This is a genomic window from Flavobacterium melibiosi (genome assembly GCF_048158545.1).
Taxonomy (GTDB): domain Bacteria; phylum Bacteroidota; class Bacteroidia; order Flavobacteriales; family Flavobacteriaceae; genus Flavobacterium; species Flavobacterium melibiosi.
In genome coordinates this window covers 113,770-171,440 of record NZ_JBLNKU010000009.1, presented here as the reverse complement: position 1 = coordinate 171,440, position 57,671 = coordinate 113,770, and the positions used below count along the sequence as shown (strand labels likewise).

Genomic DNA, 57,671 nt, shown 5'->3' with positions numbered 1-57,671 from the left:
TCTACTGTTTAATTAATTATGTACAACCTTTTTTAGGTTGATACAGATTACTTTTAAAAAGTATTTTTTATATTAATGATTTAAAGTTATGTATTTGGTTTTGTTTGACAGATTAAAAGCTTTTAAAATCGATTAAATACACTTTAAATAAAATTTTGTACGTAAAATAATATAAAAATATGTTTATTTTTTAAAATAAATGACTTGATTAAATGGGATATTTTTCTTATAAAATAGAAGTAAAGTACTGTTGCTATTATAAGTTTTTTATTGGCTAATAATAAGGAAAGAAAATATTTGAAAAAGACTTTAAGTGCACTGCTTAAGTTTCATTTCAAAACTTAGTTTTGAAATGAATTACTAACTTTTTGAACATTTTTTGTAAAGGAATTTTTTTAGTATTAGAATAGATTCATTCAAATATTTGGTTAATAATCCCGCAAACTACTTCTGTCTTTTTTGATTCCTTTCTCCTTGTTTTTAAGGTGAGCTGAATGGTAACTTTTTTTTGGACGAAAGTATTCCGTAAAAAAAACCATCCGAATGAGTGGATGGTTTTTAAGATTTAGTAAATTATTTTTTTAGAAACAATAGTATCATCATCGAGTGTGATTTTTACAATCAAACCTGAAGTAGTTTTATTTAAGTGATTCAAAGTGAATTGTAACGTATTTACCCTTTTATAACTATCAATTTTTCGACCTAACACGTCATAAACCACTATGTTTTTAATAAGCTGATTAGAAGATTGAACTGTCACATTTTGATTGACAATAATATTTACATGATTGGATAAATGAAATGTAGCTGTAGATAAATTAAATGTTTCTATTACTAAATTTTTCTTGGTGTAGCGAAGTATAAAACGGTCAATAAAATCGCCTATTTTAGTATTAAAAACATATGGTTTTTTTTTTAGATTATGAATCAGACCTAATTCTTTATCTTCTAAGTAGATGTCATGAGCATCAAAAAGACCATCAACATGATCTATACGAATTGATAAATCACCAGTAATTGTAGCGGTATAACCTAATTGTACCTGATCATTTTCATCAAATGGTAATCCTCGACCTTGAATCGTTAATTGCCCTTGTGGAATAATAGAGTAGAAAGTTACTTTATTTCCTCCTAAAGCTTCGCCATCATAACTCCTATCCAAATCTTTTGTGGCTCCTGCTAAATAGCCCACTAGAGTCTGACTAAATGCGCCGGAATTATTAGTTAAATTCAACCAAATTCTATGTTTTTTTTCTGTTTTGGGAGTTACAAATTTAAAGAAATCACTATTTTGGCTTACTACACGCATAGTATTATCAAATGTTGCGTTTAGCGTTGTTCCATTTGTCATGCCATTAGCTGCTTTTACAAAAAAAGATTGACCGCTAGCGATAAATCCAGAAGGTGCAGGACCTCCAGAAGATGCGGGTCTAGTGGAGGTACCTCCGGTTGTATTAAAAGCGGCATAGTCATTCTTAGTGTAATTCAAAACATAATCACCATAAAATGGGTCTGGTGCTGCCAAACTTGGTTGTGAGTTATGCGTCCAGATATAAATTGTTCCATTTATGACGGGTACATTAGCAGCTAGATTTAAGAATTTTGTTGCGTCAAGTCCAGATGCATATGGATTTCCAATAAGGTTCCATTCATCATTTTCACTATCTACGATTCCTACTAAACCACCTTTTTTTATAGGTGCTAAAATAGCTCCGTTATTAGGTGTACCAATAAAAGTTGCGGTATATGGTGTTTTACTTGAAGTATAAAAGTTTGGAGCTCGCAAAATATAGCCTTTACTAGGATCCATGACCGTAGCAGCATTCTCTTTTTTCCAATTACCGGCTCCATTATTAACTGTTGGTATCCAAGAATATATATAGGAAGTATTCGGAGATAAATTTCCTAAAGTAAAATTAGATGCAGCTGTGACAGGTGAGTTCCAGTAGGTATAATCGAGTTTAGATATTGAAGGTGTAATTCTTTGAATATTTACTATTCCAGAATTATTCGAATTGTTGATTTGTACCAGACTGGCTTTGTCTCTTACATTAAAAATACCACCTGAATTTACATTAACCCATTCCGTAACGGTTAGATTACTGGTTGTTAGTAGTTCCAGATTACCGGTTGATTTAACCGTTAGGTTTTTTGCGTAAGCAAGGTAATTATTGTCAGGAATCACGGATATATTTGGAATGATCACGCAATTAGTTGATGTAGGAACTCCCGCTGGACTCCAGTTGTTGGCATTGTTCCAGTCGCTTGTTACTCCTTTCCAAATTTTAGAAGTGTTTGTTACTGTTATGTCTTTGGAAGCTGAACAACCATTAGCTAATACCGGGTTCGCGGTAAAAGTATAAGTTCCAGTTTCTAATTGGGCTAAAGTAGGTTTTACATATACAGTTGCTATTGGTGTTCCTGTTAGGTATGGAATTGTACATGTAGCATCTGAGAAGGCCTGTACAGGAGTAGAACTCGTCCAATTAAAAGAAGTGTTGTATGGTTTGAATCCAAATAATTTAAAATCATCTATAGCAACTCCATCACACCATTCTCCATAATAGCGGATGCGAACTCTTAGATTAGGCATGTTGATATACGCATTCAAATTAAAGGTTTTGGTGTCAAAACGGGTTCCATAACCTACATCGGATGTATAACGAGTGAGCTCAGTCCATGTACTTCCACTATTTGTTGAAACCTCCACGGTCGCATAGTCCTGAGTTAAATTATTACCATCTATATAATAACGAGAATAATACATTTTGAAACTTAATGTCAAATCCAAGAAATTAGTCGAATTGACCGTTGGGGATTGCAAAGTATTTTGAATATTGTAGGAACCAACATCAGAAGTAGTCATGGCAAATTTGTTTGTGCCAAAACCGGAAGAGATTGCTGGAAACCAAACCTGTTCAGCCGGTACAAAAGGACTAGTTCTACTTTGCCAAGCTGTTTTGCTGTTGACGTCAGTATAGCTTGTAATAGTGTTGTTTGTAAATACACCCAAACCGCTTTCAAAATTTTCATTGATAAGGTATACTTGTTGGGTATCTCCGGATGCTGATAATGCTATAATGGTCTCTTCTCCACAAACTGTAGGGTTGTTTGGTGTAAAAGTTAAGGTTGGAACTGGACTTATTTTTGCTGTAACTGCTGTTCGTTCTAATGATTCACAACTTCCATTATAAGCTGTTACATAATAAGTGGTAGTAGATGATAAAGAAGGTGTTGTCCAGCTTCCAGTAGTAGTTTCAATATATGTACCTCCTGTTTCAGTGGTGTACCAACGGTATTTTGTTGTGTCAGCAGCACCCATGGCTACCAAATTTACAGTTCCGTTTCCACAGGTTTCACCATCAGTAACACTGGTAATTAATGATGAACAACTGGCAATAACAGTAAAAAGATAGTCCTCGGTCTCGCCAGGATAATTTATATTTAGGCAAGAAGTGAATGTTGGGGTTGAATTCGAATCATAAGGTGCTTTAGTGTCTCTACTGTTAATTCTTATGCGAACCCTGTAGTCACCAACTGGTGTAGCGGCTGGTATTATAAACCCAAAAGTGGTGGAGTAGGTTGATATTCCTCCCGTGTCATAAACCATTTCGCCAGAATCTTCAAAATCACCATCCCTGTTCCAATCTACCCATGCCTTCATAAAAGAGGTATTTAATGCCTGAACAAACATATTGATACCTTCGCCTTGTGCCTGTTTGGCCTTATTGGCAAAAGCACTGAAGTCTTGGTAGCCTAATGGGCTTGATGAATAAGTAGAATTATTAGAGGTGTCATTTAAGGTTCCAATAAAACTAACAGTACTGATGTATCCATTATCTTGATAACCAGACGTTATCGAGGGTTTGCAGTAGTTGCTTGCAACAATCGTTGCTGCATTTCCGTTTAGTGTGAGAGTCGTTTTGTATAAAGGGCCTCCAATACATTGTGCATTGTATGGGAATACGAAAATATAGTATGTAGTTGTAGACAAAAGGCCAAGGGCTGTAAAAGTATTGTTACTATCATTATCTACAACAACATTGGATCCTCCCAAAGCAGTCGAGCCAATTATGTAATTTGTACCATTTGATGGGGCAGGTGTTGTTCCCGAGGTGTTGATTACAACCAGATAATTATCCGCAGCTGGACTTGCTAATGTAAATGAGCCTGCAATTGCGCTTCCTGTTGGAGTTAAGCTCAGGACTGTTGCGGATGCACTAGGAACCACGCAAGTCGGTGCGTTTGAAAGAGTAACGGTATAGTCCTCCGTTTCTCCGTAAGTGCCACTCATGGTACAACTTGAAGAGGCATTAATTGTTGCGCTATAACCGTATCGTACCCGCATTCTGGTTTGTCCGGTATTGGCTACTGTCGGAATAGGTATTGCTACTGAGGTAGTTGTATTGGCGGCGATACCATTACCAATTAAGAAAAATTCTCCGCTATCACTAAAATCACCATTTTGATTAAAATCTATCCAAACTCCTGCACCATGAGTTCCAGTACCAGCACCTACACTTAGATTTAAAGTGTAGGTTGTACCTTTTGTTACAGCAGTTGTTTGTGTCCCTATAGCGGCATAATTGGTATAGCCTCCAGTTTCGCAGTTTGTTGCATTGTTTAAAGTATTGAAGATTATCTTGCTGATATAGTCATTCGAGTTGCAGTTTAAATTACCGGATGGTATGCAATATGTTGGGGAGAGGGTTGAAGTACTTCCAGATAAAGGGAGAGTTGTCCTGTATATCGAACCTCCGGAACAAGAGGAATTGTTATAGGGGAAAACATAAATGTAATACATGGTCGATGCCAAAAGTCCAGAAATCGTAAATGTATTGTTGCTATCAGTGTCTGCAACAACATTAGATCCTCCTAAAGCAGTTGAACTCACTGTGTAAGTTGTTCCGTTTACAGGACTTGGAGGTGTACTTGAAGTACTAATCACCACTAAATAGTTATCTGCAACTGGACTGGAAAGTGTAAAAGAACCAGCTATTGCAGTGCTTGCCGGGGTTAAGCTCAGCGTTGAGGCTGATGCTGTTGGGGCAACACAAGCCACAGTACCTATGATATTAACGGTGTAGTCCTCCGTTTCTCCGTAAGAACTGGAAGAATTGCCACAAGACTGTGAGTTGTTAAGTGCAGAATCATCGCCGCCACGTATCCTCATTCTGGTGTTTCCTAATGTGGCAGTAGCGGGTATAAGAATGTTTACAATGACAGTTCCATTAGAACCAGCGTTAGAAGAGATAGCTCCTTCGGATGTTTGAAAGACACCGTCTTGATTAAAATCAATCCAAACACCAACATATTGCGCCGAATCGGAACCTAAGGTTACGGATACTGAAGCCGTCGAGGATTGTGTAAGATTAGGCACGGTAACGGTATTGTAAAAAGTATAATAGGGTGTGGCAGATGTTCCGGTGGAATTATTTAAGGTTCCTAAAGTTACATTTGCAATTTGATCCGTTGTACCAGATCCTGATGTATAAGTAGGGGTACAGTAAGTTATGGGAAGGCTAGTGTTCTCAATAATACTTATATCATCGATGTAGATAGTAGAGAATTGTCCGCCCTGTGATCCCGATACAACCTGAATTCCCACATATTTATTTTCAGTCGTCGATGCCTGAAAAGTTATGGAAAACTGCACATAGCTTGAAGTTGTAACATTAGCAGAAACAGGGTTTAAAATGAGATCACTTCCTGCGGCATTATTCATATCTGTATTAGTATTACCAGTTGATTTTTTAATTTTCAAAGTGGAGACAGCTCCTGATGCTTTGGCCCAAACTGAAATGGTATAATACCTTCCGGCTATAAAAAAAAATTGATTCGAAGTAATAATGGAGCCTGTGAAACTAATATTTTTAGCCGTAGCTATCATTTCACCAGATTTTGTTCCTGTTCTTGAAGCACCCGTAAATGGTTGGGTAATGGTAACATTTGCTCCGGCACTTGCTGTAAAAGTAGCATCGCTTGTTTCAAACCCAGAGGTAAAAAGAGTGGTTTGTGCACCTAACTGCCCAGCTGAGAAAAACATCATTAGTACTAGAAAAGCGACTAAAGAACTGCTTTTATTTTGTTTTTCTTTTGGGGTAGTAAAGAAAGAAAGAGGATGGAGGGGTATTGTGGATTTTAACGAATCGGTATTCTTGGAAAAGTAATTTTTAATCATAAATTCCTACTAAATATAATTTTATAGGGGGTAAAATTACTGTAATATTTAAAAAATACAACATTTACGTATTAAAATGTTATATTTTTTTATTTTCAATCGAGTGTTTTATTAATTTCATTGACGATTGTAGCTTATTTATGAAAATTAAGAGATTTTTAACTTTATTTTTTTTAAGCGATTTTGCATGTAAAGAAAGCTTTGTATTAGAACGATTTTGCATCATCATGAACGGAAAGTCATCAGTCCTAATGAATTCAGTTTTAAAGCTTTTTTTTTATATATTTATAAAAATTTATAAATCATTACATTATGAAAATTTCTAAAGTACTATTGTTTATTTTGTTATTATTTGTTGGTTTTGGCTATGCGCAAAACAAGCTTACTGGTAAGGTTGTCAATAGTAAAAGTAAACCAGTTGCAAATGCTAAAATATACTTAGATTCCATTTATTCCAATGTAACCACAAACAGCATGGGTGAATTTGAGGTCTTGCTTCCTGAAAAAGTTAGTACGATTAATGTTTATTCTACTCAATATGGGTTATTGTCTTCTAAATTAAATAATGAAGATATCATGAATTTCATGTTTTTAGAATCCGACAAATCCATGAAAGAACGAACAAAAAAAGGAGATAAGATTACAATTGGATATTCTAAAGAAAATCAAAAATATCAGGTTCTTAATTCAGAAAGTATAGGAGTAGAAAAGGATAAAAATACTGCCATATACAACACTATATATGATCTCATAAGAGGCCGTTTAGCAGGAGTTACAGTTTCAAGAGATAACAGGATAACCATTAGAGGGGTGAGTTCTGTTCGTAATATCTCAGATCCGTTATTTGTTGTTGATGGAATGATTGTTTCAAGTATCGATTATATATCACCTAATAATGTGAAAAACATAAGTGTTTTAAAGGGAGCTGATGCTGCTACTTATGGAGCTCAGGGATCCAGTGGTGTTATATTAATAACAACTAAGTAAGCAACCCAGTACTGGCTCAGGGAAGTAATGTCACTCTTTGTGTGTACGGATTAGAAAGCCGCGTTAGCGTGGGAGATTCCATTTTTAATAATACAATCTAAAATCGAGTAGTTTACAAAGGGCATAGTGTTTTTTATATAATTCTTCTACTATTTCAACGACATTACCCTGTTCTTTAAATAAGCCAAAGAAAGCTTTGTCTAGGGGAATGCTGGTCAATTTATTGAATGCCGCTCCATAACCGGAAACTGCACGTGCTCCTGTAATGTCTAAAAAGTATTGTGCTTCTTCCTGGCTTAAGTCTAATACCTTTGCATTTGCGAAATGCAAAATTTTTCCTGTCATTTTTCCTTCAAAGAGCTCGGCTATTTCTTCTAAACTATAGTAATACTCATTGAGGCAAATAGTATTTCCCTCACCTTGCATTACTAAGTAGATTATTTCATAATCCTTAAAATTATGGTCCTCATAGAGTAATGCGTTTAAACTTTCTTCTAATCCTTCAATAGTATCACAAGTTTTATAAATGCTTGTAATACCTTGTTCAAAGGCTAATCGTTCTAAGTTTTTGACCACTTCAGTAGTGGTGTCATTTTCTACATCAGGAACCGCTTCGAGGCAGAAAATAAATTTATCGTAATCCATGAAATTTAGTTTATTTAAATTATCTATTAGGGTTGTTTTATTATGGATAATATATTACTCTTCATCGTCATCAAAAAAAGCATTGAGGTCAAAATCATTTTCAGTCGCTGTACCTTGCTCGCTTGGTGGAATGGCTCCTGGAGGATTGAATAACCCCCAATCGTCCCAGATATGGTTATTGGTGTCAAAACTGGCTGTCCATTCTATAAACAATAGCCTAAAATCGTTTAACTCTTTGCGAATGAGTTGGACATATTCTAATTCTTTATAGTTCTTATGCAATCGTAAACTGCCTACTTGGACATATAAGTGCATAGCATGTTCTCTAATTATTGCCGCATTTTGCATGCGGATGCTGTACAAATCGCCTCCTTCTGCACCAGCAATTTTCGTAGTAATAATCATGGTATCTTCCCGCATTAAGTGTTTAGTGTCTTGTATGTATGTATCTTCTTCAGGAAGCGAAGCTGCTAAGCTTTCTACTAATTGATAAATCAATTCTGCTTTTTGAAAGATTGGAAGATTGTGGTTTTTGTCTAAGCGGGGCATTTATTTATTTTTTTAGGGCTTTGATACTTATCCTTGTATAGTCCGGTTTTTCAAATCTGAGAAAGCGGGGTTGATTATGTTTGTGGGTTCGGATTCTACAGCCTGATGTCACAAAATTACTGAAGAATAAAATTCGTTGTTAATATTTAACAATAAATAGTTATGAGCCCTTAGATAAAAACTCAGGACTGACTCTGTTATACTTATTTCTAATGTAAAAAATAACTCCGAAACGAGGATACTTCGGAGAGTAGAATTTATAGTTGTGAGTACGGATTGCAAATTTGCTTTTACTTTACATTTGATAAAAATAGAAGAAGGAGCACTAAAAATTCCAATCTTTGAAGTTTAATGTGTCGCGCCTAGGGTTAGTGTATGAGGGAATAGGGCAAATTTTAAACATAAAAAAACCCTAACATATTGATGTTAGGGTTTTTGCTTTGGTAGCGAGACCGAGATTTGAACTCGGGACCTCAGGGTTATGAATCCTGCGCTCTAACCGACTGAGCTATCTCGCCATAATTAGGGTGGAAAACCATCCCTGAATGCGGGTGCAAATATAAAAATAATATTACAGCTTGCAAGTATATTTTTAAGAAAAAAAAATATTTTTAAAAATCCTTTTTTTTCGGACTTATATTCTTATATTTCACAAAAATTAAATGTAGCTCATGGATCAAAAAGTACGTTACGAAATCGAGTTTCCCATAAATTCTTCGCCTCAATTATTATATCAATATATATCGACTCCATCCGGTTTGTCAGAGTGGTTTGCCGATAATGTAAATTCTCGTGGAGAATTTTTCACTTTCATTTGGAATGATTCCGAAGAAAAAGCAAGACTTGCTTCTAAGAAGTCTGGTGAAAAAGTAAAATTCAAGTGGGTTGACGAAAATAGTAAAGACACGGAGTATTTTTTTGAATTGCATATTTTAGTTGATGAACTAACTAAGGATGTCTCTTTAATGGTTGTTGACTTTGCTGATAAAAATGAAGTAGATGAAGCAACACAACTGTGGGAAAATCAAATTTCTGATTTGAAACATCTAATAGGTTCTGTATAGAAAAATCATATTTTATGACTTATATTTGCCCTAAACAAAATTTAGGGCTTTTTTTATGATTAATTTTAATGGAACAATAGTGTCTCAAGATGCTAATATATTGACACAGAACCGCGCTTTTTTATATGGTGATGCCGTTTTCGAAACGGTTAAAATAATAAATAATAAAATTCTTTTTTTAGAAGATCATTATTTTAGATTAATGTCTTCTATGCGAGTGGTTCGAATGGAAATTCCAATGAATTTTACCATGGAATATTTTGAAGAGCAAATACTTTCCCTAGTTAAAAATAATACTTTAGTTGACTCGGCACGAGCCAGAATTACGGTTTATAGAAATGACGGAGGCTACTACTTGCCACAAAATAATACGATTTCTTTTTTGATTCATGCAATAGCACTTGAAAAAACAATGTACTCAATTGAACAAAAGGAATATGAAGTAGATTTATATAAAGACTTTTATGTGACTAAACAATTGCTTTCGTCCATAAAAACAACGAATAAAATTATAAATATAACAGGTAGTATTTATGCAAATGAAAATGGATTAGACAATTGTATTTTGTTGAATGACAGTAAGAATGTTGTTGAAGCTTTACAAGGAAATATTTTTATGCTACTGGGTAATAAACTGATTACTCCACCTGTTTCGGAAGGGTGTTTGAATGGTGTCATGAGAAAACAAATTTTGGGCTTAGCCAAAAAAATAGAACATATAGAGGTTTTAGAAGATGTGATTTCTCCATTTGATCTCCAAAAAGCAGATGAATTATTTATTACAAATGTTATAAAAGGCATACAGCCTATTACAAAATATCGAAAAAAAGAATTTACAACTAAATTAGCAAATGTATTAGTTGAGAAACTGAACGAAGTGGTTAGAAGTGTTTAATTTAAATAAGGATTCTCTGGAGCATTGGACCATATGAGATATTCTCCGCCTAATTCCATAATTTGCTCTTTCCAGAAATGGGCCGCTGATTTTCCTATGATTTTATTCTCATAATTGTTTTCAGTGATAATCCACGAATTACACTCCATTTCTGTTTCCAGTTGGTCTTCTTCCCAACCAGTATATCCTAAAAAGAAGCGAATGTTATTTTTACTTATTTTTCCTAAATTGATGAGTTCTTTTGCAGATTCAAAATCACCTCCCCAATAGATACCATTTGAAATTTCGACACTATTAGGAATCAACTCAGGGATGTCGTGGATAAAATAAAGATTATCTTGTTCTACTGGCCCTCCATTGTAGATTTTGAATCTTGCATCAATATCTGGTATCAGATCGTGGATGGTATATTTCAAAGGTTTATTTATAATAAAACCAACAGAACCATCTTTATTATGGTCTGCTAATAATATTACGGATCTACTAAATGATAGATCTCCAAATATAGAAGGCTCTGCTATAAGTAGATGTCCTTTTTTTAATTTTTCTGAAATCATAACGGCTAGTTTTTTTATTAAATTTAAGAATTAAATTTTGATAATTCCAAACAAAGTCGTTTAAATGCATAAAAAAACCTTCCATCTGGAAGGTTTTGATTATAATGGAAAACTTAAATTAGTTTACCGCTCCTTCTAACTCAGCACCAGCCTTAAATTTCACAACATTTTTAGCTGCGATTTGAATAGTATTTCCTGTTTGAGGATTTCTACCGTCTCTAGCAGCTCTAGCAGATACTGACCATGATCCGAAACCTACTAAAGATACTCTTCCACCTTTTTTCAAAGTACCGCCTACATTTCCTAAAAATGACTCTAAAGCTAATTTAGCTGCAGCTTTTGTAATTCCTGCATCTGCAGCGATAGCATCGATTAATTCTGATTTGTTCATAATAAATAGTTATTAATTGTTGGTTAAAATAATTGTTAATACACAAATTTAGTAGGAAATCCGTTCCTTGCAAGCGTTTTGTGTTATTTTAGTTTGTTTTGTTAATAACTTATTTTTTTTGTTCATAAAACAAGGCTCATTTCTTGTTAAAATCATTGAAACACCCGTTTTTACTGATGTTAATGGACTTTTCCGTTTTCAGAAAAAGACATCCCATTTAACAATTCCGCAGTACTTATTCTCTTTTTTCCCGGAAACTGTAAACTGAGTACTTGGATAAATCCATCTTTTACAGGAATTTTCATCTCTTTCTTGTTACAAATCAAACTACCAATAGAATAATTGTGATGTTCTGAAATTATTTTTGCTTCATATATTTTCACATTCCACTCTTCATTTTTGTCTCCAAAGAAACACCAAGCTGCTGGATAAGGACTCAAACCTCGAATTAAGTTATTTATTTCGGAAGCTGATTTTGTCCAATCTATTTTACAATTCTCTTTATTTAGCTTGTATGCCGTTTTAATATCAGCATCATCTTTTTGAGTTATAGTTGTTACATTTCCTTTTTCAATCATTTCCAAAGTTTCAATAACGGTCGTACTTCCCAAATCCATTAATCGATCGTGCAATTGTCCTGCATTTTCAGTTACTGAGATTGGTGTTTCCGAACTTAAAATCATGGCTCCAGTATCAATTTTGTCATCAATAAAAAAAGTAGTCACGCCCGTTTTTGTTTCTCCATTTATGATAGCCCAATTTATTGGTGCTGCTCCACGATAATTGGGTAGGAGTGAAGCATGAAGATTAAATGTTCCTAATGAGGGCATTTCCCAAACTATTTTTGGTAACATTCTGAAAGCAACAACGATTTGCAAATTGGCATTCAAAGATTTTAATTCTGATAAAAAAGTTTCGTCTTTTAGGTTTACAGGCTGTAATAAAGTAAGATTATGGGCCAGCGCATATTCTTTGACTGCAGAATATTTTAATTTTTGTCCACGACCGGCAGGTTTATCTGCTGCTGTAATGACACCTACAACCTCATAGTTATTTTTGACTATAGTGTCCAGAATTCCAACAGCAAATTCTGGGGTTCCCATAAAAACAATGCGTAATTTTTCCATTATGATTTTAAAGTATATTTATTGTTTGGTTTTACAAGTATAATATTGGTTTCTAATAAATGTTGCAGCACAAAGATAACGTCGTCTGGGCTATTTTTAGTGCGATTTTGTATGTCTCTAGAATTTAAATCTTCTGACTGTAATAAAGAAATAATCTCTTTTGAAAGCGTGGTTACATCCCTTTTCTTATTTTTTTTAGTAATGCAATAGGAGCAAATCCCACAATCAACGTTTGTTTTTTCACCAAAATAGTCCAAAATCAATTTACTCTTGCAAACTTTCTTTTCATTAACATAAAACAGAACTGCTTTAAGTTGTTCCTTTTTTAATTCGTTTTGCTTTTCTAAATATTTAGAAACTCTACTTATTGTTCTTTCGTCTTCCCGAACTTCGTTGAAAATTAAAGTCGCATCATTATTTTTCGAATGATATTCAATAATATCTTTTTCTTTCAATTTATGTAAAACAGCTTGTATTTCATTTGTGGGATGATGTGACTTTTTTGCAATCACTTCTAAGTTGAAAGCAGTTTGTGTTTCATAAATTCCCGGATATGTTCGTAATATTGCCAAAATAATTTCTTCGTCATTAGGATTCAAACTCATGTAACGAATCACCCCTTTGGAAGGAATAAGAAATTGCAGCGTGATTTTTTCAGAAAATTCTTGGGATAAACTAATAATCCCTTGTCTGTCCAGAAACTGCATGGCATTGTAGGTTTTCAATGTAGGGAACTCATATTTTAGACAAAAATGATGTAAATTGAACGTAAATTGCTCGTCGATTCCTTCTCCGTATGCAATCTGAAAGTAATTACAGAGTTTGACATACATTAGATTCAAAAACTTTTTATCAGGAAGGATATTGATGAACTGATTTTCAGTTTGGAGAATATCCGATGGACTAGTTAATAATATGGCATATGCTTTTTCGCCATTTCTCCCCGCCCGTCCTGCTTCCTGGTAATAATTTTCTAAATTTTCCGGAAGCTGAATGTGGATAACTGTTTTTACATTGGCTTTATCAATTCCCATCCCAAAGGCATTGGTAGCAACAATAACTTGTGTTGTTTCATTCATCCAAGACTGCATGTTTTTATCTTTTTCTTTGGACGTAAGTCCGCCATGATAATACGTTGCTTTGAATCCTAAAGATTGTAATTGTGCCGAAATATCCAAACACGATTTTCTATTTCTGACATATATTATAGAAGGCTGAGGGTTTTTCTTAAGAATTTGTTCTATTCTAAAAAGTTTGTCTTCGACTTCAAAAACCATATAGGCTATATTTTCTCTGGCAAATGACTTCTCGAAAATTTTTGGATTATGCAATCCTAAATCAGTGACGATACTTTCTTTAACTTTAGGTGTTGCAGTTGCGGTCAAGGCCAAGAAAGGAATTTTTGGAAAATGCTTTTTTAATCCTGAAATCTTCAAATAAGCGGGCCTGAAATCGTGTCCCCATTGTGAAACGCAATGTGCTTCGTCAATGGTAATCATGTTGATGGGAAGGTTTTTTATTCTTTCGAGAATCCAATCTGACTGCAAACGTTCCGGGGATAAATACAGAAATTTATAATTTCCAAATTGGCAATTGTCCAATAGGTCAATCATTTCATCTGATTTTATTCCGCCAGTCAATGCAATCGCCTTAATACCCCGTTTTTGTAAATTAGCGACTTGATCTTTCATTAATGCCACTAATGGAGAAATTACTAAACAAATTCCTTCCTGCATCATTGCAGGAACTTGAAAACAGATGGATTTTCCGCCACCGGTAGGCATTATCGCAAAAGTATCTTCACCACTTAAAACAGAATTTATAATTTCGTTTTGTAGCGATCTAAATTTGCCATGCTTCCAATACTTTTGAAGAATTTGTAATGCTTCTGGCATAGATTTCAGTCCCAAAGCTTCGGGATTAGATTTTAATTTATACTTGATGAAAAAACCGTAAATCCCAATTTGTAATCCTTAAATTATTTAGAAATTTTATCTAAGATAAAAAGAATTCTGTTATCAACACTATCTTTAGGTACTTCTATAAGTTCGTAACCATATTTTTTGTAAGTTGAAACAAGATGGCCATTGATATCTTTTGCTTGTTCAAAGTTTTCATATCGCTCTGTATCACTAATGTAGATTTCCTCCCAAGGCGGAAGAATGAAAATTTTAGTATATTTGTATTCTTGGCAAGCCAAATCAAAAAAAGCGGGATAATTGTCACCAATGTAATGCATATAAGCTAGTACATCTGGAATACCACGATCAATAAATACAATGTCATGAGGTTCTTCAAGTGCGCTTTGAAACTGTTTTTTTCGGCCTTTCAAAAGTAATTCACTAAACAATATGGGGTTTTCTAGAAACAATTGTTCAATACCTTGTTTTTGGGCTTCTAATGTTACTTGTCTTGAAATTTCGGGATAGCAACAGTATCCATTAGCTATCAATCCGTCTATGATTGTACTTTTTCCAGTTCCGGGGCCGCCAATGATAACTATGATTTCTTTCTGCACTTTTTACAAATAAGGCGCGAAATTACTCAAACTTATTGGAATTTGAAAAAATGATTGCCGTAAAAATATAATTTGGCAAAAAATCATATTTCAAATATTCAAAATTTACATTTGAAACCGTATATTTGCTTTTATTTTTAAATTGAAAATGGATAACGATAAAGAAAAAGAGACTGCGGAATTTTACGAAAGATTAAAAGTAGAGCTGGATATGAGTAATACATGGCCAGCAGAGTATTTATTTAAGTTTATTGTGCCAACAGAAAATGATAATGTGGAGCGTGTTGAGTTGGCTTTTGACTGTATGGGTGCGGTTATAAAAACGACAAAATCCAAAACGGGTAAATTCACAAGTATATCTGTTGACGTTACCGTGAAAGATTCACAAGAAATAGTAGATAAATACCTGGAAGTTTCTACGATTAAAGGTATTATTTCCTTGTAATATAAAATAAATTTTTGATGCCTACAAATCGAATGATTTTAAATCTTCGAAAAAAGAGGAATAGGCAATATTTAGATCAAAAAAATATACATTCGAATATGAATTCAAAATATATAAAAGAAAACGCGAACGATACTGTTCATCATTTGGAATATAATGCAGAGCGATCGCATTTAATTATTCCGGAATATGGACGTCATTTGCAGAAATTAATTGATCAGGCGACTAAAATTGAAGATGATGTAGAACGCAATAAAGCAGCAAAATATATTATTCAAGTAATGGGAAGTTTGAATCCTCATTTACGTGATGTTCCTGATTTTCAGCATAAATTGTGGGATCAGATTTTTATTATGTCTGATTTTAAATTAGTTGCTGATTCACCTTACCCAATACCATCTCGTGAAGTTTTGCAATTAAAACCGGATGTTTTAAAATATCCTCAAAATTTTCCAAAATACCGATATTATGGCAACAACATAAAGTATATGATTGATGTCGCCAATAAATGGGAGGATGGCGAAATGAAAAATGCATTGGTAAAAGTAATTGCCAATCACATGAAAAAATCATATCTCAGCTGGAATAAAGATACGGTTAAGGATGATGTTATTTTTGAACATTTATATGAATTATCTGGAGGTAAATTGAATTTACTTCAAAGTTCAGAAGAACTTTTAAATACTACAGACTTATTACGAACTAATAAGCGAGTATCCAATAAAATCACTCCTGCTGGGCAACCAAAAATTCTTAGCAACAAGAATTTGAAAACGGGAAAACCAAAACCTTTCGTAAAAAACAACAATCCAAAATAAAATAGGTGCTAAGTTGTTTAGATTCTGAGTTGCTGAATTTTTAAATTAGCAAAAAACTTCGGAACCTTTCTTTCCTAAAACCTAAGAACCTTAAAAACAGCATATGGGAATTTTCAAAATAGAAGGTGGCATTCGTCTAAAAGGAGAAATCACGCCACAAGGGGCTAAAAATGAAGCGTTACAAATCTTATGTGCCGTCCTTTTAACTCCTGAAAAAGTGACAATTAATAATATCCCTGATATTATTGACATCAATAAACTAATTACTCTTTTAGGGAATTTAGGAGTTAAAATCCAAAAAAATGGTGCTTCCTCTTATACTTTTCAAGCAGATGATGTTAATATACAGTATTTAGAAACAGAAGCATTCAAGCAAGAGGGCGGTTCACTTCGAGGTTCTATTATGATTGTTGGACCTTTATTGGCTCGTTTTGGCCGAGGATATATTCCAAAACCTGGAGGAGATAAAATAGGTCGTAGGAGATTAGATACGCATTTTGAAGGGTTTATTAATTTAGGCGCAAAATTCCGTTACAATAGAGAAGATCATTTTTATGGCGTTGAAGCACCTAAAGGATTGAAAGGTGCTGACATGTTGCTTGATGAAGCTTCAGTTACCGGAACAGCAAATATTGTTATGGCTGCTGTTTTAGCCAAAGGAAAAACAACGGTTTATAACGCTGCATGTGAACCTTATTTACAACAATTGTGTAAGATGTTAAACTCCATGGGAGCTAAAATAACAGGTGTTGGGTCTAACTTATTGACTATTGAAGGTGTTGAAAATCTTGGAGGTTGTGAGCATAGAATTCTTCCGGATATGATTGAGATAGGTTCATGGATTGGATTAGCAGCCATGACCAGAAGCGAAATTACAATTAAGGATGTAAGTTGGGATAACCTTGGTGTTATTCCGAATACTTTTAGAAAATTGGGAATTACCTTAGAACGAAGAGGAGATGATATTTATATTCCTGCTCACGAAGACGGATATGAAGTTAAAACAGATATTGATGGTTCTATTCTTACTATTGCTGATGCGCCATGGCCAGGATTTACTCCAGATTTATTGAGTATTGTTTTAGTAGTAGCGACACAAGCAAGAGGAGATGTCTTGATTCATCAAAAAATGTTTGAAAGCCGATTGTTTTTCGTAGATAAGTTAATTGATATGGGAGCAAAAATTATGTTGTGTGACCCGCATAGAGCAGTGGTTATGGGACATGATTTTAAATCACAATTGAAAGCAACAACGATGTCTTCACCGGATATTCGTGCTGGAATTTCATTATTGATTGCAGCTCTTTCTGCTAAAGGAACAAGTACTATTCAGAATATAGAACAAATTGATAGAGGGTATGAGCGAATCGATGAACGATTAAGAGCCATTGGTGCTAATATTATTCGAGCATAAAACCTAAAATTGGTAACAAAAAAATCGTTTAGATAATCCTGCTTGAATATAAAATTCAAAATTTTAAGGATTATTTAAACGATTTTCAATTTCATTAAATCATTACGAAATACAATGTCTAACGAACAAACAGCAATTAAAGCAACTTATTTTAGCATAATTGGGAACATAAGTTTGGCTATTATTAAAGGATTGGCTGGTTTTTTTGGAAATTCATATGCTTTAATAGCTGATGCAATCGAATCTACAACTGATATTTTTTCCTCACTTTTGGTATTGTTCGGAATTAAATATTCGAATAAACCGGCAGATGAAAATCATCCGTACGGACATGGTCGTGCTGAGCCATTAATAACTTTTTTGGTAGTAGGTTTTTTGATCACTTCAGCTACAATAATTGCCTATGAAAGTATTGCTAATATTAGTACACCGCATGAATTACCAAAATCCTGGACACTTTTTGTTCTTGGAGCTATAATTATTTGGAAAGAGTATTCCTTTCGTTTAGTGATGAAGCGTAGTAAAGAAACGAATAGTTCATCACTGCGGGCAGATGCTTGGCACCACCGCAGCGATGCAATAACATCGGTTGCGGCTTTTTTAGGAATTTCTATTGCATTAATTTTAGGGAAAGGATACGAATCAGCAGATGATTGGGCTGCACTTTTTGCATCAATATTTATTCTTTATAACAGTTATCTAATTTTTAGACCTGCACTTGGAGAGATTATGGATGAGCATCTGAACGATGATTTAATTGATGAAATTAGAAAGGTTTCATTTCGAGTCGATGGAATTATTGATACGGAGAAGTGTTTTATCCGTAAATCGGGTATGAAATATCATGTGGATCTTCACGCTCGTGTTGATGCCAATATTACGGTAAAAGAGGGGCATGAATTAGCCCATAAACTAAAAGATACTTTAAGACAGGAAATACCTGAATTAGGTCACGTTTTGATTCATGTGGAGCCCAATGAATAGATTTTATATTCATCCTAAATCGAATTTTTTGGAAATTATTAAAATTTAAAAAAGGCAGCAGAGAATTATTTCTGGTGCCTTTTGTGTTTTAATTCTATTATTGATGTAATTTTTCTAGCTATAAAAAAGACTGTATCGCTAATTCATAACTTTTTAATCCAAAACCTAGAATAACTCCTTTGGCATTTCCTGAAATATAAGATTGATGACGGAAACTTTCACGTGAAAAAGTATTCGAAATATGGACTTCAATTACTGGGGTTGTAATTGCTTTTATAGCATCTCCAATTCCTATAGAAGTATGTGTATAAGCACCGGCATTTAGAATAATACCATCATAGGAAAAACCAAACTCCTGAATTTTATCTATTAATTCCCCTTCAATATTACTTTGGTAATAGGTTAGTTCAATTTGTGGATATTTTGATTTTAAAGTTATAAAATAGTCTTCAAAAGTTTGACTACCATAGACCTCTGGTTCTCGTTTACCCAAAAGATTAAGATTTGGTCCGTTGATGATACTTATTTTCATAGTTGTTGTTTTGGTAAAAATAAAAAAACCGTTCCAATTTAAAGAACGGTTTTGATAAATTTAATTTTTTTATTGTTTTCTAGAATTTGAAACCTGCTGAAATTTGAACTACTGAGTTCTTGGTTTCGGCCTCTTTAGATGCTTCTGTTAGTCCTAATACATAACGAGCTTGCAGGAAAAAGTTTTTTGTAATATCAAATCCTAAACCTCCTACAGCAGCAAAATCAAAAGTTTTTGAATCTTCAATATCAAATTCTTTTCTTTCACTCAATAAAAATGATGCTTGTGGACCAAGATCAAGACTGACAGTTTTGTTCAAATGAATTTTTGCTAATACAGGAATCGATAAGTATCCCAATTCATTTCTGAATTCTTCAACAGCATTTTTGTACGTTGCCCCTTGAGTAGAATACAGTAATTCAGGTTGAATAGAAAAACCTTTTATTAGTCTAATTTCAGCAACTAAACCGGCATGATAGCTTGTAATAGCATCTGTTTTGTAATTTTCATTATTTATTGTAATATCAGTGCCTGTTTGATTGGCGTAATTTAAACCACCTTTAATACCAAATTTGACCAATTGTGCTTGCATATCTACGGACACGGCAAGAAGTACTACTGCAACCAGAATTATTCTTTTCATAACTTTTTTTTTAATATTAATAATTGAATTGGGGCATCTACTTAAAACTATTTTGTTTAAGTATTATTGTTTGATTTTTTACAAAGTTACTAATTCAAAAATTAGTCCAGAAAGGTATTAAATGAATATTAAAAGCTATTTTAAACATCATTTTTTATGCTTTAAAATCATTTTAACATGTAATACTTTGATAATCAATTTGTTGAAATCTGTTGTTTTGTTGTTTTTAAACGGATTAATATGGTACTCAACGAGTTTTGTTGTTTAAAAAGAAATACCATATTTGTTTTTTTTAACTTTGGGTATATAAATTTTAAATGATAAATCATGAAAAAAATTATTTTAACAGTAGTATTGGTGTTCTTATTTGGATTTGTTAATGCTCAAGACAGAAAAGATATGTCTTTTGGAGTTAAAGGAGGTTTAAACATTTCTTCCATTACTAATGCTGAAGAAGATGGTGTAAATTCAAAGTCTTTAGTGGGATTTCACATAGGCTTTTTTGGAGAATTTATGATAAGTGATCAATTTGCCATTCAGCCTGAATTGCTATACTCTACACAAGGAGTTAAATTAGAATTTGATGGAGAAGAAGGAGATTTGAAAGTAGATTATATCAATGTACCAGTTATGGCTAAATATTATCTAGCTGATGCTTTTAGTCTTGAATTAGGTCCTCAAATCGGTTTTCTTGTATCTTCCAAAGTAGAATCTGGAGGTTTATCTGAGGACGTTAAAGATGAAACTAAACCTATAGATGTAAGTTTGGGTTTTGGAGCCAACTATAATTTTGCTGAGAAATTTATGCTGGGTGCACGTTATAATTTAGGTTTGACACGATTACAAGAAGAATTATTTCCTGGTGAATCGGAATCTAAAAATTCTGTGTTTCAGATTTCTTTGGGTTACAGATTTTAATAATTTAAGAATGCAAATATTCTATGCCTCCCAAATTCGGGAGGCATTTTTTTAATAAAACGGTTTGACCTTAGAATAGTATTGCGGAATTATACTGTTGATAAATATGTTTATAATTTGGATTAGTAAGAATTTTATGAACTTTATTTTTTGTATTTTTATTTAAATAATAATTTAGATAAAAAATGAAAAAATTAATTTTAGCAGTGTTTGTCGCAATGGTTTTTACCAATGTTTACTCACAAAGGCAGGGTGGATTTAGAGTTGGTTTGGATCTAGGATATACATTCCCTTCAGACGGGGGAGGAGGTATATTGTTTTCTATTGAGCCAAAATACAATATAAAAGAGAATATGAACGTTGGATTGCGAATTGGTGCGGCTGCAATGATTCGTGATATTCAAGATAATGGAGATGGGAATACTACCAGCGCTAAAGTTTCTGCTAATGGTTCTTATGTAGCAACGTATGATTATTATTTTAATGCAGCTGGAAAATCTTTTGTCCCTTATATTGGTGGTGGGGTAGGATATTATTCTATTGCTAATGTAGAGATCGATGATACTAATGAGTCAGATCAAATAGCAATAGATGCAACCGGTAAAATGGGGGCATTAGTACGTGGAGGTTTTGAATGGGGTAAATTCAGAATGGGGTTAGAGTATAATTTAGTGCCAGAATCTAATTTGCAAAATATAAATGGAGATAATATAGGAACAGTGTCCAATGCTTATTTAGGAGTTCATTTAGGATTTTATGTTGGTGGAGGTAAATGGAGAAATTAATATTTTTTAGTACGTTATAAAAGGAACCACGTTTTAAGCGTGGTTTTTTTATGTCTGAAAAAAGCTTTTCTTTGTGTTGATGAATTGGAATACCTACATAAAAAGCTATCAATCCTATTTGAGAATCGAACGTGGTTTGTCAAAGAATACTATTGATAATTATTCTTTCGATATAGAACGTTTGTGTCTGTTTCTGGAAAAGAATGGAATCGTTATTTCTCCGATAAATATTGAGGAGGAAACCCTACAGCAATTTATTTATGATGTTTCAAAACAAGTGAATCCACGTTCACAAGCCAGAATCATATCGGGGCTTAAAAGTTTTTTTGGCTATCTGATATTTGAAGACTTTCGGTATAGCAATCCTTTAGAATTGATTGAAACACCTAAAACTGGTCGAAAACTACCAGATACTTTATCTGTCACTGAAATTGATAATCTTATTTCAGCTATTGATCTAACCAGTAATGAGGGGGAACGCAATCGCGCCATGCTCGAAACACTCTACGGTTGTGGACTGCGCGTTTCTGAATTGACCGCCTTGAAAATTTCCGATTTGTTTTTTGAGGAGGGGTTTATTAAAATCACGGGAAAAGGGAATAAACAACGTTTTGTACCAATTGGGAATTTAACTCAAAAATACATTCAAATTTATAAAGATACGATGCGAATCCATTTGAATATTAAAAAGGGATTTGAAGATACGTTGTTCTTAAATAGAAGAGGAAATCAATTGACACGAGCCATGATTTTTACGATTATTAAAGATTTGGCTACTAAGATAGGGTTGAATAAAAACATCAGCCCGCATACCTTGCGACATTCTTTTGCTACACATCTTCTGGAAAATGGGGCCGATTTACGTTCCATTCAATTAATGCTGGGACATGAATCGATAACTACAACAGAGATTTATGTCCATCTTGATCGAAAGTTTTTAACGCAGGTAATTAATACTTTTCATCCCAGAAAAACATCTGATTTATAATGGCAGAATTTTAGCGGAAATAAAAAAAGGCTTATCGATTTTTACATCAATAAGCCTTTTATCTAATTCCTTTCATCGGAATAGTATAGGGTAATTATTTAGCAATATTCACTGCTCTGGTCTCTCTGATTACAGTTACTTTAACTTGACCAGGATACGTCATTTCTGTTTGAATTTTTTGTGATATTTCAAAAGATAAATTTGCTGCGTTTTCATCAGAAACTTTTTCACTTTCTACAATAACACGAAGTTCTCTACCAGCTTGGATAGCATAGGCATTTTTTACACCGCTAAATCCGTAGGCTACTTCTTCTAAGTCTTTTAAACGTTGGATGTAAGAATCTAATACTTGTCTTCTTGCGCCTGGTCTCGCACCTGAAATAGCATCACAAACCTGAATAATAGGCGATAATAACGATTTCATTTCAATCTCATCGTGATGCGCTCCAATTGCGTTACAAACCTCTTCTTTTTCACCGTATTTTTCAGCCCATTGCATTCCTAACAAGGCGTGTGGTAAATCACTTTCTGCATCTGGAACTTTACCAATATCGTGTAATAAACCAGCTCTTTTAGCTAGTTTTACATTTAAGCCAAGTTCAGCTGCCATGATTCCACAAAGTTTAGAAACTTCGCGAGAGTGTTGTAGTAAATTTTGTCCATAAGAAGAACGGTATTTCATACGTCCTACTACTTTAATCAATTCAGGATGTAAACCGTGAATTCCTAAATCGATAACCGTACGTTTACCAACTTCTATGATTTCATCATCAATTTGTTTTGCTGTTTTAGCAACAACTTCTTCAATACGTGCTGGGTGAATTCTTCCGTCAGTTACCAGTTTGTGTAATGCCAAACGTGCGATTTCTCTACGTACAGGATCAAAACAAGAAAGAATTATAGCTTCCGGTGTATCGTCTACAATGATTTCAACTCCGGTTGCAGCTTCTAGGGCACGAATATTTCTACCTTCACGACCAATAATTCTACCTTTTACGTCATCAGATTCAATATTGAAAACAGATACACAGTTTTCTACTGCTTCTTCTGTTCCAACTCTTTGAATCGTGTTGATGATAATTTTCTTTGCTTCTTGTTGAGCTGTCAATTTAGCTTCTTCAATCGTGTCTTGTATATGAGACATTGCTTTGCTTTTAGCTTCAGCTTTTAATCCTTCTACCAATTGATTTTTAGCTTCCTCAGCTGATAGGCCAGAGATTACTTCCAATTGCTGCAATTGGCTTTTGTGTAATTTATCTACTTCAGCTTGTCTTTTATCTAAAACTTCTATTTTAGTAGTGTACTCTAAAGTTTTTGATTCAAAATCATCATTAACTTTTTTCGCTTTAGACAATTCATTAGAAATTTGAGATTCTTTGTCACGAACTCTTTTTTCTATTTCTGCTACTTTTTTGTCACGGGAAAGGATTACTTGCTCATGCTCTGATTTCAATTCGATAAATTTCTCTTTTGCTTGAAGAATTTTATCTTTTTTTATGTTTTCAGCTTCAAGATTGGCATCTTTTAAAATTGATGATGCTTCCTTTTTTGCGTTTTTAATTAAGTTAGAAATATTGCTTTTTTCTATTAGTTTGGCTATTCCAAAACCTCCTGCAATACCTATAAAACCAGTAATAATGATCGTTAATATGTTGTCCATGTTTGTTAAAATTTATATATAAAAAAAGCCTACATTAGGTTGCTTGAATAAACTCGGAAAGACAAGTTTTGAGCTAACTCACTGTTCAAGTTTCCTCGCCGAAGCGTGGCATGCTTTAGTAGTGATGATTTGCTCATTCTAAATTGTTAGTGTTGAGTTTACCAAATATGAACTAATGTAGGCAGTATCTTAGTCTTTGTAAAGAACGTTTAATTGTCGAGATATTGATCTAAAACCGCATTGATTTTTTTTAATCTTTCAATGGTTGCTTCGCCATCAATTGCATTATCAATTTGTTTTTGTTCTACTTGCGAGGCAAATTGTAAAGCGCACATGGCTAATACATCTTGCTTGTCACGAACAGCATAATTTTCTTCAAATTGCTTTATCATCACATCAATTTTCTTTGAGGCGCTTCTAAGGCCTTCTTCCTGAGACAATTCAACCGTTAATGGGTAAACTCTGTCTGCGATTGATATTTTAATTTTAAGCTTATCGTCCATATTTATTATTAATCTGATAGTTGTGCTATGCAGTAATCAATTTCGCGAATTAATGAATTTATTTTAAGCTTTGTATCTCTTTTATTATCGTCACTGCCTAATAATGTATTAGCAATTTTGAGTGTTTCACATTGCATTTTCAGCGCTTCAATCTCTTGATGTTGAGTTTGTATGGTTTGTGCAGATTTCGTTAATTCAATTTTTAAATCTTGATTGATTTTCTCCAAACCTTTCAGTTTACTGAAAAGTTTTTCAACCTTATTTTCAAGAGTATCAATTATTTCTGCAATTACACTCATTATTTATTCTAATTCATTACTTAATCTTACAAAGTTAGTATTCCTTTTTATTATTACAATATTTTATTGATTTTTTTACATTAAAAAAATCAATTATATGTATTTCAGCTTGTTGTGATTTGATTTCGTTTATGATTTTTTATTAACGACTTTTTTTTATCTTAGCAAAAATGAACCCCATGAAATTTTTTATATTTTTTATATTTTTTTGCAGTCCTCTTTTTGCTCAAGTGGACTATCCCAAAGATTATTTTAGTCCACCACTTGATGTTCCGATGCAGCTTTCAGGAAATTTTGGTGAATTGAGACCCAATCATTTTCATGCAGGATTTGATTTGAAGACGTTACAGAAAGAAGGATTAAAGGTGTACGCTGTTGCTGACGGGTATATATCAAGAATAAAAATTTCTACTTTTGGTAACGGAAAAGCCATTTATATTACCCATCCGAATGGGTATACCTCGGTATATGGGCATTTGCGAAGTACTGATGGTGTTATTGAAAATTACATAAAAAAATCCCATTATGCCTTGAAATCTTTTGAAATAGAGTTGTTTCCTAAGCCTGATGAACTGATTGTTAAAAAAGGTCAAGTAATTGCTTTTTCTGGAAATACGGGTGGTTCTGAAGGGCCACATTTGCATTTTGAAATTCGTGATACTAAAACGGAGAAAATTATTAATCCTATGTTTTTCGGATTCGATAAAAATATTAAGGATACGAAGAAGCCTCTTCTTTCTTCTGTTTATGTCTATCCTTTGGATACAAAAACTTCGGTAAATCATTCGAAACGTCCTTTGTTACTTAATTTGTCTTTACAGAAAAACGGAACGTATCTGTCTGAAAAAGTGGTTGCCAATGGAAAAATTGGTTTTGGTATTACTGCTTTTGATTATGATGATGTTTCTTTCAATAAAAATGGGGTATTTAAAATACAGTCTTTTTATAACGGGAAATCAAATTTTGGGTATCAATTTGATACCTATTCCTTTGATGAAATGCGCTATGTAAATGTACTAATTGATTATTCTAAGTATAAAAAAATACAACAGAGGGTTCAGAAATTATTCATGAAAAATAAATTCGGATTAAGTATTATTAAGGCTGATGAAAATAACGGAATCATTTCCGTAGTTCCTAATTTGACATCGGTTTATCGTATTGAAGTTTCTGATTTTTTTGGAAATAAAAGCACGGTTTCCATTCCTATTCAATATGATTTATTATCTACTATTATTGATCAGGAGCCCGTTGTGTCTAACTATTTTGTTAGAGCAAACAAGGATAGTAATTTTACCAAAGATAATATGTCAGTTTTCTTTCCCGCAGGAACGTTTTATGATGATTTTGATATGAATTTTGATGTGAAGAATGATACTTTATTCCTTCATGATGATACTGTTCCAGCTCATACTAATTTTACGATTTCTATAGAAGACAATAAATACACAGAGGCTCAGAGAGAAAAAATATTTATAGGTTTGGTTCAAGATAAAAAAACGACTTATAATGCAACCTATAGAAAAGATACTGTTTTTAGTACCAAGGTAAAAACGTTAGGAAAATACACTTTGGTTATGGATACTACAGCACCCAAAATCAGCATAGCTAAACCAATAGAAGGGAAATGGTTGAGTGATCAAAAGACAATTCAGCTTACTATAAATGATGAAGTTTCAGGTATAAAATCGTATAATGGTTATTTGAATGGGAACTGGATATTATTCGAATATGATAACAAAACCAAAAGACTAATTCACAATTTCAGTGACGGGATTATATCCGAAGGAGCTAATGATTTAAAAGTGGAAGTAATTGATAATGTAGGAAATTCAACTATCTTTGAAACTCGTTTTTTTAGAAGCCAAAAAAAATAAAACCCAGACCATTTGAGTGCGAATAAATTAATACTTGTTTTCTTTTTTCTCTTTGTTGGGCTTTCTTCATCTGCCCAATCTGCCAGAATTAAAGGAATTATTCTTGATAAAAATAACCAACCTGTAGAGAATGTAAATGTTTTGTGTCTTGGTAAAATAACTCAATCTAATATAAATGGCTTTTTTGATTTGGTTGTTCCTGCCAATCGAAAACTGGTAGTTATTTTTACACATATTTCTTTGAAAAAGGCTACGGTTTCTATTGTTTTAAAATCAAATGAAGACTATGAGTTCAATTTGATAATGAGTGATTACCAAGAGCAAATGGGCGAAGTCATAGTTACTGCGAAAAATAGAAAAAGAGTTCAGGGAATTACCACAATTGAACCTGAAGTAATCCGAAAAATTCCCGGAGCTAATGCCGGTATCGAAAATATCTTGAAAACTTTACCAGGAGTGAATTCTAATAATGAACTGAGTACACAATACGCTGTTCGTGGCGGAAATTATGATGAGAATTTAGTTTATGTAAATGAAATTGAAGTATATCGTCCTTTTCTAATTCGTTCAGGACAGCAAGAAGGATTGAGTTTTACCAATACTGATTTGGTTCAAAATATTGATTTTTCAGCGGGTGGTTTTCAGGCAAAATTTGGAGACAAATTATCTTCGGTGCTAGATATTACCTATAGAAAACCAGTGAGATTTGGAGTAAATCTTGAAGCTAGTTTTCTTGGCGGAAGCCTGTCCGTAGATGCGATTTCCAAGAATAAAAAATGGTCTGCAGTAACCGGAGTTCGTTATCGTAACAATAGTCTTTTGGTTAAGAGTCAAGAAACCCAAACTAATTTCACGCCCACATTTACTGATATTCAAACGAATATTAATTACCAAGCATCGGCTAAATGGCAATGGAGTTTTCTGGGGAATATTTCTCAAAATAAATACCAATACCAACCATTGACCCGTCAAACTAATTTTGGAACTATTGATAATCCTATGGCACTTTCTATTTTTTATGAAGGTCAGGAAAAAGATAAATATGATACTTATTTTGGAGCCTTAAAAACAACGTTCAATGTATCTGATAACTTTACGTTGAAATTTATTGGATCTGTTTTTCATACTTTAGAACAAGAATATTTTGATATTTTTGCACAGTATCGTTTGGGTGAAGTAGATACAAATATTGGCTCTGAAACGTATGGCGATGTTTCTTTTTCCAGAGGGATTGGTTCTCAGCTGAATCATGCACGAAATGATTTAGATGCACTAATTGTAAATACCGAAGTAAAAGGATTTCATGATTGGAAAGAAAATCAATTCGAGTGGGGAGTAAAATATACACGGGAATCCATTCAAGACAGAATAGTGGAGTGGGAAGTGATTGATTCGGCTGGTTTTTCTATAAAACCGCCAATTGTTATTTTGCCTAAAAATGATCAGCCATATGCACCTTACACGGGGAATTTAGTGCCTTATCAAAATGTGAGAGCAACTAATTTCAATATAATTAATAGATTTTCAGGTTATGTCCAATGGAGTAGAAAAGAGAATTTAGGCTCGAGTGAAGTTTGGTATAATGCAGGTATGAGAATGCATAATTGGGAAGTTTCAGGGGCTACTGTAGCGGGTAAATCTCAAGTTGCTTTTAGTCCAAGAGCGCAATTTGCCATAAAGCCTGATTGGAGTAAGGATATGGTTTTCAGACTTTCGGGTGGTTTATACCATCAACCGCCTTTTTATAGGGAGCTTAGAGATGCTGATGGAGTAGTGCAGCCAAATGTTAAGGCGCAACAATCGATACATTTGGTTTTGAGTAATGATTATAGTTTCAAAATGTGGAATCGTCCTTTCAAGCTGGTTTCAGAATTGTATTATAAATCATTGACGAATGTAAATAGCTATACTATTGACAATGTTCGCATACGTTATGCGGCTAATAATAATGCTAAAGGATACGCCCAAGGTCTGGATGTTCGGTTAAATGGGGAGTTTGTACCAGGAACAGAATCGTGGTTTAGTTTTGGTTACCTTAAAACAGAAGAAAATAGCGATAATAAAGGATATATTGCAAGACCAACGGACCAAAGATTAAAATTTGGACTTTTGTTTCAAGATTATATGCCTAATATTCCAAGTGTAAAGATATACCTGAATTTGGTTTATAACACAGGTTTGCCTGGTGGTTCACCTTCATATGCAGATCCTTATTTGTACCAAAATAGATTGAGAGATTATCGCAGGGCGGATCTTGGTTTTTCTAAAGTGTTTTTTGAGAATAATTCGAACAATAGTAATAAAGGATGGTTTAAAAGTTTTAAGGAGTTAGCTGTGGGATTGGAGATTTTTAATCTTTTTAATAATCAAAATGCTATTACCAATACTTGGGTTCGGGATGTATATTCAAAAAATCAATATGCAATTCCTAATTACATGACTACTAGGGTTTTTAATGTTAAATTGAGTGCGAAGTTATAAGAGAAAAGAAATAAGAGCTTTTTTATTGAAGTTTTAAATCCTTTCTATATCATAAATCATTTACAGAATGACATAAGCATTTTTAAAAATGATTACATTTGAATTTATTTTTTAATAAGACATTATCATGAGAAAATTACATATAGCATTATTAGGACTTTCAATTCTGCTTTTAACCAGCTGCAAAGAGAACGCAGAAAAGCCCAAAGTAATCTACGATGCTTCGAATAAAGGGAGAGTAATTATGAAATCTGATTCGGCACAAGTCAAAATAGCCGATTTACCTATTCATATGGAAGGAACCAATTATTTGATTCATCCTGTAGGAGATTTAAGCATACGTGAAAAAGGGATAAAAACGAGATATGGATCTTCTAGTGTGAATGATTTAAGTTTTACGATATCTAATTATAGTGAATATGAAATCACAGGTTTTTTGCAGAATCTAAAGTTTCAAAGAATGAATTCTGATTCCATAAAAGTATTGACAGACAAACCTGTTTTGATTCAAACAGCAACTTATTTAAAATCAGTTGCCGATAAAACCCAAAACCAAGTTATGGCTTACACTATGGTCGATATGGATACCAATAAAGATGGGAAACTAGATACAAGTGATATTAAAGCTTTATATCTTAGCGAAATAAGTGGAGATAAATTGACTAAAATTTCTGCCAGTTATCAGGAGTTAATTGATTGGAAATTGATAGAATCTAAAAACCGTTTGTATTTTAGAACCGTTGAGGATACTAATAAAAATGGAAAATTTGACAAAATGGATGTGGTCCATTACAGCTATGTCGATTTGTCAAACAAGGAATGGAAAATAATTAATTACGAACCGGTTTAATATTTTAAATCAGTATTTAGTTATGCATGTTCCAAATCTAAAAGCACAGTTTTGTTATACTAAGAACGAAAGTATTAAATTAGAATATCACTTTCTAAATCGGATTTTTCAATACAAAAATCAAATCCAAGTTGTTTCACTAATTGTATGACAAGGTTTTTATACCAGTTTTCAGATTTTGGATGAATGTATATTTTTTCGATTAATTCGTTAATATCTACATTAATTTTAATTCCATCATTGATTTTGATATTATTGTCAGCAACATCTGAGATGATTCGTACTTCACGTTCGTATTGAAAGCTTTTCCTTTTGAATAAAAAAGGAAAAAACATATCGTCAAACGGGATATACTCTTTTTTGTAATCGATGTAATTTACTTCCCCAATGTATTGATTGAAATTCGTTTCAGGCTGCAGCGCATTTTGTAATCTGCCAATCGTTGATTGAATGGCTAAGCCTTCACTGTTTTGAGTGAAAATTTGCCACATTGCAAAAGATTCGTACTCGTTTATATGCCAACTGCTAATGGCTACTTTTTCCCGATGTGTTTTGTAGTAATTAAGAAATTCAGGATTGTCAATCGATAGTTTTTTTATCTCTTCAAATGTGGGTTCGCTAAAAGTGCCTTCATATTGATCTTCAAATTTATCAGATCGCGACATGAATAGCTTTTGTGACATCAATAAATCGAGAAACTTAGACAAGTCAAGATATTTCCAAACAATCGTGTTTGTATCTTCGGGAAGTTTTATGTTGGGATTGTTTAGGTACATTTTTTAGCGCACAAATTTGCAGTTTTTTGAATTTTAAAATTACAAAATTATAGGCTATTCAAAGGATTGTAAGGTTACTAATTTGTTATAAGTACCATTCAGCTCAATAAGTTCTTCGTGAGTACCTTGTTCAACGATTTTTCCTTTTTGCATCACCACGATTTTGTCTGCTTTTTGTATTGTTGAAAGACGGTGTGCAATAACTATGGAAGTTCTGTTCTGCATCATGTTTTCCAGAGCAATTTGTACAAATTTTTCGCTTTCGGTATCCAATGCAGAAGTCGCTTCATCGAGTATCATAATCGGTGGGTTTTTCAGAACGGCACGAGCGATAGATAATCGTTGTTTTTGACCTCCGGAAAGTTTGTTTCCGCTGTCGCCAATATTCGTGTGAATACCATTTGGGAGTTCATTTACAAATTCTAAAGCATTGGCGATTTTAAGCGCTTCAATAATTTCAGCATCAGTAGCATCTAATTTTCCTAAAGAAATATTGGCTTTGATGGTGTCATTAAATAAAATGCTGTCCTGTGTCACCAATCCCATTAGGCCACGAAGCGATTGTAGATTGATGTCTTTAATATTCATTCCGTCAATACTAATTGTTCCTTCGTTGACATCATAAAAACGAGTCAATAAATTAGCAATGGTGCTTTTTCCGCTACCGGATTGGCCAACAAGCGCAACGGTTTGTCCTTTTTTTACTTCGAGAGAAAAATCTTTTAAAACAGCTTCTTCCTCGTATTTAAAGTTGACATTTTTGATTGTTATAGTAGAATCAAAAGTTTTTTTGTCAACGGCATTTTCTTTTGAAGTGATTTCGTTTTCTACTTCTAATACTTCAAAAACTCGTTCAGCAGCCGCTAACCCATTTTTTACGGAATAGGAAGCTTTAGAAATGGCTTTGGCAGGCGTAAGAATATTGAACGCTAATGTCAGATACACGATAAAAGCAGAACCTTCTAATGTTTTTTCGACTAACACTAAATTTCCACCATAAAAAAGTAAGATTGCAATTGTTGTGACTCCTAAAAATTCACTTAATGGTGTTGCCAAATTGTTTTTACTTCCTATGCTGTTTGTTAAATTTAATAATCGGGTTACTGAATCGTTAAATCTGTCTTTGAAATTAGTTTCAGCATTATAACTTTTAATCACTTTCAAACCACCCAAAGTTTCATCTACAATAGAAATCAGAAAGCCACTTTCTCTTTGTGCCTGTAACGATTTTGCTCGCAAATTTTTAGCCACTTTTGAAATAATCCATCCGGAAATAGGCATAAAAATCAAAACAAATAAAGTGAGTTTTAAGCTTATAATAAACATGGTGACTAATGCGAAAATAATAGTCAGAGGTTCTTTTACAACCAATTCTAATATAGAAAAAAAAGAGTTTTGGACTTCATTGACATCACCAAGCATACGCGCCATAATATCTCCTTTTCTTTTTTCGGAATAATAGGAGATGGGCAGTTCCACGATTTTATCATACATTGATTTTCTCAAATCCCTTAAAACACCGTTTTTGAGGTGCATGATGTGATGTGAAGCCAGATAATTGAATAAATTTTTGAATAGGAATGTTGTAATAACCATTAAAACCACAAACAAAAGAGCTACTTGAATACTATTTTCCTTTGTTAATTCTGAAATTTTATAATACATAAAATCAGAACCAAACTGTTTTAAGTTTCCTATTCCCGTATATACAGGCTCTTTTAGTATAACTTTGGTTTTTCCAAAAAGAACTTCAAGCACCGGGAAAATGGTTAGCATAGAAATGGTGCTAAACAAAGCGTACAAAATGTTGTATATCACATTCCAGACAATATGAGACTTATAAGGTTTGGTATAAGGAAGTAGTTTTATTAAGTTTTTGTCCATTAGTTCAATTGCATTGCAATAATAATATTCTTAATTTTTTCATTCAAAACAGCCTCCACTTTAGAGAAATTTTCAACAGCATCCAATTCAGTATTCACACTGATGTAGAATTTTATTTTCGGTTCTGTACCGCTTGGTCTGGCACAAATTTTAGAGCCGTCTTCGGTGTAGTAAATCAAAACATCTGCTTTGGGGATATTCATCGTTTCTTCTTCGCCAGTAAGTAAGTTTTTGGCAACAGATGATTTGTAATCTTCTAACATTATTACTCTTTGTCCGTTAATTTCTTTTACTGGATTTTCACGTAAAGTCACCATCATCTGATTGATTTCGGCTAAACCTTCCATTCCTTTTTTAGTGATAGAAATTAAATGTTCTTTGTAAAATCCGTGCGCTACATAAAGTTTAAGAAGCTCTTTGTATACGGTACTTCCTTTAGCTTTGGCTTGAGCCGCCACTTCGCAAATTAATAAAGTAGCCGCAACGGCATCTTTATCACGCACCGCATCGCCTACCATGTATCCAAAACTTTCTTCACCACCACCAATGAATTTTAGCTCAGGGAAGTCTTTAATCATTTTGGCAATCCATTTAAAACCAGTCAGACCTACTTTACATTCAACGCCATAAGCTGTTGCTAGTTCCATAATCATAGGAGTTGAAACGATAGTCGAACCAACGAATTGTTTTCCGTCAATTTTTCCTGCTTTTTTCCATTCTTCTAATAAGAAGGCAGTCATCAAAATCATTGTCTGATTTCCGTTCAACAAAGTCATTTGCCCTTCGTTATTGCGCACAGCAATTCCTAAACGGTCACAATCTGGATCAGTACCAATAACGATATCTGAATTTGTTTTATCAGCCAATGCTAATGCCATCGCCAATGCTTCCGGCTCTTCAGGATTTGGAGATTTTACTGTTGGGAAATCGCCATTTGGGACTCTTTGTTCTTCAACAATATGCACATTCGTATACCTCGCTTGAGATAATGTATCTGGTACTAGTGTTATAGAAGTTCCATGAAGTGAAGTGAAAACAATATTCAAATTTTCTTTGGCTGCAGCCGGAGTGTTGAAACTGGCATTCTCAATCGATGATTTAATAAAAGCCTGATCTACCTCGGTGTCTATATATTCTATCAAATCTTCATTTGCAGTAAATTTGATTTGATTGTAATTTAAATTTTCAATTACATTGATAATTCCCTCGTCTTCCGGTGGAACAATTTGTCCGCCATCTTCCCAATATACTTTATAACCATTATATTCTGGTGGATTGTGAGAAGCAGTAAGAACAATTCCGCATTGGCAACCTAAATATTTAAGTGCAAATGATAATTCTGGTGTTGGTCTCAAACTAGAAAACAAATAGACATGAATACCATTCGCCGAGAAAACATCCGCAACTACTTTGGCCAATGTATCACTATTATGACGACAATCGTAAGCAATAACTGCTTTTATGGGTTGGTTAGGAAATGCTGTATGCAAATAATCCGAAAGTCCTTGCGTACTTTTTCCAAGGGTGTATTTATTGATTCGATTGTTTCCTACGCCCATCACACCACGCATTCCACCAGTTCCAAATTCAAGATTTTTATAAAAACTTTCTTCCAGATCTTTAGGTGATGTGGTCATCAATTCGGTAATAGCTTCCTGTGTTTCTGTGTCAAATGTTGGAGTAAGCCATTCATTTACTGCATCCAAAATGTTTTGTTTGATATCCATTTTATAAGTTTTTTAGTGTTTAAATTCTTAGTTTAAAATTTAATTATAATTACTTTTATTTTTAGGAGCTACTTCCTGCTATTCGCTGTGTCTTTTTCTTGAAAAAAGAAAAAGGATGCCGCTTTTATCAGGGCTAGTTATTGTTCAGGCGAGAACCTTCTTGTACTTAATTTTGTTTGTAGTTAAATTTATAAAAAATTAACCTCATTTGAAACTTTATAACGCTCTTCATTGTTTTTGGTGCGCAAAATGATTTCGCCAAGAAATCCAGCCAAAAATAACTGCGTCCCCAATACCATTGTGGTTAGGGCGATATAAAACCAAGGATTGTTAGTTATCAGGCTATAGCGCATGTCATTATACATATGATATAGTTTTGAAATACCAATATATCCAGCAAGCATAAAACCAATAATAAACATTAGCGATCCCATGGCGCCAAATAAATGCATCGGTCTTTTTCCAAAACGGGAAAGAAACCAAATGGTAATTAAATCAAGGAAACCATTGATGAAACGTTCCATTCCAAATTTGGTTTCGCCATATTTTCTGGCTTGATGTTGCACCACTTTTTCTCCAATTTTTCCAAAACCGGCATTTTTTGCTAAAACCGGAATGTATCGGTGCATTTCACCCGAAACTTCAATGTTTTTTACCACAACATTCTTATATGCTTTCAGTCCGCAATTAAAATCATTCAATTCCACTCCCGATGTCTTTCTGGCAGCCCAATTGAATAATTTAGAAGGCAGGTTTTTAGCCACCACCGAATCATAACGTTTCTTTTTCCAACCGGAAACCAAATCGTATTTACCATTGACAATCATTTCATACAATCCCGGAATTTCTTCTGGACTGTCTTGTAGGTCGGCATCCATGGTAATGATTACGTCACCTTTTGCTTTTGCAAAACCTGCATGTAACGCTTGTGATTTTCCAAAATTTTTCATGAAACGAACTCCCTTTACATTTGGGTTTTCTTGGGCAAATCCTTCGATAATATTCCAGGAATCATCCGTGCTTCCGTCATCCAGAAAAATGATTTCGTACGAGTAATTATTGGATTGCATCACTTGAATGATCCAAGTATAAAGCTCCTTAAGTGATTCCTCTTCGTTGAGAAGCGGTATGAGAATAGATAAATTCATTATTGTTATTCTTGTGATGAAGGTTTGCTCTTGAAGAATGCTGCCATTAGCAGACCAAAAATGGAACTGAAAACAATGCTAAATACAGAGCCTTTTAGCAATTCGATAACAGAATAAGGGTCGTTTTCCTTAAGCTTTGCAATTGCTTCATTTATTGCCGATGCAGGCGTGCCAAATTTTTGCATCATGCTAACAGTATATTTTATGGTCAGTTCTCTTAATGTATCTTTAGCAGCAGGATCAATAACGTTGAATAAAATAATATTAAAAAGAGTTGAAATTAAAATCCCAACTACAGCACATATAAAATAGGTGGTAAAAGCATCTTTAAAAGAGAAGATACCGTTTAATTCTTTTTTTGTTTTTGAAAGTAAAACAATACCTATTATAAGGTAAACGGTAAGGATTAAAACTCCTACCCACCAAGAGGTAAAAAGATTTAAATCAATTGCATAAATTGAAGTTGTCACTAATGCAGAAATAATTCCGGATATTACCCCAAAGGTTATTCCGTTTCTTTTTATAATTTCATTTACCATTTGTAGTTGTTTATTTATTAATCCACAAATATAGCAATTCCCAATATATTCAAAGATAAAAATCGCTTTTTACGATTATATAAAAAAAGTGATACAAAGATTTGATTATTGGAAAAAAATTGTAAATTTGCAAACTCAAAATAATAATGTAAAACAAAAAGTTATAATGAGTTTATACCTTTTCTGTTAGAAGAAAAGCTTCAAAACAAGTTATAATTAACAAATAAAAAAGATTAACAAGATGAAAAAAGGAATTCACCCAGAAAATTACAGATTAGTTGCATTTAAAGACATGTCAAATGACGAAGTTTTTATTACTAAATCTACTGCAGATACAAGAGAAACATTAACAGTTGATGGTGTTGAATACCCAGTTGTAAAAATGGAGATCTCTAGAACTTCTCACCCTTTTTACACAGGTAAATCTAAACTTATTGATACTGCAGGACGTATTGATAAATTCAAAACTAAATACGCTAAACACGTTAAATAATTTTAACTTGTTTTTTAAAATATTGCCTTCCTCCCGAAACTTCGGGACGGGAGGCTTTTTTTCTGACCATCTGTAACTAATACTAAAGAAAATTTTAGTCCCGAATTTAAAGAAAGTGGTTGGACTTTGACAAAGAGTTGCTAACTCTGAAAATACGCAGTGATGAAATGGGTTTATCAAAGAGGACAATAAAAAATAAATTTTCTACTACACTAATCTGCTGAATCTGCAAAATCTGCGTGAAAATTTTTAGCACGCAGATTTTGCAGATTCAGCAGATTTTATAAACCATAATACTATTTCGAATTCTTAACCAAACATTTGAAAAGAGTTAGATAGAATTTCACGAATTTGTCACGAATTTTTATCCTTAATAGAAAAATCAAACACTAATTTGTGAAATTTGTGGAAATTCGTGGCTAAAAAAAACAACTTTAGTCCGCTTAGCGGGCAGTCATATTTTATTTTTATCTACTTAAAAACTTTGTAACTTTGGTGTCATTATAAAAACGGTGAGTTGGTAAAATTAATTTTCGAATCAACAAATAACCGAATCAACAAATAAACAATTTTTATGAATTACATACTTTTTGATGGTCCTTCACGAAATGCATTATTACCTTTTACTTTCACGCGTCCAGTTGCGGATATTCTTATTGGGATAATGACCATTCGTCAAAAATGGGAAATGCGTTTAGGTTCTACTACCACTACATTGACAGAGGAATATTTGTCAGAAAAATTTCCAATGGTAGAATTAGAAGAAAATGTAATGATAAATGCTTCTTTTCTGCCTAATGATGTTTTAGTAGAAATGGTTAGTAATCTGGAGTCGAATCAAGCTATTTTCAAAGGAGATGAAGTAATCGCATTCTATACCGATGAAAATCAGGAAGAAGTAGATTTTGATACGTATGAAATTATAGAATATGAGGATGATTGCTTAACGGTGGAACATACTTGGGATATTTTTTCCAAGAATGATGCTGCAATACGAGAGGATTTCGAATTCTTAACTGAAGATCGAAAGTCACAGCCCATTCCGAAAAGCGTCAATGTTATCGCACCAGAAAATATATTCATCGAAGAAGGAGCAAAGTTGGAATTTGTGACCTTAAACGCCTCTACAGGTCCTATCTATATAGGTAAGGATTCTGAGATTATGGAAGGTTCCGTAATCAGAGGTCCATTTGCCTTGTGCGAAAATGCAACTGTAAAAATGGCTGCCAAAGTGTATGGAGCAACAACTGTTGGTCCGCATTCCAGAATTGGAGGAGAAGTTAATAATTCGGTATTGTTTGGTTATTCGAATAAAGGACATGATGGGTTTTTAGGAAATTCTGTTCTTGGCGAATGGTGTAACATTGGTGCCGACAGTAATAATTCGAACTTAAAAAATAATTACGAAGAAGTAAAATTGTGGAGTTATGAAACCGAAGGTTTTGCTAAAACAGGACTTCAGTTTTGTGGATTGATGATGGGAGATCATAGTAAATGCGGAATTAATACCATGTTTAATACGGGAACGGTAATAGGAGTAAGCGCTAATATTTTTGGCAGTGGTTTTCCACGCAATTTTGTACCGAGTTTTTCTTGGGGAGGCGCTTCGGGTTTTACCACTTATATAACTAAAAAAGCTTTCGAAACGGCTCGATTAGTCATGGCTCGCAGAAATGTTGACTTTGACGAAAGAGAAGCTGCGATTTTAGAACATGTTTTCGAGGAATCTAAAAAGTGGAGAAAGGAGTGATGGAATTCTTAGATTTTTAGACTTCTTAGATTGAATCTATATTTTAAAAATTCGATAATTTACATAGATTACTATGCAAATTATCGAATTTTTAATTTTAAACAAAATGTATTTGTTTTTTTGATTGTCTAACCGTTAAAAATTTACAATAGATTCTAAAAGTCTAAGAAGTCTAAAAATCTAATTGTGTTGTCCAATTCTTTAATTAATCTATCTTTGCACCTTCCAAAAAAAGGTTGTCTAAAATTCTAATAATCTAAGAAGTCTAAAAATCTAAAAATAAATGATTACAGTTAACGATATATCCGTGCAATTTGGTGGCACGACACTTTTTAGTGATGTTTCTTTTGCCATAAATGAAAATGATAAAATTGCCCTAATGGGTAAAAATGGAGCAGGAAAATCGACGCTGCTTAAAATTATTGCAGGTCACAGTAAGCCTTCAACTGGTAATATTTCGGCACCAAAAGATGCTGTTGTGGCGTATTTGCCTCAGCATTTATTGACTACAGACGGAGCGACGGTAATGGAAGAAACTTCTAAAGCTTTTGGTGAAGTTTTTGGAATGAAAGCGGAAATTGATGAAATCAATGAGCAATTGACAATTCGTACGGATTATGAAAGTGATGCATACATGAAATTAATCGAAAGAGTTTCGGACTTGAGCGAGAAATTTTATGCTATCGAAGAAATAAATTATGAAGCTGAAGTAGAGAAGATACTAATTGGTTTGGGTTTTGTTCGCGAAGATTTTAGCCGACAAACTTCGGAGTTTTCTGGAGGATGGAGAATGCGAATAGAATTAGCTAAAATCCTTTTGCAAAAACCAGACTTAATTTTACTGGATGAGCCTACCAATCACATGGATATTGAAAGTATTCAATGGTTAGAGGATTTCTTGATTAATTCAGCCAAAGCGGTTGTGGTGATTTCTCACGATAGAGCTTTTGTGGATAATATTACGAATCGTACCATCGAAGTTACCATGGGGCGTATTTATGATTATAAAGCAAAATATTCCCATTACCTTGAATTAAGAAAAGACAGACGCGTGCATCAACAAAAAGCATACGATGAGCAACAACGCATGATTGCTGATAATAGGACTTTTATTGACCGTTTTAAAGGGACGTTTTCTAAAACAGATGCCGTTCAATCTCGAGTTAAGATGTTAGAGAAACTCGTTATAGTACAAGTTGACGAAGTAGATACTTCGGCATTAAAATTAAAGTTTCCTGCTGCAGTGCGTTCTGGACAATATCCTGTGATTGTGAAAGATTTGTCAAAATCATACGGCGAGCATGTTGTTTTTAAAGATGCTAATGTTGTGATTGAAAGAGGGGAGAAAGTTGCTTTCGTAGGAAAAAATGGCGAAGGAAAATCGACGATGATTAAAGCAATCATGAAGCAAATTGAGATTGATGGTGGAAGTTTAGAGATCGGTCACAATGCACAAATTGGTTATTTTGCCCAAAACCAAGCTTCTTTATTAAATGAAAATGCCACTATTTTTGAAACTATAGATGATATTGCGGTAGGTGATGTTCGAACTAAGATTAAAGATATTTTGGGTGCTTTCATGTTTCATGGTGATGATGTAACCAAGAAAGTAAAAGTGCTTTCCGGTGGTGAGAAAACCCGTTTGGCAATGATAAAATTATTGTTGGAACCGGTGAATTTATTGATTCTGGATGAGCCTTCGAATCACTTGGACATGAAAACCAAAGACATTATCAAAGAGGCGCTACGTGATTTTGACGGAACATTAATTTTGGTTTCTCACGACAGGGATTTCTTGGATGGATTGGCGACTAAGGTTTTTGAATTTGGAAACAAAAGGGTAGTGGAACATTTTGAAGATATTACTGGTTTCTTGGCGAATAAAAAAATGGACAGCATGAGAGAGATAGAGAAGAAGTAGTATTCAGTTTTAGCAAACGGAATTTACATTTTGAATGATAAAAATCAGGTATACGGATAACGTATGCCTTTTTTTATGTTGTAAGGTTTTTGACTATTTCAAATTCTAAAAAAAAAATATCCTTTTGGAATAATTTGGGAACACTTTTTGCGGCTTTGTTTTTTGGGTTATAATGAATATAAATGTCTTATAATTAGTTATTTGATATTTTTTTTTAGTGCTCGTATTAAAATTTGAAATCATGAAAAAAATAATTTTATCCTTTGTGTTCTTAACGACTTGTTTGTTGAGTTTGCCGGTGTTTTCTCAAATAGAAAACGAACCTGTGGCTTTGGGTTTGCCGGGTGACAACCTAAATCTGTATGCTGTATTGGACATTTTTCAAAAATCAAAAACATTAGAGGAATTTGAAAGAGCGATTAATAGTAAAGACGCAAACATTAATAATCTTGATTTAAATAATGACAATTTTATAGATTACATCCGTGTAGTTAGTTATAGAGATGGTGATTCTTATTCCATTGTGCTTCGTGTGACGATAAATAGTATAGAAGATCAGGATGTTGCCGTTATAGAAGTCAATAAAAACCGATTTGGAAAGGCTGTTGTTCAAATTGTCGGAGACGAAGAATTGTATGGTAAGGATTATATTGTGGAACCTTCTGCAGGAGATAATTTAACGCCAAATCCTGGTTATTTGGGCTATGAGAGGATGCACACGGGAAATTATTGGAATGGTGTTTTGTATGTTAATGATTGGCCAGTAATAATTCATTTGTTTTCACCGTCATTTGCAATTTACATATCTCCATGGCGTTGGGGGTACTATCCGTCTTATTGGCGTCCGTGGTCTCCTATTTATTATTATAATTATTGGGGATACCATCGCCATTATTATAGAAATTATTTCTATCGTAGAGTCGGATATGTAAGGTATCCGCTTGCCCATTCGTATTATTATTCCAGAAGGACCAGTTCTCCAATAGTAAGAAGAAACAGGGCAAATGATTCGTATAGAGATACTTATCAGGGAAGAAATTTTAGAAAGCCAGAAGGAACGGTTCTTCCAAGAACCCGTCAGGCATTTCCAGAGAGCCGCTCAAGAACTCGCCAGGCACCGGAAACTCGTTCCGTACGGCCTAGTTCGCCAATAAGACGTCAGCCTATGGAGGGAGTTCGTCAAAGAACACCTTCAGTTCAGCCTAATGCGCCAATAAGACGTCAGCCTATGGAGGGAGTTCGTCAAAGAACACCTTCAGTTCAGCCTAATGCGCCAACAAGACGCCAGTCGACAGAAGGAGTTCGTCCAACTACTCGTCCGGCTCCTAATGCGCCAATGAATCGTCAATCTGCACCTCGAGGTAATAATCCAACTCGTAGCGATAGAAATTAATGTTGCTATTGAAATTATAGTGTAGATACTAAAAAAAAGAGGCAGTTCACTATGAACTGCCCCTTTTTTTATAATCGTATTCCGGGAGGAAGTAATTCTTTGTAAACAGGATTTTTTTTGAAAAACACTACTATTTTAGGAAGAATGGGAACAACTTTAAATTTTCGTTCGATTGCAATTTCCATAATGTTTTTTAGAAAATTAGAAATGAACTCTTCGTCATCGAATGATTCGGGAATATTGATTTTTGTCAAAAATATTTTTTTCTCCTGAAACGAATATTCGACAGAAACCAATCCTTCGTCAACTATAGTTTCAAATTGTCTTGCAAAAGTATTGTCTTTGATTTCCATAGTGATTGCTGCTTCCATACTAATTTAACTGTGATTCATTGGTACTTCTACCAAAAGTATTTTTGATTGAGTTATAATCTTGATTTCAAATTGATCGAAATCATTTATTCCCATGGCATCTCTTGCCTTCAAAACATGATTGTTCACTTCTATTTCGCCTTCAATTAAAAATAAATAAACTCCGTTTTGAGGAATTTTAACTTCGTATGTCGTAGTGGTGTTGCTATCGAAAATACCTAAATAAAAAAAGGTTTTCTGGTAAACCCAAAGCGCATTTCCGTCAGTACTGTCTTTTGGCGAAACAATATTTACAAAGGTATTGATTTGATTTTCAATATCAAATGATTTTTGGTCGTATCTTGGTGTAACTTCTTCTTTGTCAGGGAATACCCATAGTTGCAATGTTTTGGCATTGTCTTTTTGACTGGCATTCATTTCAGAATGTTCCACTCCGGTTCCAGCACTCATTACTTGCACTTCTCCAAAACGAATTACGCCTTCATTTCCCATACTGTCCTTGTGCATCAATCCGCCTTCAAGTGGAATTGTAATGATTTCCATATTGGCATGACTGTGCGTACCAAAGCCTGTTCCTCCTGCAATGGTATCGTCATTTAAAACGCGTAACATTCCAAATTGTACTCGTTGCGGATTGTGATAATTTCCAAACGAAAAAGAGAAATTGGCTTTAAGCCAACCAAAATCTGCTTTGCCTCTTGTGTTCGATTCAAATAGTTGTGTAGTCATAAATTATTGGTAATATAAAGGGGTAATTCGGGTAGTTTCCGATAAAAAAATTATTTTTATACAAAATTCGCTATAAAAAAGCGGAATGTTGTTACAAAATCGTTAAAACAATTATGAGTAAAATCCCAGTTTATCTAATGCCTGGATTAGCGGCAAGTACTGCAATTTTTGAGCGGATTGCACTTCCGTCAGATACCTTTGAGATACATTTATTAGAATGGGAAATCCCAATGGATAATGAATCTTTAACGGATTATGCAAAACGAATTGCCGAGAAAATTAAGCATAAGAATCCTGTTTTGATTGGAGTTTCCTTTGGTGGTATTTTGGTTCAGGAAATGGCAAAATATATTGATGCCCGGAAAGTAATTATCATTTCGAGTGTGAGAAGTAATTTGGAATTTCCCCGCAGATTAAAAATTGCCAAGACCACTAAGGCCTATAAACTGATTCCGATGAATCTGATTTTAAATATGGAAAGTCTGGCTAAATTTTCCTTTGGAGAAAAAGTGAATCAAAGATTGAAATTGTATGAAAAGTTTCTTTCCGTTCGGGATATTAGCTATTTGAATTGGGCAGTAGAACAAGTTGTTCTTTGGGACAGAACAGTTGTTGATGAAAACGTAATTCATATTCATGGCGATATGGATGATGTTTTTCCGATAAAAAATATTAAAAATTGTGTCGTTGTTAAAGGAGGAACGCACATTATGATTTTGAATAAGTATAAATGGTTGAATGAAAATTTGCCTTCCATTATATTGGAAACAAAAAAAGAAGTAAACGCACTTTTATAACTAGTATGAAAGGCATAAAAAAGAAAAGATGAAATTGATTAATAAAGTTGCCTTAATCCTTACCGTGATTTTTGCGAGCGGTGTATTTATTTTTGCCACTAAAAATCCGACAGAAGAAAAAGATTTAAAAAAAGAAACCGCTGGTGATTTTCCTGTAAAATTGGATTTTGCAGGCGAAGAAACGCCATTGAAAATATCAGATGTTAAAGAGCGCTTGGACAGAGAGTTGCTGGTAAATGTAAATCTGCATGCTTCCACTATTTTGGCTATAAAAAGAGCCAATCGTGCTTTTTCTGTAATTGAACCTATTTTGAAAAAGAATGGAATTCCGGATGATTTTAAATATCTGGCGGTTATAGAAAGTGGTTTAGTGAATGTGGTTTCACCAGCAGGAGCTAGAGGTGTTTGGCAATTCATGCCGGACACTGCCAAAGAAAGAAAAATGGAAGTTAATGATAATGTTGATGAGCGCTATGATTTAGAAAAATCTACAGAAGCGGCTTGCAGTTATTTTTTGAGTGCCAAAGGTAAATTTGGTAGTTGGACCTTGGCGGCAGCTTCCTATAATGGAGGAATGACAGGTGTGAATAAGCAAATTGACATTCAAAAAGTATCTAATTATTATGATTTGTTGCTTACGGAAGAAACGTCTCGCTATGTTTTCAGGATTTTAGCATTGAAAGAAATTATGAAGAATCCGGTAAAATATGGTTTTTCCATTGCTTCGGAAGATTTATATGCAACGTTACCAACTAAGAAAATTGAAATTGACAGTTCGATTACTGATTTGGCCAGTTTTGCAATAAGCCAAGGAATTAACTATAAGATTTTGAAAATACATAATCCTTGGTTAAGGGAAACGAAATTGTTGAACGATACCGGTAAAAAATACCAAATCGAAATTCCTTTGAAGGGATATTAATTTAAGACAAAAAAAAGGCTCAAATGTGTATCATTTGAGCCTTTTTCGATAATTGTAAAAATTATATTTTCTTCATTTGATCTTTCATCATCGTAATCTGATCTTTCAACATATTCTGTTTGTCTAATTTTTTAGCTTCATTCAATAGAGAAGTAGCTTCTAATTTTCGGCGACGGGTCATGGCAACTCCGGCTAAATTCAATTTGGCTACAGCCAAATCCATATCCATTGATAATCCTAACTCGATCGCTTTCTTGAAATATTTCTCCGCTTGATTGATATTCGTTTGCGAAAGCATGATTCCGTGTAAGTAATTAAAATATCCTTGTTGTTTTTGTACTAAAGCAGTTTCGGGGTTTTTGATGTAAGCCAACCATTTTTTAGCTCCTTCAAAATCCTGTTTTCTTAGTTTTAAGAAGGCAAGTAGGATGAATTCATTTTTAAAGTAAAGAAAAATAGGAATTGCACTCAATAAAATAAGGAATATTCCGTTACCGATATTTCCTTCTGTAAATTGCCAAATGCCAGTAGCTATAATAAGTCCGGCGATAATAAGTTTAATATTTCTGTGAAACATAGTGTGTTTATTTTAAGATCACAAATATAGTAAAAGGAATTGAAAATATTTTTACAAAACTGCTTGTGAGAAAAAAAAGTCTTTGTATATTTGCACTCGGTTTTAGAATAACAGTTATTCGAAATTAGGAAGACATATAAATAAGATTTTAAAGATACAAAGCAATGAGCAAAAGAACGTTTCAACCATCGAAAAGAAAAAGAAGAAATAAGCACGGATTTATGGACAGAATGGCTTCTGCTAATGGAAGAAAAGTTCTTGCGCGTAGAAGAGCTAAAGGAAGACATAAATTGACTGTTTCTTGTGAACCAAGACACAAAAAATAATGTTTTTATAAACATACATAAGGCGTTACTTTTTTTAGTATCGCCTTTTTTTATACCTTATCGTTAAAAATGTTAAGTTTTAATGCTAAGGGGTTAAAGTTGAGTAACTTTGAACTTTTAAAAAAATAACTACACAACACAATACTACCATACAATGCCAAAAGATACATCCATAAAATCAGTTTTAATAATAGGTTCAGGCCCAATTGTTATTGGTCAAGCATGCGAATTTGATTATGCAGGTTCACAATCTGCACGTTCTATTCGTGAAGAAGGAATTGAAGTGATCCTAATCAACTCGAATCCGGCTACGATTATGACCGACCCAAGTATGGCCGATCACGTATATTTGAAACCGTTAACGACCAAATCCATTATTGAAATCCTTAAAGCACATCCTCAAATCGATGCCGTTTTACCTACTATGGGTGGACAAACTGCTTTGAACTTGTGTCTGGAAGCTGATGAAAAAGGAATTTGGGCTGATTTTGGAGTAAAATTAATCGGGGTTGATGTCAATGCCATTAATATTACCGAAGACAGAGAGCAGTTCAAACAATTGCTTGAAAGAATTGGAATTCCTGCCGCACCGGCAAAAACAGCTACTTCGTATCTTGAAGGAAAAGAAATTGCACAAGAATTTGGTTTCCCGTTAGTAATCCGTCCTTCCTTTACTTTAGGAGGAACCGGAGCTGCTATTGTTTATAAAAAAGAAGATTTTGACGAACTTTTAACCAGAGGTTTAGAAGCATCGCCAATTCACGAAGTTTTAATTGATAAAGCTTTAATGGGTTGGAAAGAATACGAATTGGAACTTTTGAGAGATAAAAACGATAATGTTGTGATTATCTGTTCTATCGAAAATATGGATCCAATGGGAATTCATACCGGAGATTCCATCACTGTTGCGCCAGCTATGACATTATCTGACACGACTTTTCAAAAAATGCGTGATATGGCGATCTTGATGATGCGTAGCATCGGAAACTTTGCTGGAGGTTGTAACGTGCAGTTTGCCGTTTCGCCTGACGATAAAGAAGACATCGTAGCGATTGAAATCAACCCTCGTGTATCTCGTTCATCCGCTTTGGCATCAAAAGCAACGGGTTATCCTATTGCAAAAATTGCTTCCAAACTGGCTTTGGGTTACAACTTAGATGAATTGCAAAATCAAATTACCAAATCAACTTCGGCTTTATTCGAACCAACTTTGGATTATGTGATTGTAAAAATTCCACGTTGGAACTTTGATAAATTTGAAGGAGCTGACAGAACGTTAGGACTTCAAATGAAATCCGTTGGGGAAGTAATGGGAATTGGACGTTCGTTCCAAGAAGCATTGCACAAAGCGACTCAATCATTGGAAATCAAAAGAAATGGTTTAGGAGCTGACGGAAAAGGATATAAAAACTACGAACAAATTATCGAGAAACTGACTTTTGCGAGTTGGGATCGTGTTTTTGTGATTTATGATGCTATCGCGATGGGAATTCCATTGAGCCGCATTCATGAAATTACTAAAATCGATATGTGGTTCTTGAAACAATACGAAGAACTTTATACGTTAGAAAAAGAAATTTCTAACTATAAAGTAGAATCTTTACCAAGAGAATTGTTGCTTGAAGCGAAACAAAAAGGTTTTGCCGACAGACAAATTGCACACATGGTAGGTTGTCTGGAAAGCCAAGTTCACAATTTACGTTCAGAAATGAACATCAACCGTGTATTCAAACTGGTTGATACTTGTGCTGCGGAATTCAAAGCAAAAACGCCGTACTATTACTCGACTTTTGAAGCCGAAATAGAAAAAGCAAACGGAGAACGTTACGTTGACAACGAAAGTATTGTTACGGATAAAAAGAAAATAATTGTTCTTGGGTCAGGCCCAAATAGAATTGGACAAGGAATCGAATTTGATTATTCTTGCGTTCACGGGGTGCTTGCCGCCAAAGAATGTGGGTATGAAACGATCATGATCAACTGTAATCCAGAAACAGTTTCGACTGATTTTGATACAGCGGATAAATTGTATTTCGAACCGGTTTTCTGGGAACATATCTACGATATTATCCAACATGAGAAACCAGAAGGGGTAATCGTACAATTAGGTGGGCAAACTGCCTTGAAATTGGCCGAAAAACTGTCTAAATACGGAATAAAAATCTTGGGAACTAGTTTTGACGCTTTGGATTTAGCCGAAGACAGAGGACGTTTCTCAGAACTTTTAACCGAATTGAAAATTCCTTTCCCACAATTTGGAATTGCAGAAACCGCTGATGAAGCGTCTGCTTTGGCTGATACTTTAGACTTTCCATTATTGATTCGTCCTTCTTATGTGTTGGGTGGTCAGGGAATGAAAATTGTAATCAACAAACAAGAATTAGAAGAACACGTAATCAATTTATTGAAAACGATTCCAGGAAATAAATTGCTTTTAGATCATTATTTGGCGGGTGCAATCGAAGCCGAAGCTGATGCGATTTGCGATGGGGAGAATGTGTATATCATAGGAATTATGGAGCACATCGAACCTTGCGGAGTACACTCAGGAGATAGTAACGCGACTTTGCCACCATTTAACTTAGGCGAATTTGTAATGCAACAAATAAAAGACCATACCAAAAATATTGCGTTGGCTTTGAGAACGGTTGGTTTAATCAACATTCAGTTTGCGATAAAAGATGATATCGTGTACATTATTGAAGCAAATCCTAGAGCGTCTCGTACGGTTCCTTTTATTGCGAAAGCATATGGAGAACCTTATGTAAACTATGCGACTAAAGTAATGTTAGGTCACAATAAAGTAACCGACTTTAATTTCAACCCACAATTGAAAGGATTTGCCATCAAGCAACCGGTTTTCTCTTTCAGCAAGTTCCATAATGTGAACAAAGCATTAGGACCAGAGATGAAATCAACAGGGGAAAGTATCTTGTTTATTGATGACTTGAAAGACGATCAATTCTACGAATTGTACTCCAGAAGAAAAATGTATTTGAGTAAATAAAAACTTGAATTATTGATATTGAAAAAGCCCCGATTGGGGCTTTTTTTATGATTTTAAGGTTTTATCCTAACTATTTTATTATCCTTGAGAATAACCAATTCGCTATTTGTTTTCTTTTTGAATTCGATTAATTTCTCGTAAACCTTGTTCATCCCATCAACAATTTTTTGTTGGTTTTGAGATCTTTTATACTCTTTCATTCCAATATTTTTTTAAGTTATAGAATTTAGTTTCGCTTAAAATTTTTATTTCAGTGTCTAAAGATTTTTCTGCAATTAATTCTGGTACTCCAAATGAATTATCAAAAATAAGCACTTCATCTGCAATTTCAAGATAAATTTCAAAAAGGTTTTTAATTCCATTGATGTATCTACGCTTTATGACTTCGGTTTCTATATTATGACCTCCTTCAATGACTCGAGTTTTAACTCTTTCTATCGCTAAATCAACAGTCTCTAACCAAAAAAATAACAACGTTACATTATATTTTTGCTTTTTTGCTTCGACAATTTTAGATTTATAACTTTTGGTTGCCAAAGTAGTTTCAAAAGCAAAGGTTTGATTTGTTTCCAGAAGTTCGTTGATTCGTTTGAGCATTATTCTTCCTGCTTCAAAAGATACTTTTTCAGGCTGAAAAGGCGATAATCCTTTGGCAATTTCATCTGCATTTACAAATTCTTTGCAATTTAAAATTTCTGGTAAAATAGTAAAGGAAGCAGTTGTTTTTCCTGCTCCATTGCAACCAGCAATAATGTAAAGGTTTTTATTCATTTATACAAAGGTAAATAATTTTAGGTTTGAAAATTATTAGTTTTTTATTCAATCATCTTAATTTATAGATGAATCAACTGGATAAAGAACTTGTTTATCGATGACTTGAAAGACGATCAATTCTACGAATTATACTCTAGAAGAAAAATGTATTTAAGTAAATAAAAACTTGAATTTGTTATATGTAAAAAGCCCCGATTGTTTTTTTTTGTGGGATAGTTTTTTGTGTTAGTGGCTCATTGTTACGGGGTCAAAGTCGGAGACATTTGCCCAGCATAAACCGACTAACTCTTAGTAGAGCGGATGAAATCAACAGGGGAAAGTATCTTGTTTATTGATGACTTGAAAGACGATCAATTCTACGAATTGTACTCCAGAAGAAAAATGTATTTGAGTAAATAAAAACTTGAATTTGTTATATGTATAAAGCCCCGTTTGGGGCTTTTTTTTGTTTCTATTTGTTCTTGTGTTTGTGAATACTGAAAGAATTTCCACGGTATCGAACAGAAGATACAAGTCCACAATTAATAATTTATAGAAGAAGTAAGTGTTTCAAATTTTTGAGGATTTAAGGATAAACTTCCGGATGAGAGAATGTCACAAGGGTTGCAATATGGGGGATATCCCGTTTTATATACAACCCAATCAATTTTATTTATTTCATTACCAAATAACCTGAAATCTATAATTGAATCTTTTGGTGCTTTAAAACTTTTGAAACTTTCAATATTTAATTCTCCAGTAGTTTTTAAGACAAAAAGACTTGTGCTAGGAAAAGTTGTATTTGTTTTGAGTGAAATTTTTGCCCAAGCTTCGGGTTCCATTGCTATTTCTTTCGTCTTTATGTTCCTATCCCAGTATTGCGTTTTTTTTGAAATAAATCCTTTGTCTGCTTTTATATATACTTCTTTAGGGATTTTGGTTTCTCCTTTTTCATCAGTGGTATAAACAGGCAAAAACCTAGTTAAACATCCAAACTCAATATCATATTCGCAATAATACAAATTGATTTTTACTCCTTCTAAAGGCAGATTCGTTTTGTATTCTTTTACTTTTATGGTATAAATAGTGTTGTCTTCAGTGTTGTCTTCATGGAAATAGTCAGATGATGAACAAGAAGCGAATAAAGTAAAAGTGCAAATTAATAGATATAAAGATTGTTTTTTCATAGCAAAATTTTTAAGATTGTGATGAAATGAGCTATCAAACTACTCTCAAAATTACGAAATTATATTGAGTTTTTAATTTAATTATCTTAAAATCAATGTTTTAGTGTAGAATAAATAAGACGATTTTGTTTATTGATGACTTGAAAGACGATCAATTCTACGAATTGTACTCCAGAAGAAAAATGTATTTGAGTAAATAAAAACTTGAATTTAATATAGTGAAAAAGCCCCGTTTGAGGCTTTTTTTATGGGATGGTGTTTTATTTGCTTATAGTTACGGGGTCAAAGTCGGAGACATTTGCCCAGCGTAATTAAAGTAACTCTTCATAGAGCGGGGTTATTCTAATTCACCGCCTTTACGTAAAATCTCGATAAAAGCTTCTTCTGATAAAGGACAATTAACCAAATCAGCAAACTGTTGTTTTGTTAATTTGCACTGAGAAGACATTTGTTTAATTAAATAATCATCTAAGTCTTTTTTACTTCCATGACTTAATTTTGTGTATAAAATCATTTTACCTTCGTAAAAAAACTCCAAGTATTTGTGGTCATTACTATGGTCAGCTGAATCTACAAATCCTTTTTTCTTAAGATTTTTGTATGCTTTATTTTTCTCTAATACCATTATAATACCTCTTTTACAAAACTGTTTAAAACATTTTTAACTCTAAGTAATCTTTTATTCAATTCAGTATCTTCTAAAGAGTTAAGTTTTGAATATAAATAGTCAAATTCTTCATTGAAATTTTGCTCCGCATCGTCTTGAGTTATTCCCGTTCCAATTATGTCAATCAGCTCATTATTTATTACATAGTAATCTTCTTCTTTTTCAAAAAGGCAACGTAAAGGAAAATTAAGAATATATTGTTTATTATTTACATTAATTACTTCAGGTGAATAAGAGAGTGAGTGCTTTGATGTTGAAATAATTTCATCAATTTTATTTGTAGTTTTAGCACCTTTTTTAGTCACTGTAATTCTTGCAAATGCTTGTTCTTCAGTTTTTTCGTCTTCAATTTTTTTAACAGAAACAATTAAATTATTTTTAATTGATGATTTAAATTTTTTCACGGCGAATTTTTCTGTAGAGTCAAAATTTGCGCCTCTTTCATAAATCGAAACGGGTGAATTTTTAAAGCTAGAAGTGAAATTATATAGAGAATCAACAATTTCATTTCTTTTAAAATATTCTGGATACAATGTCGCTAATTGACTATAGTTACCAGAATTGGTTACTTCAAAAATATTGTTTAATTTTTCAGAAACTTCGTGTCTTTGAGTTTGGAAATCTGTGCCTATTACTGTTTGAACTCTTGGACTGAATACAAAAGAAGGAATTGCGCTGCCTTTAGCGAATTCTGAAAGCTCAAGTTTAAAATTATTTAGATCAATTGCTTCATCTGTAGGCAAATCATATTTAGCAATAGATAAAATTAGTTCTTGAAGACTTTCTGCAATTTTTATTAAGGAATCAACAGGAAGTGTTTGGAATTTTCCAAGTTCTCCTTCGATTTTTAGACTAATCCCTTTTTCTAAGTCAAGTTTCATTTTTCAAAAGTACTAATAATTTTTTTAGCATGCAGATTTTCTGACGACGTCTCTATATAATTACCCACAACTTGCATATAGGTCTGATAGCATCCGACTTATCATCTCTAAATTGGGTCGCTTTGTCTTATAAACGTCAGATTTTGTTTATCTTAAAATATAACTAAATTTCTACCTCCTTTGTATTTATGCAGTATTTTCTTTAAAAATGATTAAAGTTAATCCAAAAAAAAAAGTCCCAATCACGGGACTTTCTAAATATCAAAACATATAATTATTTCTTCTTAAGCTTCTCCTTGAAAAAATCAATGGTTCTTGTCCACGATAAAGTTGCGGCTGCTTCATCGTATCTGGGAGTGGTATTGTTGTGGAAACCATGATTCACGCCTTCATAGAAATAAGCGGTATGTTCTACTTTATTCTTTTTAAGGATAGCTTCAAAAGCAGGCCAGCCTTCATTTACACGGGTGTCTAAACTGGCATATTGCGCCATGATAGGCGTTTTTATTTTTTCGGCTTCGGCAGCAGTGGGTTGTCCACCGTAATAGGGAACTGCGGCACACAAATCTGGAATTTTGACCGCCATCATATTGGCAATCCAACCGCCAAAACAAAATCCTACTACACCAACATGTCCATTACAATCTTTGTGTGCTTTTAGGTATTCATAAGCTGCAATGAAGTCTTCGAGCATTTCTTCACGGGTACGTTTTTTTTGTAATTCTCTTCCGGCATCATCATTACCGGGATAACCGCCAAGTGGAGATAAAGCATCCGGTGCCAAAGTAATAAATCCTTCTATTGCCGCTCTTCTGCCTACATCTTCAATATAAGGATTCAGTCCTCGATTTTCATGTACTACAATGATTCCCGGTAATTTTTTTTTGGTGTCGGTCGGTTGGGATAAAAGCCCTTTGATTTTTCCTCCGCCTTTGGGAGAATCGTAGGTTATAAATTCTGATTTCAACCTTGGATCTTCGGGTTTTATCAAGATAGAATCGATGTAATTAGGCGTCATAAAGCTCAGCAATGATGGAAGCGTAAGACTTCCTACCGCAAACAGCGATAACTTTTCAACAAATTGCCTTCTTTCTATTTTATTATGTGCGTAGTCATCGTATAAGTCAAATACTTCCTGACTGATATCTTCTTTGGTTAGCTGTTTCATAGTTTTTATTTGATCCAACTAATTTAGGGAAAAAAGCGATTGTTTTTAGCATCATTCATAATTATACTGTTTCGATTCTATCTAACTTTTTTTAAATCGTTGGTGTTAAGAATTCGGGATAGTTCTACGGCACTATAAAATCGGCTGGATCTGCGTGCTAAAAAAAATTCACGCAGATTTTGCAGATTAGTGTTGAGGAAAATCTGTTTTTATCAGCGTTTCGCTTTAGCGAGACCGTTTCAGCTGCGTACCATTTGACAACACTTTTCTCAGTTAGTAATACTTTGTTAAAGTCCCAACCCTAGTTTCTTGAAATCAGTATGTGCATTAGTTGCCCTTTTTATTCTAGGCAATATTCTCCAATCCACCCGGAAACGGTCTATAGGCATAATAATGCAAGACTTCTTCAATGGCTATTTTTAAGGCTTCGTTTATGGGGAGTAAAGTAATGGCTAGCCTGTTGTCAATTTGAGAAAGTTGCATGTAATAATCCGAAAAAATGGGTACGTATAATCCTTTGCTAATGGCTTTTTCAGTGTCCTTGTAGTTTTGTTGTTGTTCTTCTTTGATTATTTTGCAAGTGGCCAATCGCAGTTTACCATATTTGTCCCTGCTGGCGGCATACCCAAAAAGCCTGCAAATCAATCCGCGATAGCGATAGTTGCTACAGCTTCCGTTGCTACGGTCCAAAATAGCTAGTGGTCGGTATAAATGACAGTTGCTATTGGATTTATTGTTTAATTCAACAAGCATTTCTTCGGCTTTACTGTTTAAAAACAGATGTAATGCCCACGGCAAAAACTCCAAGGGAGAAGCAACGATGTCTGGTGTAGAACAGCATTGGCCACAGCCAGTACGACAATGTAAATTAGTTTCTGATTGGAAAGCACTAATTTCATTTTCAAGACGGTCGAATAATTCTTCAACCAGCCGAACCTTATGTTCTATGGACATTGATTTTTGTGTAAGGTAGTCTATTAAAAAGGGGTAACTGTATAATTAAGTTTTTCTTATCTTTTATAATTGATTAAGGTTGTTTTTCAATTACAAAGCTATAAAACAGGAAGGAAGTATTTATCTTGTAAGTACGAATTAGTCTTCTCTTAAAAATTCAAATACTTCATCACCCTGAATGATTGTTACTTTGCTGCAATGAGACAAGTGTGAAAACGAATAAGGTTTTCTGATATTGAAGAATCCACTGCCGGCTAACCTAAATTTTCCGGTACATTCCGGAACACCTGCTGATGAATACCGGTTTATTAAGTATCCTTCGTCAATTGGTTTCAACCAAAACCAACCTCCGGCAACTTCGCCACCCAACCATTGACTGTCTTTGGGAATATTTTCAGGTCTAGTTGGTGCCGCTAGCGTGCCTTTTACATTTTCTTTGGTATATACTGTATTGGAGTGATGGTGTTGTCTTTTTGGATTATCAGCAGCAATTTCCGGTATAATGACTTTATCCGAAAGACAGTTGATATTGGTAATGGGCATGGGTTTGAGACGCCATAAATAGCGTAGTTTAAAACGGTATTTTAGCGCTGGGGCTCCAGCCAAAATTCCGTTTCTCACAAACCGACAACAATTGATTCCATTAATTACAAATGGACCAAAAGGAATCGCTTCTTTATTTTGCAGTTCTTTAATTTTGGATCTGGAAGATTCAATATTTACAGGGCAATAGGAAGCATATAACGGTCCCATACCAAAAGTAGTTTCGTTGTTTTGAATTTCATTCAAGAGCTCTTTAATATTTGCTATTTTATTATTGATAAAATTGGCCTTGGTATGAATTTCAAGATTTGCATCAGTAGTAATATCCCGAATCCGTCCATGCTGATACGGAGCATGGTATCTTCCACAATCAAAATACGAACAATTGCCCGAGGCAACGTCTACTAATAGCAATGAGGCATGACCTACTTTATATTGAAAATTCTTGTTATGACCCAACCAGCGCATTGGGGTGTCATACCAAGAACCGGGCTGTTTACCAATAAATTCAGGCCAGGCAATTGCGATTGCCATTCCGTTATGTTTAGCCATTTTAAAACGTTTTGGGGTTATTCAAGTTTTTTATCTTTCGGCATTGTTCCAAAAACAATGTCCCAAAGAGGAAATGTAAGACCAAAAGCTACCGTTTCATTTTTGTAATGGTGTAGTAAATGGTGTTTCCATAGATAACGAAAAAAGTTTTTGGGAGCTTTGGTTGTATGTATGAAATAGTGTAAAGACAGATAGTACGAATACCCCATTAAAAAACCAGGAAAAAATAGAAGAACATACTTGTCCATAATAAGCCAGAAAATAAATATAAATAAGCCGGCGAGGGGTATGGATACAGGAAGAGGCAAAACCAATCGTTGTTTGTCCCGGGGAGTAGTATGATGCATTCCATGAATCTTGAAGATCCATTTTTTAGGGTTTTTATATTCTGCCGAATGATAAATAAACCGGTGTATTAAATATTCAGCAAGTGTATAAACAAAGGTTCCCGAAAAAAATAAAGCTATATAGCCCAGTATGGATAGCTTTATTTTGATTATGCCAAAGAGGAGTATGCTCAGCGATATAAGTGCTAAAGTGGCGATTACAAACAAAGCATTGGTTTTTGTAAGACTTTCCAAAATTGGATTTTCAAAAAGTCGTATTGATTCCTTTGAGTTTTTCATAATATGTTTGTTTTTAATGCTTCCAACACTGTAAAATTGAAAATATTTAATGTTTTGATTTTGCCGAAAAGAGTTATGAAATAATTTTCATTCTCCTTGGTTTTTCTCAAAATTCACCATCCAATTCACGCCAAATTTATCAGTAAATGTCCCGAAATAGCCTCCCCAGAAAGCATCTTCCATTGGCATCCCTACTTTGCCGCCAGCTGAAAGTGCATTGAACAGTTTGTCAGCTTCTTCTTTACTTTCTGCACCGATGGAAAGCGAAAAATTATTCCCGTAAACGGTTTTAGCGCCAAACGATTCGAAGCTGTCACTTCCCATTATAGCAGTTTCTTTACTGATGGGTAAGGAAATGTGCATTATTTTTTCGGCATCCCCGGGAGGACAGGTTTTGCCCTCTTGCATGGGCATATCTTTAAATCTTCCAAAATAGGAGTATTCACCACCAAACACTGATTTGTAAAAATTAAACGCTTCTTCGCAATTTCCATTATAGGTGATATACGTATTTACTGTTGCCATAATACTGATGTTTAAATGTTAGATTGTTTGTTTTTTAATTGATTATATAGTTTAAAAGATGAATAAGTAGGTATTAAAAAGTAATTTTTACCGATAGCGCCGGTTGTGAGTTTAGAACTAATGAACCTTGCATGGGGCTGAAAACGGGCTGGTTAATTAAAGAAATAGTTGCCGCTTTTCGAGCATTATTTCCTGACATTATAAAAAAAGGAATGCTTCCCAAACCAGAAACTACACCTCCCAACATAATAAAACCATAGGCGTCTGTTGTTGCATTAGAACTACTATACCAGCTATCGCTAAAACCAATTACGCCTACTACAGTCATAATAGTTCCGCCTGAAAGTAAAATCCAACCTGTGGTTTTTTGGTTTTTACTTTTCTTCAAGTAATATTCTTTAGAAAATTCATTATCTGGTATTGTCTGACTAAATGCATTTACTGTAAAAAGTAAAAGTATTAGAAAAGTAATTGTCTTTTTCATGATAGTACCTTTTTTGTAATATGCCGTTTTCGGTTTAGCTGTTTTTGTATGTAAGTAAATAAAAAAATATATTTAGGATAATTTTAAAATCAAAAGAACAATGATAAATGACTGTAATTATTGGAAAGTATAGGTCAAGTTTTTACATGCTTACTCGTTTTCTTTTGTCAAATGTCTTTTGTACCAGACAATCGCTAAATCAGCGACTTCCTGTAATTTTCCTGGCTCTTCGAATAAATGGGTTGCTCCCGGAATTATTTTCATTTCTTTTATGGATCCTAATTCATCATAAGCCATTTTGTTCATTCCAATAACCGGAACATCTTCACCACCCACAATGAGTAATGTGGGAGCGGTTACTAAAGGTAATTCCGTAATAGCTAAATCTGGGCGTCCGCCGCGTGATACTACCGCCTTTATTCTATTTCCAAAATGAGCTGCTGCCCGCAATGCTGATGCTGCTCCGGTACTTGCTCCAAAGTAGCCTATGGGTACGTTTTTTGCGCCTTTATATCCCATTAGCCATAGTGTAGTCTCTATTAGTCGGTTGGTTAGTAAATCGATATTAAACCGGTTTTCGTAAATACGATCTTCTTCTTCGGTAAGTAAGTCAAAGAGGAACGTGCCTATTTTTTGTTGCTGAATGAGTTCTGCTACCATTCTGTTTCGGGAACTGAACCTGCTGCTGCCACTCCCGTGTGAAAAAACAATAATCCCAATTGCGTTCTCAGGAATTACTAAATCCCCTTTCAATGTGACAGATGATAAGGGGATTTCCAAATCTAATTTCTCCATGATTGATTTTTTAAAATAAAACAATACGTAGATTTGTAATGCTATTCAATAGGGCTTGTAACACT

Annotated in this window: 55 protein-coding genes and 1 tRNA gene (1 of these 56 running past the window's edge); 21 read left to right on the top strand and 35 right to left on the bottom strand. The window is 33.9% G+C overall.

The annotated features are described in order from the left end of the window. Positions 1-565: 565 nt before the first annotated feature. Positions 566-6,181, bottom strand: a complete 5,616-nt coding sequence (locus ACM55F_RS12625) for a GEVED domain-containing protein (RefSeq protein ID WP_416854151.1) — start codon at positions 6,179-6,181, stop codon at positions 566-568. Between the two features lie 312 nt (positions 6,182-6,493). Here ACM55F_RS12625 and ACM55F_RS12620 point away from each other — a divergent pair, with 312 nt between their 5' ends. Continuing rightward, a complete protein-coding gene (locus tag ACM55F_RS12620) occupies positions 6,494-7,168 on the top strand; it encodes a TonB-dependent receptor plug domain-containing protein (RefSeq protein ID WP_416854149.1) in 675 nt (224 codons plus the stop codon). 84 nt (positions 7,169-7,252) lie between these two features. Here the strand turns inward: ACM55F_RS12620 and ACM55F_RS12615 are convergent, their stop codons facing one another. The 3 genes from ACM55F_RS12615 to ACM55F_RS12605 all read right to left on the bottom strand — a co-directional run bounded on the left by ACM55F_RS12615 (position 7,253) and on the right by ACM55F_RS12605 (position 8,880). Further along, on the bottom strand, positions 7,253-7,813 hold the full coding sequence (locus tag ACM55F_RS12615) for a DUF6642 family protein (RefSeq protein ID WP_416854148.1): 561 nt from the start codon (positions 7,811-7,813) through the stop codon (positions 7,253-7,255). A 54-nt stretch (positions 7,814-7,867) separates the two neighbouring features. Beyond that, complete coding sequence (locus ACM55F_RS12610) at positions 7,868-8,362, bottom strand: hypothetical protein (protein WP_416854147.1); 495 nt, start codon at positions 8,360-8,362, stop codon at positions 7,868-7,870. A gap of 441 nt (positions 8,363-8,803) precedes the next feature. Beyond that, positions 8,804-8,880, bottom strand: a tRNA-Met gene (locus tag ACM55F_RS12605). A gap of 153 nt (positions 8,881-9,033) precedes the next feature. On the opposite strand from ACM55F_RS12605, the gene ACM55F_RS12600 reads away from it, so the two are divergent. Together ACM55F_RS12600 and ACM55F_RS12595 are read left to right on the top strand one after the other, a co-directional pair. Beyond that, positions 9,034-9,426 (top strand): START-like domain-containing protein, encoded by a 393-nt coding sequence (locus tag ACM55F_RS12600; RefSeq protein WP_416854146.1) that lies wholly within the window; start codon positions 9,034-9,036, stop codon positions 9,424-9,426. Positions 9,427-9,481: 55 nt separating this feature from the next. Further along, complete coding sequence (locus tag ACM55F_RS12595; protein ID WP_416854145.1) at positions 9,482-10,321, top strand: aminotransferase class IV; 840 nt, start codon at positions 9,482-9,484, stop codon at positions 10,319-10,321. On the opposite strand, the gene ACM55F_RS12590 is transcribed toward ACM55F_RS12595, so the two are convergent. The 5 genes from ACM55F_RS12590 to ACM55F_RS12570 all read right to left on the bottom strand — a co-directional run bounded on the left by ACM55F_RS12590 (position 10,318) and on the right by ACM55F_RS12570 (position 14,914). Beyond that, positions 10,318-10,878, bottom strand: coding sequence for a YqgE/AlgH family protein (locus tag ACM55F_RS12590; protein WP_416854144.1), 561 nt, complete (start codon positions 10,876-10,878; stop codon positions 10,318-10,320). The genes ACM55F_RS12595 and ACM55F_RS12590 overlap by 4 nt on opposite strands. Positions 10,879-10,996: 118 nt before the next feature. Continuing rightward, on the bottom strand, positions 10,997-11,269 hold the full coding sequence (locus tag ACM55F_RS12585; protein WP_035667751.1) for an HU family DNA-binding protein: 273 nt from the start codon (positions 11,267-11,269) through the stop codon (positions 10,997-10,999). A gap of 179 nt (positions 11,270-11,448) precedes the next feature. Then, complete coding sequence (fmt, locus tag ACM55F_RS12580; RefSeq protein ID WP_416854143.1) at positions 11,449-12,396, bottom strand: methionyl-tRNA formyltransferase; 948 nt, start codon at positions 12,394-12,396, stop codon at positions 11,449-11,451. Next, positions 12,396-14,291 carry a RecQ family ATP-dependent DNA helicase gene (locus ACM55F_RS12575; protein ID WP_416854142.1) on the bottom strand — a complete coding sequence of 632 codons (1,896 nt, stop codon included), beginning with the start codon at positions 14,289-14,291 and terminating at the stop codon, positions 12,396-12,398. Before ACM55F_RS12575 ends, fmt begins: the two co-directional genes overlap by 1 nt. Positions 14,292-14,374: 83 nt before the next feature. Further along, positions 14,375-14,914: an AAA family ATPase gene (locus ACM55F_RS12570; protein ID WP_416854141.1), complete on the bottom strand. Its 540-nt coding sequence runs from the start codon at positions 14,912-14,914 to the stop codon at positions 14,375-14,377. Positions 14,915-15,062: 148 nt separating this feature from the next. Here ACM55F_RS12570 and ACM55F_RS12565 point away from each other — a divergent pair, with 148 nt between their 5' ends. From ACM55F_RS12565 to ACM55F_RS12550, 4 genes are all read left to right on the top strand, one after another. Beyond that, positions 15,063-15,359: a DUF493 family protein gene (locus ACM55F_RS12565; protein WP_416850064.1), complete on the top strand. Its 297-nt coding sequence runs from the start codon at positions 15,063-15,065 to the stop codon at positions 15,357-15,359. A 98-nt stretch (positions 15,360-15,457) separates the two neighbouring features. Further along, the gene (locus ACM55F_RS12560; protein WP_416854140.1) at positions 15,458-16,177 is read left to right on the top strand and encodes a DUF4290 domain-containing protein; all 720 of its coding nucleotides are present in this window, start codon (positions 15,458-15,460) and stop codon (positions 16,175-16,177) included. 103 nt (positions 16,178-16,280) lie between these two features. Further along, complete coding sequence (gene murA / locus ACM55F_RS12555) at positions 16,281-17,591, top strand: UDP-N-acetylglucosamine 1-carboxyvinyltransferase (protein WP_416854139.1); 1,311 nt, start codon at positions 16,281-16,283, stop codon at positions 17,589-17,591. A 114-nt stretch (positions 17,592-17,705) separates the two neighbouring features. Further along, positions 17,706-18,575 carry a cation diffusion facilitator family transporter gene (locus ACM55F_RS12550; RefSeq protein WP_416854138.1) on the top strand — a complete coding sequence of 290 codons (870 nt, stop codon included), beginning with the start codon at positions 17,706-17,708 and terminating at the stop codon, positions 18,573-18,575. A gap of 118 nt (positions 18,576-18,693) precedes the next feature. Here the strand turns inward: ACM55F_RS12550 and aroQ are convergent, their stop codons facing one another. Beyond that, positions 18,694-19,107 (bottom strand): type II 3-dehydroquinate dehydratase, encoded by a 414-nt coding sequence (aroQ, locus tag ACM55F_RS12545; protein ID WP_416854137.1) that lies wholly within the window; start codon positions 19,105-19,107, stop codon positions 18,694-18,696. 79 nt (positions 19,108-19,186) lie between these two features. Next, the gene (locus ACM55F_RS12540; protein WP_416854136.1) at positions 19,187-19,750 is read right to left on the bottom strand and encodes a porin family protein; all 564 of its coding nucleotides are present in this window, start codon (positions 19,748-19,750) and stop codon (positions 19,187-19,189) included. A gap of 327 nt (positions 19,751-20,077) precedes the next feature. Here ACM55F_RS12540 and ACM55F_RS12535 point away from each other — a divergent pair, with 327 nt between their 5' ends. The 3 genes from ACM55F_RS12535 to xerD all read left to right on the top strand — a co-directional run bounded on the left by ACM55F_RS12535 (position 20,078) and on the right by xerD (position 22,441). Further along, positions 20,078-20,668, top strand: a complete 591-nt coding sequence (locus ACM55F_RS12535) for a porin family protein (RefSeq protein WP_416854135.1) — start codon at positions 20,078-20,080, stop codon at positions 20,666-20,668. A 185-nt stretch (positions 20,669-20,853) separates the two neighbouring features. Beyond that, positions 20,854-21,453 carry an OmpA family protein gene (locus ACM55F_RS12530; protein WP_416854134.1) on the top strand — a complete coding sequence of 200 codons (600 nt, stop codon included), beginning with the start codon at positions 20,854-20,856 and terminating at the stop codon, positions 21,451-21,453. A 79-nt stretch (positions 21,454-21,532) separates the two neighbouring features. Then, complete coding sequence (gene xerD, locus ACM55F_RS12525) at positions 21,533-22,441, top strand: site-specific tyrosine recombinase XerD (protein WP_416854133.1); 909 nt, start codon at positions 21,533-21,535, stop codon at positions 22,439-22,441. Between the two features lie 94 nt (positions 22,442-22,535). Here xerD and rny read toward each other — a convergent pair whose 3' ends face one another. The 3 genes from rny to ACM55F_RS12510 form a co-directional block, all read right to left on the bottom strand. Then, on the bottom strand, positions 22,536-24,101 hold the full coding sequence (rny, locus tag ACM55F_RS12520) for a ribonuclease Y (RefSeq protein ID WP_416854131.1): 1,566 nt from the start codon (positions 24,099-24,101) through the stop codon (positions 22,536-22,538). A gap of 209 nt (positions 24,102-24,310) precedes the next feature. Beyond that, positions 24,311-24,604 (bottom strand): cell division protein ZapA, encoded by a 294-nt coding sequence (locus ACM55F_RS12515; RefSeq protein ID WP_035667727.1) that lies wholly within the window; start codon positions 24,602-24,604, stop codon positions 24,311-24,313. 8 nt (positions 24,605-24,612) lie between these two features. Next, entirely contained in the window at positions 24,613-24,903 is a 291-nt protein-coding gene (locus tag ACM55F_RS12510) for a hypothetical protein (RefSeq protein WP_416854129.1), read from the bottom strand. A gap of 179 nt (positions 24,904-25,082) precedes the next feature. On the opposite strand from ACM55F_RS12510, the gene ACM55F_RS12505 reads away from it, so the two are divergent. The 3 genes from ACM55F_RS12505 to ACM55F_RS12495 all read left to right on the top strand — a co-directional run bounded on the left by ACM55F_RS12505 (position 25,083) and on the right by ACM55F_RS12495 (position 30,111). Then, positions 25,083-26,780, top strand: a complete 1,698-nt coding sequence (locus tag ACM55F_RS12505) for a M23 family metallopeptidase (RefSeq protein WP_416854128.1) — start codon at positions 25,083-25,085, stop codon at positions 26,778-26,780. Between the two features lie 12 nt (positions 26,781-26,792). Continuing rightward, on the top strand, positions 26,793-29,261 hold the full coding sequence (locus ACM55F_RS12500) for a TonB-dependent receptor plug domain-containing protein (protein WP_416854127.1): 2,469 nt from the start codon (positions 26,793-26,795) through the stop codon (positions 29,259-29,261). Positions 29,262-29,388: 127 nt separating this feature from the next. Further along, a complete protein-coding gene (locus ACM55F_RS12495; protein ID WP_416854126.1) occupies positions 29,389-30,111 on the top strand; it encodes a CREC-EF hand family protein in 723 nt (240 codons plus the stop codon). Between the two features lie 74 nt (positions 30,112-30,185). Here ACM55F_RS12495 and ACM55F_RS12490 read toward each other — a convergent pair whose 3' ends face one another. The 5 genes from ACM55F_RS12490 to ACM55F_RS12470 form a co-directional block, all read right to left on the bottom strand. Next, positions 30,186-30,887 (bottom strand): hypothetical protein, encoded by a 702-nt coding sequence (locus ACM55F_RS12490; RefSeq protein ID WP_416854125.1) that lies wholly within the window; start codon positions 30,885-30,887, stop codon positions 30,186-30,188. Positions 30,888-30,941: 54 nt separating this feature from the next. Then, positions 30,942-32,771 carry an ABC transporter ATP-binding protein gene (locus tag ACM55F_RS12485; protein WP_416854124.1) on the bottom strand — a complete coding sequence of 610 codons (1,830 nt, stop codon included), beginning with the start codon at positions 32,769-32,771 and terminating at the stop codon, positions 30,942-30,944. Continuing rightward, positions 32,771-34,498, bottom strand: a complete 1,728-nt coding sequence (locus ACM55F_RS12480; protein ID WP_416854123.1) for a phospho-sugar mutase — start codon at positions 34,496-34,498, stop codon at positions 32,771-32,773. The genes ACM55F_RS12485 and ACM55F_RS12480 overlap by 1 nt, the downstream gene beginning before the upstream one ends. 188 nt (positions 34,499-34,686) lie before the next feature. Next, entirely contained in the window at positions 34,687-35,646 is a 960-nt protein-coding gene (locus tag ACM55F_RS12475; RefSeq protein ID WP_416854122.1) for a glycosyltransferase family 2 protein, read from the bottom strand. 5 nt (positions 35,647-35,651) lie between these two features. After that, a complete protein-coding gene (locus ACM55F_RS12470; RefSeq protein WP_416854121.1) occupies positions 35,652-36,185 on the bottom strand; it encodes a DUF4199 domain-containing protein in 534 nt (177 codons plus the stop codon). 241 nt (positions 36,186-36,426) lie between these two features. On the opposite strand from ACM55F_RS12470, the gene ACM55F_RS12465 reads away from it, so the two are divergent. The 4 genes from ACM55F_RS12465 (at position 36,427) to ACM55F_RS12450 (ending at position 41,742) form a co-directional block, all read left to right on the top strand. Further along, positions 36,427-36,678, top strand: coding sequence for a type B 50S ribosomal protein L31 (locus tag ACM55F_RS12465; RefSeq protein WP_039109118.1), 252 nt, complete (start codon positions 36,427-36,429; stop codon positions 36,676-36,678). Between the two features lie 574 nt (positions 36,679-37,252). After that, a complete protein-coding gene (locus ACM55F_RS12460; protein ID WP_416854120.1) occupies positions 37,253-38,428 on the top strand; it encodes a GlmU family protein in 1,176 nt (391 codons plus the stop codon). Between the two features lie 283 nt (positions 38,429-38,711). Continuing rightward, positions 38,712-40,349, top strand: a complete 1,638-nt coding sequence (locus ACM55F_RS12455) for an ABC-F family ATP-binding cassette domain-containing protein (RefSeq protein WP_416854119.1) — start codon at positions 38,712-38,714, stop codon at positions 40,347-40,349. A gap of 241 nt (positions 40,350-40,590) precedes the next feature. Continuing rightward, positions 40,591-41,742 (top strand): hypothetical protein, encoded by a 1,152-nt coding sequence (locus ACM55F_RS12450; protein ID WP_416854117.1) that lies wholly within the window; start codon positions 40,591-40,593, stop codon positions 41,740-41,742. A gap of 68 nt (positions 41,743-41,810) precedes the next feature. Here the strand turns inward: ACM55F_RS12450 and ACM55F_RS12445 are convergent, their stop codons facing one another. After that, entirely contained in the window at positions 41,811-42,095 is a 285-nt protein-coding gene (locus ACM55F_RS12445; protein WP_416854157.1) for a GNAT family N-acetyltransferase, read from the bottom strand. Between the two features lie 24 nt (positions 42,096-42,119). After that, entirely contained in the window at positions 42,120-42,842 is a 723-nt protein-coding gene (locus ACM55F_RS12440) for a pirin family protein (RefSeq protein ID WP_416854116.1), read from the bottom strand. Positions 42,843-42,955: 113 nt separating this feature from the next. Here ACM55F_RS12440 and ACM55F_RS12435 point away from each other — a divergent pair, with 113 nt between their 5' ends. Together ACM55F_RS12435 and ACM55F_RS12430 are read left to right on the top strand one after the other, a co-directional pair. Beyond that, positions 42,956-43,639, top strand: a complete 684-nt coding sequence (locus tag ACM55F_RS12435) for an alpha/beta hydrolase (protein WP_416854115.1) — start codon at positions 42,956-42,958, stop codon at positions 43,637-43,639. A gap of 28 nt (positions 43,640-43,667) precedes the next feature. Further along, positions 43,668-44,561 carry a lytic transglycosylase domain-containing protein gene (locus ACM55F_RS12430; protein ID WP_416854114.1) on the top strand — a complete coding sequence of 298 codons (894 nt, stop codon included), beginning with the start codon at positions 43,668-43,670 and terminating at the stop codon, positions 44,559-44,561. A gap of 61 nt (positions 44,562-44,622) precedes the next feature. Here the strand turns inward: ACM55F_RS12430 and ACM55F_RS12425 are convergent, their stop codons facing one another. After that, positions 44,623-45,138 (bottom strand): DUF2892 domain-containing protein, encoded by a 516-nt coding sequence (locus tag ACM55F_RS12425; protein ID WP_416850039.1) that lies wholly within the window; start codon positions 45,136-45,138, stop codon positions 44,623-44,625. A 164-nt stretch (positions 45,139-45,302) separates the two neighbouring features. Here ACM55F_RS12425 and rpmH point away from each other — a divergent pair, with 164 nt between their 5' ends. Beyond that, positions 45,303-45,464: a 50S ribosomal protein L34 gene (gene rpmH / locus ACM55F_RS12420; protein WP_007136275.1), complete on the top strand. Its 162-nt coding sequence runs from the start codon at positions 45,303-45,305 to the stop codon at positions 45,462-45,464. Between the two features lie 154 nt (positions 45,465-45,618). Then, the gene (carB, locus tag ACM55F_RS12415) at positions 45,619-48,471 is read left to right on the top strand and encodes a carbamoyl-phosphate synthase large subunit (RefSeq protein ID WP_416854113.1); all 2,853 of its coding nucleotides are present in this window, start codon (positions 45,619-45,621) and stop codon (positions 48,469-48,471) included. A gap of 53 nt (positions 48,472-48,524) precedes the next feature. Here carB and ACM55F_RS12410 read toward each other — a convergent pair whose 3' ends face one another. From ACM55F_RS12410 to ACM55F_RS12350, 13 genes are all read right to left on the bottom strand, one after another. Further along, positions 48,525-48,671 carry a hypothetical protein gene (locus ACM55F_RS12410; protein WP_416850037.1) on the bottom strand — a complete coding sequence of 49 codons (147 nt, stop codon included), beginning with the start codon at positions 48,669-48,671 and terminating at the stop codon, positions 48,525-48,527. Then, complete coding sequence (locus tag ACM55F_RS12405; protein ID WP_416850036.1) at positions 48,658-49,242, bottom strand: zeta toxin family protein; 585 nt, start codon at positions 49,240-49,242, stop codon at positions 48,658-48,660. Before ACM55F_RS12405 ends, ACM55F_RS12410 begins: the two co-directional genes overlap by 14 nt. Positions 49,243-49,766: 524 nt before the next feature. Continuing rightward, entirely contained in the window at positions 49,767-50,411 is a 645-nt protein-coding gene (locus tag ACM55F_RS12400; RefSeq protein ID WP_416854112.1) for a hypothetical protein, read from the bottom strand. 337 nt (positions 50,412-50,748) lie between these two features. After that, the gene (locus ACM55F_RS12395; protein WP_416854111.1) at positions 50,749-51,036 is read right to left on the bottom strand and encodes a hypothetical protein; all 288 of its coding nucleotides are present in this window, start codon (positions 51,034-51,036) and stop codon (positions 50,749-50,751) included. Next, positions 51,036-51,959 carry a hypothetical protein gene (locus ACM55F_RS12390; protein ID WP_416854110.1) on the bottom strand — a complete coding sequence of 308 codons (924 nt, stop codon included), beginning with the start codon at positions 51,957-51,959 and terminating at the stop codon, positions 51,036-51,038. The genes ACM55F_RS12395 and ACM55F_RS12390 overlap by 1 nt, the downstream gene beginning before the upstream one ends. A 274-nt stretch (positions 51,960-52,233) precedes the next feature. Next, positions 52,234-53,127: a dienelactone hydrolase family protein gene (locus tag ACM55F_RS12385; RefSeq protein WP_416854109.1), complete on the bottom strand. Its 894-nt coding sequence runs from the start codon at positions 53,125-53,127 to the stop codon at positions 52,234-52,236. Positions 53,128-53,472: 345 nt separating this feature from the next. Continuing rightward, the gene (locus ACM55F_RS12380; protein WP_416854108.1) at positions 53,473-54,081 is read right to left on the bottom strand and encodes a YkgJ family cysteine cluster protein; all 609 of its coding nucleotides are present in this window, start codon (positions 54,079-54,081) and stop codon (positions 53,473-53,475) included. Positions 54,082-54,219: 138 nt separating this feature from the next. Then, positions 54,220-55,176, bottom strand: coding sequence for a DUF6695 family protein (locus ACM55F_RS12375; RefSeq protein WP_416854107.1), 957 nt, complete (start codon positions 55,174-55,176; stop codon positions 54,220-54,222). A gap of 17 nt (positions 55,177-55,193) precedes the next feature. Further along, positions 55,194-55,802: a sterol desaturase family protein gene (locus ACM55F_RS12370; RefSeq protein ID WP_416854106.1), complete on the bottom strand. Its 609-nt coding sequence runs from the start codon at positions 55,800-55,802 to the stop codon at positions 55,194-55,196. Positions 55,803-55,889: 87 nt separating this feature from the next. Continuing rightward, on the bottom strand, positions 55,890-56,327 hold the full coding sequence (locus ACM55F_RS12365; RefSeq protein WP_416854105.1) for a VOC family protein: 438 nt from the start codon (positions 56,325-56,327) through the stop codon (positions 55,890-55,892). Between the two features lie 73 nt (positions 56,328-56,400). Further along, complete coding sequence (locus ACM55F_RS12360) at positions 56,401-56,811, bottom strand: hypothetical protein (protein ID WP_416854103.1); 411 nt, start codon at positions 56,809-56,811, stop codon at positions 56,401-56,403. A 150-nt stretch (positions 56,812-56,961) separates the two neighbouring features. Next, on the bottom strand, positions 56,962-57,606 hold the full coding sequence (locus tag ACM55F_RS12355) for a dienelactone hydrolase family protein (RefSeq protein WP_416854102.1): 645 nt from the start codon (positions 57,604-57,606) through the stop codon (positions 56,962-56,964). A gap of 41 nt (positions 57,607-57,647) precedes the next feature. Next, a protein-coding gene (locus ACM55F_RS12350; protein WP_416854101.1) for a phosphoribosyltransferase crosses the window boundary here: on the bottom strand, positions 57,648-57,671 show its end. Its footprint extends 612 nt past the window's final position; only the last 24 of its 636 coding nucleotides appear in the window; its start codon lies beyond the right edge, outside the window; it ends in the stop codon at positions 57,648-57,650.

Excerpts from the sequence above, each read along its gene's own strand:
- ACM55F_RS12395 (WP_416854111.1), bottom strand. The coding sequence starts at position 51,036 with ATGGTATTAGAGAAAAATAAAGCATACAAAAATCTTAAGAAAAAAGGA.
- ACM55F_RS12435 (WP_416854115.1), top strand. The coding sequence starts at position 42,956 with ATGAGTAAAATCCCAGTTTATCTAATGCCTGGATTAGCGGCAAGTACT.
- ACM55F_RS12515 (WP_035667727.1), bottom strand. The coding sequence starts at position 24,604 with ATGGACGATAAGCTTAAAATTAAAATATCAATCGCAGACAGAGTTTAC.
- ACM55F_RS12615 (WP_416854148.1), bottom strand. The coding sequence starts at position 7,813 with ATGGATTACGATAAATTTATTTTCTGCCTCGAAGCGGTTCCTGATGTA.
- ACM55F_RS12540 (WP_416854136.1), bottom strand. The coding sequence starts at position 19,750 with ATGAAAAGAATAATTCTGGTTGCAGTAGTACTTCTTGCCGTGTCCGTA.
- ACM55F_RS12380 (WP_416854108.1), bottom strand. The coding sequence starts at position 54,081 with ATGTCCATAGAACATAAGGTTCGGCTGGTTGAAGAATTATTCGACCGT.
- ACM55F_RS12625 (WP_416854151.1), bottom strand. The coding sequence starts at position 6,181 with ATGATTAAAAATTACTTTTCCAAGAATACCGATTCGTTAAAATCCACA.
- fmt (WP_416854143.1), bottom strand. The coding sequence starts at position 12,396 with ATGGAAAAATTACGCATTGTTTTTATGGGAACCCCAGAATTTGCTGTT.
- ACM55F_RS12510 (WP_416854129.1), bottom strand. The coding sequence starts at position 24,903 with ATGAGTGTAATTGCAGAAATAATTGATACTCTTGAAAATAAGGTTGAA.
- ACM55F_RS12475 (WP_416854122.1), bottom strand. The coding sequence starts at position 35,646 with ATGAATTTATCTATTCTCATACCGCTTCTCAACGAAGAGGAATCACTT.
- ACM55F_RS12620 (WP_416854149.1), top strand. The coding sequence starts at position 6,494 with ATGAAAATTTCTAAAGTACTATTGTTTATTTTGTTATTATTTGTTGGT.
- ACM55F_RS12450 (WP_416854117.1), top strand. The coding sequence starts at position 40,591 with ATGAAAAAAATAATTTTATCCTTTGTGTTCTTAACGACTTGTTTGTTG.
- ACM55F_RS12425 (WP_416850039.1), bottom strand. The coding sequence starts at position 45,138 with ATGTTTCACAGAAATATTAAACTTATTATCGCCGGACTTATTATAGCT.
- ACM55F_RS12585 (WP_035667751.1), bottom strand. The coding sequence starts at position 11,269 with ATGAACAAATCAGAATTAATCGATGCTATCGCTGCAGATGCAGGAATT.
- ACM55F_RS12430 (WP_416854114.1), top strand. The coding sequence starts at position 43,668 with ATGAAATTGATTAATAAAGTTGCCTTAATCCTTACCGTGATTTTTGCG.
- ACM55F_RS12565 (WP_416850064.1), top strand. The coding sequence starts at position 15,063 with ATGGATAACGATAAAGAAAAAGAGACTGCGGAATTTTACGAAAGATTA.
- ACM55F_RS12600 (WP_416854146.1), top strand. The coding sequence starts at position 9,034 with ATGGATCAAAAAGTACGTTACGAAATCGAGTTTCCCATAAATTCTTCG.
- ACM55F_RS12390 (WP_416854110.1), bottom strand. The coding sequence starts at position 51,959 with ATGAAACTTGACTTAGAAAAAGGGATTAGTCTAAAAATCGAAGGAGAA.
- ACM55F_RS12560 (WP_416854140.1), top strand. The coding sequence starts at position 15,458 with ATGAATTCAAAATATATAAAAGAAAACGCGAACGATACTGTTCATCAT.
- carB (WP_416854113.1), top strand. The coding sequence starts at position 45,619 with ATGCCAAAAGATACATCCATAAAATCAGTTTTAATAATAGGTTCAGGC.
- ACM55F_RS12455 (WP_416854119.1), top strand. The coding sequence starts at position 38,712 with ATGATTACAGTTAACGATATATCCGTGCAATTTGGTGGCACGACACTT.
- ACM55F_RS12400 (WP_416854112.1), bottom strand. The coding sequence starts at position 50,411 with ATGAAAAAACAATCTTTATATCTATTAATTTGCACTTTTACTTTATTC.
- ACM55F_RS12505 (WP_416854128.1), top strand. The coding sequence starts at position 25,083 with ATGAAATTTTTTATATTTTTTATATTTTTTTGCAGTCCTCTTTTTGCT.
- ACM55F_RS12595 (WP_416854145.1), top strand. The coding sequence starts at position 9,482 with ATGATTAATTTTAATGGAACAATAGTGTCTCAAGATGCTAATATATTG.
- ACM55F_RS12480 (WP_416854123.1), bottom strand. The coding sequence starts at position 34,498 with ATGGATATCAAACAAAACATTTTGGATGCAGTAAATGAATGGCTTACT.
- ACM55F_RS12470 (WP_416854121.1), bottom strand. The coding sequence starts at position 36,185 with ATGGTAAATGAAATTATAAAAAGAAACGGAATAACCTTTGGGGTAATA.
- aroQ (WP_416854137.1), bottom strand. The coding sequence starts at position 19,107 with ATGAAAATAAGTATCATCAACGGACCAAATCTTAATCTTTTGGGTAAA.
- ACM55F_RS12410 (WP_416850037.1), bottom strand. The coding sequence starts at position 48,671 with ATGAAAGAGTATAAAAGATCTCAAAACCAACAAAAAATTGTTGATGGG.
- murA (WP_416854139.1), top strand. The coding sequence starts at position 16,281 with ATGGGAATTTTCAAAATAGAAGGTGGCATTCGTCTAAAAGGAGAAATC.
- ACM55F_RS12535 (WP_416854135.1), top strand. The coding sequence starts at position 20,078 with ATGAAAAAAATTATTTTAACAGTAGTATTGGTGTTCTTATTTGGATTT.
- ACM55F_RS12405 (WP_416850036.1), bottom strand. The coding sequence starts at position 49,242 with ATGAATAAAAACCTTTACATTATTGCTGGTTGCAATGGAGCAGGAAAA.
- ACM55F_RS12445 (WP_416854157.1), bottom strand. The coding sequence starts at position 42,095 with ATGGAAATCAAAGACAATACTTTTGCAAGACAATTTGAAACTATAGTT.
- ACM55F_RS12440 (WP_416854116.1), bottom strand. The coding sequence starts at position 42,842 with ATGACTACACAACTATTTGAATCGAACACAAGAGGCAAAGCAGATTTT.
- rpmH (WP_007136275.1), top strand. The coding sequence starts at position 45,303 with ATGAGCAAAAGAACGTTTCAACCATCGAAAAGAAAAAGAAGAAATAAG.
- ACM55F_RS12490 (WP_416854125.1), bottom strand. The coding sequence starts at position 30,887 with ATGTACCTAAACAATCCCAACATAAAACTTCCCGAAGATACAAACACG.
- ACM55F_RS12360 (WP_416854103.1), bottom strand. The coding sequence starts at position 56,811 with ATGAAAAAGACAATTACTTTTCTAATACTTTTACTTTTTACAGTAAAT.
- ACM55F_RS12485 (WP_416854124.1), bottom strand. The coding sequence starts at position 32,771 with ATGGACAAAAACTTAATAAAACTACTTCCTTATACCAAACCTTATAAG.
- ACM55F_RS12550 (WP_416854138.1), top strand. The coding sequence starts at position 17,706 with ATGTCTAACGAACAAACAGCAATTAAAGCAACTTATTTTAGCATAATT.
- ACM55F_RS12375 (WP_416854107.1), bottom strand. The coding sequence starts at position 55,176 with ATGGCTAAACATAACGGAATGGCAATCGCAATTGCCTGGCCTGAATTT.
- ACM55F_RS12385 (WP_416854109.1), bottom strand. The coding sequence starts at position 53,127 with ATGAAACAGCTAACCAAAGAAGATATCAGTCAGGAAGTATTTGACTTA.
- ACM55F_RS12370 (WP_416854106.1), bottom strand. The coding sequence starts at position 55,802 with ATGAAAAACTCAAAGGAATCAATACGACTTTTTGAAAATCCAATTTTG.
- ACM55F_RS12355 (WP_416854102.1), bottom strand. The coding sequence starts at position 57,606 with ATGGAGAAATTAGATTTGGAAATCCCCTTATCATCTGTCACATTGAAA.
- ACM55F_RS12575 (WP_416854142.1), bottom strand. The coding sequence starts at position 14,291 with ATGCCAGAAGCATTACAAATTCTTCAAAAGTATTGGAAGCATGGCAAA.
- ACM55F_RS12465 (WP_039109118.1), top strand. The coding sequence starts at position 36,427 with ATGAAAAAAGGAATTCACCCAGAAAATTACAGATTAGTTGCATTTAAA.
- ACM55F_RS12460 (WP_416854120.1), top strand. The coding sequence starts at position 37,253 with ATGAATTACATACTTTTTGATGGTCCTTCACGAAATGCATTATTACCT.
- ACM55F_RS12610 (WP_416854147.1), bottom strand. The coding sequence starts at position 8,362 with ATGCCCCGCTTAGACAAAAACCACAATCTTCCAATCTTTCAAAAAGCA.
- ACM55F_RS12590 (WP_416854144.1), bottom strand. The coding sequence starts at position 10,878 with ATGATTTCAGAAAAATTAAAAAAAGGACATCTACTTATAGCAGAGCCT.
- xerD (WP_416854133.1), top strand. The coding sequence starts at position 21,533 with ATGAATTGGAATACCTACATAAAAAGCTATCAATCCTATTTGAGAATC.
- ACM55F_RS12530 (WP_416854134.1), top strand. The coding sequence starts at position 20,854 with ATGAAAAAATTAATTTTAGCAGTGTTTGTCGCAATGGTTTTTACCAAT.
- rny (WP_416854131.1), bottom strand. The coding sequence starts at position 24,101 with ATGGACAACATATTAACGATCATTATTACTGGTTTTATAGGTATTGCA.
- ACM55F_RS12365 (WP_416854105.1), bottom strand. The coding sequence starts at position 56,327 with ATGGCAACAGTAAATACGTATATCACCTATAATGGAAATTGCGAAGAA.
- ACM55F_RS12495 (WP_416854126.1), top strand. The coding sequence starts at position 29,389 with ATGAGAAAATTACATATAGCATTATTAGGACTTTCAATTCTGCTTTTA.